Below are 55,867 nucleotides of genomic sequence, written 5' to 3' on the forward strand. Positions count from 1 at the left end.
AATCGCCGACTTCCTGATCCTGACGTACGTCCTGACCCTGCTGCCCGGCGTCGAGCCGAGGCGCCGCGACCTGGTCGTCGCGGCGCTGATCGGCTCGGTCGGCTTCGAGCTTCTGAAGCTGCTGCTCGGCGGCTATATGAAGGGCGTCGCGGCGAAGTCCATGTACGGGGCCTTCGGCGTGCCCGTCGCCCTGCTGCTGTGGATCAACTTCATGGCGAAACTGCTGCTGTTCTGCGCCGCCTGGACGGCGACCGGGGGCGACGGGGCGGAGCGGCCCGCCGTCAGGGATTCACGTCCTCGTCGGCCGGAGGAGCCGTCCGGGAGGACCGAGACGACCGAGCGGACCGGGAAGGCCGGGAAGAGCGGGAAGAGCGGGAACCGGCCGGGGGACCTGCCGGGGAAGCGGCCCGGGAACGCCGGGCCCCACTCGCCGCCGGCCACCGCCGGTTGACCAGGAACGCGCCGCCCGCGATCAGTACGAGCGCACCGCCCACCACGCCCAGCGCGATGCCGGCACCCCCGTCCGAGTCCTCGGCGGCGGCCGCGGCCGCCGCGGCCGCCTGCTGCGCCGCCGTGCCGCCCGTCCCGTTCGTGGACGCTCCCGTGCCCGTGCCCTCCTTCACCACGGCCGACGCCGGCGGCACCAGCTCGCCGACCGGCTTCACCTTCCCGTAGGCCGCGAAGCCCCAGTCGAGCAGCCGCGCGGCCTCCTTGTAGACGGCGTGGCTCTCCTTCGACGACGGGTTCATGACGGTGACGAGCAGCTTCCGCCCGTCGCGCTCCGCGACCCCGGTGAAGGTCGCCCCCGCGTGCGTGGTGTTGCCGTTCTTCACCCCCGCGATGCCCGGGTAGGGCGCCACGTCGAGGTCACCGGTCAGCAGCCGGTTGGTGTTCTGGATCTCGAAGGTCGCGCGCTTCTTCTCGCCCTTCTTCTGCTCGCCCGGGAACTGTGTGCGGGCGGTGGCGGCGTACTTGCGGAAGTCGGGCTTCTGCATGCCGCTGCGGGCGATGAGAGTCAGGTCGTACGCGGAGGACAGCTGGCCGCTCTGGTCGTAGCCGTCCGGCGACTTGACCGTGGTGTCCAGCGCCTGGAGTTCGATGGCGTGTGCCTGCATCTGGTCGACGGTCTGGTCCACCCCGCCGTTCATGGCGGACAGCACGTGCACGGCGTCGTTCCCGGAGCGCAGGAAGACCCCCAGCCACAGGTCCTGGACGCTGTAGGTCTGGTTCTCCTTGATGCCGACCAGGCTGGAGCCTTCGCCCACGCCGGCCAGGTCGGCCGGTGTGACGGTGTGGTTCTCCGTCGGGGCGAACTTCGGCAGCAGCGTGTCCGCGAACAGCATCTTCAGGGTCGACGCGGGGGCCAGCCGCCAGTGCGCGTTGTTGGCGGCGAGCACCTGACCGCTCTCGGCGTCCGCCACGATCCACGACCGCCCGCTCACGTCCTTGGGCAGCACCGGCGCGCCCGGCAGCAACTGCACCTGGGCGCCGGGGCGGGACAGCACCTCGCCGCCCACCTTCGACATCATCGCGGGTGGCTTCGGCTGCTCCGGTCCCTTGTCCTTGCCGTCCGCGTGCGCGGGGGCGACGGCGAGGAAGGGGAGGAGGGAAACGGCGACACCGACCGTCAATGCGACCTTCGCGGTCATCTTCGATACCAGCACGATCGAGAACGTACATCCCCGAAACCCGGATCCGGACCACGCGGCCCGGTTCGTCCAGGCTCGTCCACTCGTATTCCTGGAGGCTGATGTCGCGCGCATCCCGATTCCTGCCGTCGTCGGTGAAGAAGGCGGCAGACCGGGGCGGCCGTCCGCACATACAAGGACGACAATCAGCCCGCCCGGGATCCGGGCCGGGCGCGGTGAACGGGTGAATTCGGCCGGGTGTCACGGGGCGGTGGCGCGGGCCGGTGGTACGGACCCGTGTCCCGGCCCGGCGGTACGGCCCGGCGCCACGGGCCGGTGTCACGGGCCGGTGTCAGGGGCCCGGCGTCGCGGGCGTCACTTCCAGGCGGACCCTGCCGCAAGATCGCCCCGGCCCCGTTCGATACTGGCAGGGCACGGCCACCCCACTCCGAAGGGCACCCCATGAAGCTCAGCCGCCGCGTCTCCTGGTTCCTGCTCGCGTTCGGCGTCTGGTCCTGGGTGATCTGGGTGACCTTCGCCAAGAACTTGTGGAAGGACGGGAGCGGCCTCGCCTTCGACGACGCGGGCGACCCGACCGCGTACTTCTGGGTCCACCTGCTGCTCGCGATCACCTCCTTCATCCTCGGAACGGCCATCGGTGTCATCGGCCTCCGGGGCGTCCGGGCGAGCAGGAAGTAGAGTCCCCGCCCATGTGCCACAGGACAAAGGGACCCGGTACAACCTGAACTCCCCAGTGCAGGGCCGTACCGGGTCGGACCGGCCCGGTGGAGACCATCACGAAGCCACCGGACCGGGGCTTTGGCGCCCCGCCCACTCCCCGGCTCGGACAAAGCGAGGAATGGGCGGGGCGGGGCCGACTCGACAGGAGAGCCCCACCTCTCGCCGAGCCGGAGTCCGTCAGGTGTCGAGCCGGCGTACGACCGCCACGTCCGTCCACTCGCGGGCGAAGGTGGTGTGCGTGGCGTTCAGGCCCGTGTGGGTCATGATCGCGTCGCTGGCGGCGTCGAAGTCGGGGGAGGGTGCCAACGTCCATCCGCAGCCGGGCGTCAGGCAGTGGGCCGCCATGGCCGCTTCGCTCTCCGGAGCCGCCGCGATCTTGTGCGCGGCGAACTGGAACACCGTCGTCATGTTCCCTCAGATAGCCGAGGGAAGCCGCTGACCGTGCGCGTTCAGCATGTGGCGCCGGTAGAGGGCTCGGGCGTCGACCTCCGCCGAGAAGTCCCCTCTCTTCCTGGCCTGATCCTGCCGCTTGCACAGCGTCTCGCAGATGGCGCACAAGATCGGCCGTGCGTCGTCGATATCGGCATCAGGTGTGAGGCTCATTCCGGGCCCTCCTCGGTGCGTCGTCCAACTGGCACTTAGTCAACGCGAGCCGATCAAGATCAGTTAACACAAAAGTGCCACATGGCCCTTGCCTTTCAAGGGAGTTGGGGTGGCGGCACGTAGAGCGGCGTGGAGAATTGGCCACATGAGCGATTCAGCGCCCACCGCCGGACAGAACATCCAGGTACTGCGGAAAACCCTCGGATGGGGGCAGGAACACCTAGCGCGGCGAATGGGCATCTCGGCGTCGCTCCTCCGCAAGATCGAAGACGGCACGCGCACGGCCACCCCCCCGACCGTGGCCCAGGCGGCAAAAGCCATGGGTGTCTCGACCGCCCGCATCTACGGAACGCCCTTCAGCGACCCGGGGGAAGCGCAGGGGCTACTCGACGCGCTGCGGCTGACCGTACGTCGCCATACCCTCCCCAGGGAGGACGTGCCCGCACTCGACAAGCTGGCCGCCGGCTTGGCTGAGGCGGCACAACTTCGTGCTGATACACGGTACTTGGAGCTACTGCGTAAGCTGCCGAAGCTCCTGGAACAGGCGTCCGCCGTCGCGCTCCAGGCGGGTGGCGACGCGACGGCTTGGGGGCAGCTCGCGGACCTGTACGGGTGCGCGTACGCGGTGACTCACCGGCTTGGACAAGCCGACCTGTCCGACATGATCGTGAGCCGTCAGCAGTGGGCCGCACAGCGCACGTGGAACCCCGAGGCGGAAGCGGGGGCCGCGTGGAACGAGGCGGGCACGTATCAGTCAGCGGGCGAGTACAGCGACGGACTGGCGATCGTGGACCGGGCGATTGTTCGCTATGAACAAGGCGGCCGGACGGACACTCCAGAGGCGGCCGTAGCCCTCGGCTCGCTGCACCTTCGGGGAGTGGTGCTCGCCAGTCGCGCGAAAGACCACAACGCCTGGGCGGCTCACCACGAGCACGCGAAGGCGTTTGCCGAACGTTTCCCCGGCGGCGACGTGTTGCGCCACAACCTGACCTTCGGTCCCGGGAACACGGCGCTCTACGAGCTGGCCGCACACGTTGAGCTTGGCCGCCCCGACAGGGCATCGGAAATGGCAGAGCCCTTGATGCGAACCCCACCGGCGGGGCTGGGCGCAAGCCGCATCGGCCGACTGTGCATCGACACGGCCCGCGCCCGGCTCGACCTCAACGACATCCGGGGCGCGGAGGCAGCGCTGAAACGCGCCCACGAGGTGGCGCCGCAGATGGCGGAGGTTCACCCGATGGCGCGCGAAGTGCTGCGAGTGCTGTTCATCCTTCATCAGCGATCCCGGCCGGACTTGATCAACCTCGCCAAGCGTTCCGGGCTCATGCCAGAGCTATAGAGGTAGAAGCCGTATGAGCCGAGAACACACGGAAGCCCCGTAGACGACCCGGGATAATGCTCAGGAGCCTACGGGGCTTCTGTGGAGAGGCCGTGCATGGCGAACCTGAACAGCGGGGCGCCGCTCGCACTCCGTGTTCGCAGCATCGGCGATGCGTCGCCGGCCGTGCCCCCTCGATGTCGTCGGCCTGGCGCTCGTCTTCGTTCGCGCCCGCCCCCGGACTCGAACCGGGGAACTCTGCCGATTGGGTACGGCGCACCTCTGCCGTTGGGCCAGCGGGCTTGGACTGTGTCATCGGGTCTTCACTCAAGGTCTCGGCCGAGCGCTACAGTTCGCGCCGTGGACATACCCGACTGGTTCGTCTGGATCGCATTCGGTCTGACTCTCCTTCAGGCATTCGCTCTCGTCCCCCTTGCCCGCCGACTGCGCGGCCCAGACTCCGCACGACGCTCCAAAGCGCGCTTTGACCTCTTGGAGGCCATCGGTGGCCTGTTGATCGTCGGCAGCTTGCCACTTGCGTCGGTGCTAGCTGGCCCGTGGGGCTGGCTTGCCGTCGTTGGCTTTGCGCTCATGGCCACCGTTTACGCCATGAAGGGCATCCGCCTGCTTCGCGCTCGCCGACGCCCGATGACCTGATCCCGAAGACAGACGTCCTCGCCGGCTCGGAGCCGGTCCGGGCAAGGACTGCACGGCCGGGGAGTCCTTCGGGGTGCCCCGGACGTTCCCTGCCAGTATCGGACCGCCCCGCCGGAGCCGGGCGGCGGGGTCTCGCCCCCCGCCGCCCGGCGCTGCCACGGCAGGGGCCGGCCATGGTGTCGTCGACGGAAGAACGCAGAGGGGTGGGCGGAACGTGATCGTGATGTTCCTGCTGGTACTGGTCGTGGTGCTGGGACTGCTGGGGGCGGTCCACTGGTACGTGTGGCGGCGCCTGGTGCGCGATCTGACGCGGCCCCGCACCGCCGCCCGCCGGGCGGGCACCGCCGTGCTGATCGCGCTGCCCCTGACCTCCCTCGGCGCCCTGCTCTCCGGGCGCGGCGGCGCGCCGTTCGTCGTGGAGCAGATCTTCGCCTGGCCCGGGTTCCTGTGGCTCGCGCTGCTGCTGTACGTGACGCTCGCGCTGGCGGTCACCGAACCGCTGCGGCCCCTGCTGCGCCGCGCCCTCGACCGCAAGGCCGCCGGGGGAGCCGGAGCCACCGGGGAAGCCGGGCCCGCCGGGGAGGCGGAAGCGGTGACCCCGGCCCTCGTCCCGGCAGCGGCCCCCGCCTCGCAGGGCTCTTCGGCTCCGGCCGGGGCCGAGGCCACCGGCACGACCGCCCGGACGGCCGCCGGCCCGGCCACGGCACCGGCCCCCGAGCCGCCGGCCACCGCGGAACCGGCCCCCGACAGCCCCGACAGCCCCGACACCCCCGCCCTCTCCCGCCGCCTCTTCGTCAACCGGCTCGTCACCACCTCCGCCGTCGCCGTCGCCGCCGGGACCGTCGGCTACGGGACGTACGGTGTGCTGCGCGGCCCGCGCGTGAAGCGGGTGACGGTGCCGCTGGCGAAGCTGCCGCGCGCCGCGCACGGCTACCGGATCGCCGTCGTCTCGGACATCCACCTCGGCCCGATCCTGGGCCGGGCCCACACCCAGCGGATCGTCGACACGATCAACGCCACCCAGCCCGACCTCGTCGCCGTCGTCGGCGACCTGGTCGACGGCTCCGTGGCCGACCTCGGCCCCGCCGCCGAGCCGCTCGCCCGGCTGACCGCCCGCGACGGCACGTACTTCGTGACCGGCAACCACGAGTACTTCTCGGGCGCCGACGCCTGGGTCGACCACGTCCGCGAACTGGGTCTGCGTCCGCTGCGCAACGCGCGCGTGGAGATCGGCGCCGGATTCGACCTCGCCGGCGTGGACGACGTCGCGGGCAAGAGCCAGGGCCAGGGGCCCGACTTCGACAAGGCGCTCGGCGACCGCGACCCGGCCCGTACGGCCGTCCTCCTCGCGCACCAGCCGATCGTCATCGACGACGCCGTCCGCCACGGCGTCGACCTCCAGCTCTCCGGCCACACCCACGGCGGCCAGCTGTGGCCCGGCAACCTGATCGCCGAACTCGCCAACCCGACCGTCGCCGGGCTCGAACGCTACGGCGACACTCAGCTGTACGTGTCGCGCGGCGCGGGGGCCTGGGGCCCGCCCGTGCGGGTCGGCGCGCCGTCGGACATCACGGTCGTCGAGCTGGCTTCCCGGCAGGCGTGAGGAAACCCCCGCAACGGGGGCGTCGTACCGCGAGACCCCCGTACGGGGTGGTCCCAAATGGGCCGCCCCGTACGGCTGAAGACGGAATATTCCCGCCGGATACGTGCCGCTCAGTCCGCTGAAATCCCCTATCCCTGGACATATGCGCGCCCAAAGAGAACTGACTCTTCCACTTGTGAAAACCGTGTGATGAGATGACGCCACCGCGGCAGGGCAAGGCAGGGGCAGGGAGCCGTCGCGGCAGCGGGGTGGGTACGACAAAAGGAAACACGTCTCATGCGGTCGACGGTCCGTCTGCGCGTCTTGATCACTTGTGGAGTCCTGGTGGCCGCCGGGGTCGGCGGCTGGCAGCTGCTGCCCTCCGACGAGGTACGGGCCGACCCGATCGCCATCGGTACGACGGACGAGGTCACCGCGCTCGACCCGGCCGGCGCCTACGACGTCGGCTCCTGGGCCATGTACAGCAACATCTACCAGTCGCTGCTGACCTTCAAGCCGGGCATCCCGACCCCGGTGCCGGACGCCGCCGAGTCCTGCCGGTTCAGTGGCACGGGGCTCACCACGTACGAGTGCACGCTCCGCGACGACCTCACCTTCTCCAACGGCCGGAAGGTCACCGGCGAGGACGTCCGCTTCTCCTTCGAGCGGATCCTCGCCATCAAGTCGGACGTCGGTCCCTCGTCGCTCTTCCCGACGCTGAAGAGCGTCGTCTCCGAGGGGCGGAAGGTCACGTTCCACCTCCGGGGCCGGGACGCCACCTTCCCGCTGAAGCTCGCCACCGGCGCCGGCTCGATCGTCGACCACAGCACCTACCCGGCCAAGTCGCTGCGCACGGGCGGGACGGTGGACGGCTCCGGGCCGTACCTCCTGAAGGAGTACCACCCCGGCCGGACGGCCACGCTCGAACCGAACCCCCACTACCGGGGCGCCGTCACCCGCGCCGGCCACCCGGTCGAGGTGAAGTACTTCAAGGAGTCCACCGAACTCGCCGCCGCCTGGAAGGACGGCCAAGTCGACGTGACGCACCGGCAGATGCCGCCGGACTTCCTCAACAAGCTGGGCGACGAGACGCAGTCGGGCACCCGCGTCACCGAGGCGGCCAGCGCCGAGACGCGCAATCTCTACTTCAACGTGCGCTCCGGCTCGGTCATGACGGAGAAGGCCGTCCGGCAGGCCATCGCCGCGCTCGTCGACCGCCCGGCCATCGCGACCGGCCCGTACAAGGGGACCGTCGAGCCGCTGTACTCGATCATCCCGCAGGGCTTCAACGGTCACAGCACCGCGTTCTACGACACCGACCCCGAGCCCGACGTCGCCAAGGCGACCCGGCTGCTGCGCGAGGCCGGCATCACCACGCCCGTGCGTTTCACCCTCGGCCACCGCAAGGACGTCACCTACGCCGCCGAGGCCGCCGAGCTGAAGAAGCAGCTGGAGGCGAGCGGGCTGTTCGAGGTCGAGGTGAAGCCGGTGGTGTGGACGGAGTTCCAGAAGGAGTACGCGAAGGGGGCGTTCGACGCGTACACGGTCGGCTGGCTCCCCGACTTCCCCGACTCCGACAACTTCGCGGGCCCGCTCGTCGGCACCGACAACAGCATGCACAACGGGTACTCCAGCGCGACGATCGACTCGCTCGTCGCCGAGACCCAGCGGTACAGCGACCGCCAGGAGGCCACCGCCCACTTCAAGGACTTCCAGACCGAGGTCGCCAAGGACGTACCGCTGGTGCCGCTGTGGCAGAAGAAGGACTTCGTGCTGTCCACGGAGGCCGTCGCGGGCTCGCAGTACCTGACCGACGGCACGGGCATCTGGCGCCTGTGGGAACTCGGCTGGATCTGACCCGACCCGGACAGCCCCTGGGCCCGGACTGTCACTCGGCCCCGGTGTCTCCGCTCGGCGCCGGGCGCCTTCGCCCCGTACGGCCCGCCTTCCCCGGCGGCCGTGCGGGGCGTTTTCCGTTGCTCTTCCCCTGCTCGGCGGCTACTTGTCCACGGTGCTGCGGACCTTCGGAATGACGAACTCCTCCATCAGCGACACGGCGTCCCGGACCAGGGGGCGGACCACCTTGAACCGGGACAGGCGCACGACGCGGGCGACCATGGGCGTGCACTTGTGGATGAAGGCGCGGGTGCGCTCGGTGTCCTCGGAGCGGTCGAACACCCAGTACAGGACGACGCCCATGAGGAAGAGCCACAAGAGGTCCGGCAGGAGCTCGGCCAGCTCCGCGTCCAGCTTCCGGCCCACGTCCGAGCCCTTGAGCACGTCGCGGTAGATCTGGACCGCTTCGGCGCGGGCCGGGTGGGACTCGTCCGAGAACGGGTTCAGCGGGCTTTCCGGGTCCGCCGCCGTACTGAAGAACTGGCCCGCGAACTGGTGGTACGGCCGCGCGCAGTCCACCCAGGCCGCGGTGGCGATCTCCAGGCGCTCCCCGAAGTCCTTGACCCCGCGCAGGCGTTCGCTCGTCACCTGCGCGTGTACGTGACTCATGCCGTCGTAGAAGCCGGTGATCAGGGACGCCTTCGAGTCGAAGTAGTAGTAGGCGTTCCCTACCGAGACCCCGGCCTCTTTCGCGATGGCCCGCATGGTCGTCTTCTCGTAGCCGCGCTCCTGGAAGAGCCGCATGGCGGTCTCCAGGATGAGCGCCCGGGTCTGCTCGCTCTTCGGCGCCTTGGCGGCGGGCTTGGCGTCCGGCGCGGCCTCCTGCCCGGTTGCCGGTTCGGCGCCCGGCGCCGTGCCGTGCCGGTCGTCCTTCTTAGCCCTCGCGTCGTTCACGGGATGGAGCCTAGTCGGCCCGCGAGCGGCGCCCCGCACCGTCCTCCGGTCAGAGGAGCCGACGGCGAGGCCGCGTCGCTGGGCCGGATCGCGGGGCCTCAGGCCTGGGCCGTCGGCGGCGTGAACGGGTGCGCACGGCCCGGTCCGCCGGCGGCCGGCGGCAGGAGCGGGTTCGGCGTCCCGGGGAGACCTCCGGGCAGCGGGACCTGGCCGTGCGGCGTCGCGCCCCGGCGGCGCATCTTGTTGAGCGCGAAGAAGTTGCCGAGGTGCATCACGCCGAGGACGAGCAGGACGACACCGAGCTTGACCGACAGCGCCTCCAGGATCCCCCGGACGTCGAAGACGCTGTGGTCCTCGCTCAGGTAGAGGGCGACGAAGCCGAGGTTGACGAGGTAGAAGCCGACGACGAGCAGATGGTTCACCGCGTCGGCGAGCTTCTCGTTCCCGCTCAGGACGTCGGAGAGGAAGACCCGGCCGTTGCGGCTGAGGGTGCGGGCGACCCAGATGGTGAGCCCGACGCTGACGAGCAGGTAGGCGATGTAGGTGACGACGGTGAGGTCCATGCCCTCACGCTCCTTTGAACGTGTTCAAAGCTGACGAGGATGACTGTAGACCTCTGATTGAACGCGTTCAAGTCGGAGTGGTGGACCATCAGGAAACCGCTGGGCAGTGGAGTTTCGGAGCCATAAGGTCAGGCGCATGACACTTGCTTACGACGTGGCCGGCGACGGCCCCTCCACCGTCCTGCTGATCCACTCCGGCGTCTGCGACCGGCGCATGTGGGACGGACAGTTCCACGCCCTCGCCGAGGCCGGACACCGGGTGGTGCGATGCGACCTGCGGGGGTTCGGCCAGACGCCGATCGACGCGTCCCACGTCCACGCCGACGACCTGCGCGATCTGCTCGACCACCTCGGCATCGAGCGCGCCGCCCTCGTCGGCTCCTCCTTCGGCGGCGCGGTGGCCGTGGAGTTCGCCGTCCGTCATCCCGGCCGCGTCACCGCCCTCGCGCTGCTCTGCGCCGCCGCCCACGAGCACGAACCCAGCGCGGAGCTGCGGGAGTTCAACGCGCGCGAGCGGGCACTGCTCATCGCCGGCGACATCGCCGCCGCCACCGAACTCAACGTCGACCTCTGGCTCGGCCCGGACGCCGATACCGCCGCGCGCGACCTGGTCCGGCGGATGCAGACCCGCGTCTTCGAGCTCATGCTGCCCGCGCCCGACGAGTTCGACTCCGTCGACGTCGAGGTCACCGAGAAGGACCTCGCCGCGCTCGACATCCCCGTCCTCGTCGCCACCGGCGACAAGGACGTGCCCGACTTCACCGCGATCGGCGACCGTTACGCGGACCTCATTCCCGCCGCCCGCCGCGTCACCCTCGACTGGGCCGGCCACCTGCCCGCGCTGGAGCGGCCGGAGGAGACGGCCCGCCTGCTCCGCGACTTCCTCGCCGCCTGACCCTCGCCGCCTGACCCTCGCCGCCTGGCCTCGTACCGGCCCTGGCGGCCTCGCCCGCTCCACCCGTTCGGCCCTTCGAGAGCGGGCGGGCCGGCCGGGCCACCCGGTTCGGTCCCTGGCTCGGTCCCCGGTCCGGCCCCCGGCCCGGTCACCCGGCCGCGTTGCCGAAACCCGCCGCAGACGTGACGATCGGCCCATGGCACCGATCGGGGAACCGGCCGGGACACCGCGCGAGGACGGACCGGACTGGACCGACGGTCACGTCGCCCGCTGGCAGGCCGTACTGCCCGAGCTCGACCCGGTCGTCGAGGGCGCGGTCACCCGGATGAAGAAGCTGTCCGTCCATCTCCGCCGGGTGCGCGAGCAGTCCCTGCTCGACTTCGGGCTGGAACGCCACGAGTTCGACACCCTTCACAGGCTCGCCGGGCGCGGCGGCACCGCCGCCCCCTCCGACCTCGCCCAGGACCTCGATCTCGCCCCCGCCTCGGTCGCCGGCCGCCTCGACGCCCTGGAGAAACGCGGCTTCGTCCGCCGTATCCCGTCCGCCGCCGACCGCCATCGTGTGGTCGTCGAACTCACCCGGGCCGGCCGCGCGACCTGGCTCGGCGCGCGGGACGTCCTCGGCCACGAGGAGTACCGCCTGCTGGGCGTCCTCAGCCCCGAGGAACGCGCCACCCTCAACGATCTGCTCCGTCGCGTCATGGTCGCCGCCGAGAGCGACACCGGCACTCTCGACCCCTGGCACGGCTGACGGCGCCCCTGGGCCCCCAGCCCCGCCACCGTCCCCGCCCCGGCCCCCGGACACGCGGAAGGCCCCGCTTCCCTCCCGGGAAACGGGGCCTTCCGACAGCCGAACAGCCGAACAGCCGAACAGCCAAAAAAGCCGAACAGCGAGGAAGATCAGAAGCGACGCGTGATCAGCGCGCGCTTGACTTCCTGGATCGCCTTCGTGACCTCGATGCCACGCGGGCAGGCGTCCGTGCAGTTGAACGTCGTGCGGCAGCGCCACACGCCGTCCTTGTCGTTCAGGATCTCCAGGCGCTGCTCGCCCGCCTCGTCACGCGAGTCGAAGATGAAGCGGTGCGCGTTGACGATCGCGGCCGGACCGAAGTACTGGCCGTCGTTCCAGAAGACCGGGCAGGACGACGTGCACGCGGCGCACAGGATGCACTTGGTGGTGTCGTCGAAGCGCTCGCGGTCCTCGGCGGACTGCAGACGCTCGCGCGTCGGCTCGTTGCCCTTGGTGATGAGGAACGGCATGACGTCGCGGTACGCCTGGAAGAAGGGCTCCATGTCGACCACGAGGTCCTTGAGCACCGTGAGGCCCTTGATGGGCTCGACGGTGATCGGCTTCTCGGGGTTGATGTCCTTGATCAGCGTCTTGCAGGCGAGCCTGTTCTTGCCGTTGATCCGCATCGCGTCCGAGCCGCAGATGCCGTGGGCGCAGGAGCGCCGGAAGGTGAGCGTGCCGTCCAGGTCCCACTTGATCTTGTGGAGACCGTCGAGCACACGCTCCTTCGGGTCCAGGTCGATCTGGAAGTCCTCCCAGACCGCCGCGTCCGACACCTCGGGGTTGAAGCGGCGGATGCGGAAGGTGACCGTGATGTAGGGGGACGCGGCGGCGTCCTTCTCCACCTTGTCCAGTACGGGAGTAGCCATCAGTACTTACGCTCCATCGGCTGGTAGCGGGTCTGGACGACCGGCTTGTAGTCGAGACGGACGGTCTCGGAGCCGTCGTCGCCGACCTCGCGGTACGCCATGGTGTGGCGCATGAAGTTGACGTCGTCGCGGTTCGGGTAGTCCTCGCGGTAGTGACCGCCGCGGGACTCCTTGCGCGCCAGGGCCGAGACGGCCATGACCTCGGCCAGTTCGAGCAGGTTGCCCAGCTCGATGGCCTCCAGGAGGTCGGTGTTGAAGCGCTTGCCCTTGTCCTGGATGGACACGTTCTTGTAGCGCTCGCGCAGCTCCGCGACCTTGTCGACGGCGGCCTTGATGGTCTGCTCGGTACGGAACACCATCACGTTGGCGTCCATCGTCTCCTGCAGCTCGCGGCGCAGCTCGGCGACCCGCTCGGTGCCGGTGGAGTTGCGCAGGTTCTCGATCTGCGCGACGACCATGGACTCCGGGTTCTCCGGCAGCTCGACGAAGTCGGCCTTGTGGGAGTACTCGGCGGCGGCGATGCCCGCGCGACGGCCGAAGACGTTGATGTCGAGCAGCGAGTTGGTGCCGAGGCGGTTGGCGCCGTGCACCGACACGCAGGCGACCTCGCCGGCCGCGTACAGACCCGGGACGACGGTGGTGTTGTCCGCCAGGACCTCACCCTCGACGTTGGTCGGGATGCCGCCCATGGCGTAGTGCGCGGTGGGCTGGATCGGGATCGGGTCCGTGTACGGCTCGATGCCGAGGTACGTACGGGCGAACTCGGTGATGTCCGGGAGCTTGGCGTCGAGCTGCTCCGGCGGGAGGTGCGTCAGGTCCAGGTAGACGTGGTCGCCCTCGGGACCGCAGCCGCGGCCTTCGCGGATCTCCGTGTAGATGGAGCGGGAGACGACGTCACGGGACGCGAGGTCCTTCATGACCGGCGCGTACTTCTCCATGAAGCGCTCGCCGTCCTTGTTGCGCAGGATGCCGCCCTCACCGCGGGCGCCCTCCGTGAGCAGGATGCCCATGCGCCAGATGCCCGTCGGGTGGAACTGGAAGAACTCCATGTCCTCCAGCGGCAGACCACGGCGGTAGCAGGCGGCCTGGCCGTCACCGGTCAGGGTGTGCGCGTTGGACGTCACCTTGAAGAACTTGCCGGTGCCGCCGGACGCGTAGACCACGGACTTCGCCTGGAAGACGTGGATCTCGCCGGTGGCCAGCTCGTAGGCGACGACACCGGCCGACGTACGGACGCCGTCGACCTCGGTGATCAGCTGGTCCAGGACGTAGAACTCGTTGAAGAACTCCACGCCCTCCTTGACGCAGTTCTGGTACAGCGTCTGGAGGATCATGTGACCGGTGCGGTCGGCGGCGTAGCACGCACGGCGGACCGGGGCCTCGCCGTGGTTGCGGGAGTGACCGCCGAAGCGGCGCTGGTCGATCTCGCCCGCGGGGGTCCGGTTGAACGGCAGACCCATCTTCTCGAGGTCGAGAACGGCGTCGATGGCCTCCTTCGCGAGGATCTCGGCGGCGTCCTGGTCGACCAGGTAGTCACCACCCTTGATCGTGTCGAAGGTGTGCCACTCCCAGTTGTCCTCCTCCACGTTCGCCAGCGCGGCGGCCATGCCGCCCTGCGCGGCGCCCGTGTGGGAGCGGGTGGGGTAGAGCTTCGTCAGCACGGCGGTGCGGCTGCGCTTCGTCGCCTCGATGGCGGCGCGCATGCCGGCGCCGCCGGCGCCGACGATGACGGTGTCGTACTTGTGGAACTTCATGACGTGGATTACCTCAGCCCCGTGCCTAGCGGATGTTCGGGTCGAAGGTGAAGATCACCAGCGTGCCCAGAAGGATGGTGAACACCGTGGCGGTGTACAGCAGGCCCTTGAGCCACAGACGCGTGTTGGCACGCTCCGCGTAGTCGTTGACGACGGTACGGAGGCCATTTGCGCCGTGCAGCATCGCCAGCCACAGCATCAGCAGGTCCCAGACCTGCCAGAACGGGGACGCCCAGCGGCCGGCCACGAAGGCGAAGCCGATCTTGGAGACGCCGCCGTCCAGGAAGAGCTGGATCAGCAGGTGGCCGAGGACGAGGACGACGAGGACCACGCCGGAGAGGCGCATGAAGAGCCACGCGGCCATCTCGAAGTTGCCGCGGGTGGCACGCGGGGTCTTGCCCGTGCGCTTGCGGGGGGCCTCGATGAACGGCGCCGGGTTGTCGACGTCGTAACGCGCGCCGCCCTCGACGGGGCCGATCGCGGTGGAGGTCTCAGTGGACATGTCTGGCGTCAGCTCCCGAACAGTTCACGTGCGGCGTGGCCGAGGACGGGGTACAGCGAGCCCGCCATCAGCACGACCCAGATGCCCACGACGGTCCAGAGCATCTGCTTCTGGTAGCGCGGGCCCTTGGACCAGAAGTCCACGGCGATGACGCGAAGGCCGTTGAGCGCGTGGAAAAGGATGGCGGCGACCAGGCCGTACTCGAGGAGTGCGACGATCGGCGTCTTGTAGGTCGCCACGACGTTGTCGTAGGCCTCGGGAGAGACGCGGACGAGAGCGGTGTCCAGCACGTGGACGAACAGGAAGAAGAAGATGAGGACGCCGGTGACTCGATGAGCCACCCAGGACCACATTCCTTCCCGGCCGCGGTACAGCGTTCCAGCCGGCACGGAAAAACCCTCCGGGAGCGGGGATCGGGGCCGGCCGGCTTTCTGTCGGTCTGGCCCGGCCGGGTACGGTCCACCGGCCCCGGTCATCGTAGCGACGACTTGTCGGTTCGCTCGCGCGGGGTCCATAGGTGTGATCAAACAGGCACGTTCGGCCTATCGTCACACCCCTATTCGCCGCATTCCGGGCGAACAGGGCCCGCATAAATCGAACACTTGATCCGAGTGCGGGCGAGTCGCCGCAGTTCATCGGCGGCGACGACCCGTTCCTCCTCCTTTTCGTTGCCGAGACGTGACCGGATGGCCGCGAGAATCCGGTCCAGCCGTTCGGCCGGGGCCACTGTGTCCAGGCTGATCACGAAGGCGTGACCGAACCGGCCCTGGTACGCGGCGAGGCCGGCGTCCAGCGCGGTACGGGCCGCGGGCGGCGCGTCCGGGGGCGCCGGGGCGGCGGTCTCGCGGGCGAGGGCCGCGTCCAGCTCGGGGCCCGACAGGTCGTATCCGGCCTCGTCGGCGGCGGCGAGGAGGGAGTCGACGGTCGGGTACGGGCGGTGCGCGCTCACTCGTTCGGCCCAGCGATGGCTGCCGCAGCAACCGAGCAGCAGGGTCGTGACGGCGGCGGGCGGGGCCGCGTTGAAGCGGGCGAGGCCGTGCGGGTGCCGTCCGGCGCCGGGCTCGGCGGACACGGCGGCGGGCGCCAGGATCCGGCAGGGGGCGGTGCGGGTGGCGGAGCCGGAGGATCCGGCGGTGCGGGCGGTGCGGGCGGGGATGTGGCTGGTCAGGGGGACTCCGGGAGCGAAGGCGGCTGGGACGTGACACCCGGGTGGGTGCGGGCACGTCCCTCACGGTCCCACCCGTACGGTGGACCCGCGGTCCTGCCTTTTCGTGGGCGCGGCCCCGTGGGCGCGTCCCCGCGCGCGTGGCGGCGGGAAGAGGGCGGGGCGGGCGCGGGTTCACGGGTACGCGCGCGTGGCGCGGGTACGAGTGCGGGCGACGAGGTGGGCCGGTGACGCGTGGACGAGGTGCGGGCCCGTACGCGCGGGAGCGCGAGAGGGGCGTGCGAGGTGCGGGACATGCGAGAAGCGTGAGAAGGGGGGATGGTGCGAAGGAAGTGAAAAGGGTGGTGGCCGAGGTGTGGGTGTGACGTCACGCTATCGGCGGGACGGGGGAGGCGTCCGACGGATGCGCGAATTTCATCAAGACGAGTGGGTTTCGCCGCCTCGGTAGACCGAAAGGCCGAGAAGATGCGGTTTCGCGCTGTGAGGGAGGATTCCGGGTGATGCGGTACTCCATACGAGAGCCCCGTCGGGGCCCCGTACTGATGGCGGCGGCGGTGGCACTGGCCACCCTGACCGCCTGTTCCAGCGGTTCCTCCTCCGGGCAGCCGCCCACCGGCACCGGCCCGGCCCCCGCGACCGGGGCGCCCACCGCGACGGCCCCGGCGAGCCCGAGCCCGACCCCCACGCCGACCCCGACCCGGACGTATCCGCTGTCCACGGCGCCCCGGGTCATCCCCGCCGTCGGCCGCCACGAGGCCGCCCGGGGCCCCGGCTGGAAACCCGGCCCCGGCACCGGCGTGGTCGTCGCCGCCAAGGACGAGGCGGCCCTGGCCGACGAGGCCCGGCTGATAGCGGGCGAACTGGCCATTCCGTACCGGGGCGCCGCCGCCGCCCGCCCCGGTGACGTCAGCCTCGCGCTCGGCGGCTCCGGCGGCGCCGAGTCGTACACCCTCGCCGTCCAGGATGGCGGCGTCCGGATCACCGGCCCCGGCGAGGCGGGCGTCTTCTACGGCACCCGAACTCTCAAGCAGTCCGTCAGGTCCACCGGCGCGATACCCGAGGGCACGGTCACCGACGCGCCCGCCAAGCCCCAGCGCGGCCTGATGGTCGACATCGCCCGCAAGTACTTCAGCGCCGGCTGGATCGAGGCCCGGCTGCGCGAGATGGCCGACCTCAAGCTCAACCAGCTGGGTCTGCACTTCTCCGACGACCAGGGCTTCCGGATCGCCTCGGACAGCCACCCCGAGATCGTCTCCGCCCAGCACCTGAGCAAGGCGGAGGTGCGGCGGATCGTCGCCCTTGCGAACAGCCTGCACATCCAGGTCGTCCCCGAGATCGACTCGCCCGGACACCTCGGCGCGGTCATCGCGGCCCACCCGGACCTCCAGCTGGTCAGCGCGGGCGGCAAGGCGCCGCGCGGGGCCGTGGACATCTCCAAGCCCGCCTCGGCGAAGATCGTGGACGAGCTGCTGCGCGAGTACATGGGGCTGTTCCCCGGCTCGTACTGGCATCTGGGCGGCGACGAGTACGTGGCCCTGATGGTGAGCAACCCGGAGGCCACCTATCCGCAGCTGGCCCGCGCCGCGGTCGCCCGCTTCGGCGCCGGGGCCCGGGTCAAGGACCTCACCACCGGCTGGCTCAACGACCGCGCGGCCACCGTCCGCCCGTCCGGCCGCACCCTGCGCGCCTGGAACGACGGCTTCTTCACCGGAGGTGTCGTCGTGGCGGACAAGGACCTCCAGGTCGCGTACTGGACCGGCAAGGAGATCGGCGCCCGGACCCCGACGTCGTATCTGAGCGAGGGCCGGACGATGCTCAATTACAACGACGAGTACCTCTATTACGTACTCGGCCAGCCGAACACCTTTGTCTATCCCACCGGCCGCCGGATCTACGAGGAGTGGACCCCGCTCGTCCTGCGCGGCACCACCCCCGTCCCGGCCCGCTACGACCCGCGGATCCTCGGCGGCAGCTTCGCCGTCTGGTGCGACCTGGCCGGTTCGCAGACCGAGGCCCAGGTGGCGGACGGGATCCGGATGCCGGTGACGGCGACGGCGCAGAAGCTGTGGGACGCGCGGAAGCCGACGGCGAGCTGGCAGGAGTTCAGGGGGCTGGCGGTGCGGGTGCGGTAGCCCCGGGGGTGCGGGCGCGGGCGGCGTGGCCGGCGGGGCGGGCAGTCGGGGCGGCCGAGGTGGTCGGGGCGGGCGGCCGCCCGGCGGATTTCCGTGGACGGGAATGGTCCGTTTGACGTACGGTCCGTCAACCGCGGCGGCCGGACGGCCGCGCCGGCGCTTCTGGGGAGGGGCGCCGTGAATCCCTGGGGGGATCCGTTTCCATGCTCATGCTTCGCGATCCGAACGGGCTTGCCCGTGCGCTCGTCTTCCTGCTCGCGGCGAACATCGCCGTGGACCTACCGCTCGCCGCGGTCGACCTCTACACCCTGAGCCTCGACTACACGGCGGCCGGGGCCCCCGACGATCCGTTCGAGGCGGCCGCCGAGATCGGCCTGATGCTTCCAGTCTACGGTCTGGCCATCCTGCTGTTCCTGGCGACCATCGTCGTCTTCATCGTCTGGTTCCACCGGACGCGGCTGAACGCCGGGGTGTGGGCCCCGGATCTGCAGAGCCGGGGCGCCGGCTGGGCGATCGGCGGCTGGTTCGTGCCGTTGGTCTGGTTCTGGATCCCGCGCGGGATCGCCGCCGACATCTGGCGGTCCAGCCGTCCGGAGCCGTATGCGGCCGACCGCTCCGGTGAGCTGACGGTCGTCAACGTCTGGTGGGCGCTGTGGGTCGCGAGCAACCTCGCGGCCCGGCTCTCCGGCCGACTGGAGGAGTGGGCGGAGACGGTCGACGAAGCGCTGACGGCGACGTGGTGGTCCCTCGCGGGCACCGGACTCGACATCGCCGCCGCTGTTTTCGCGATTCTCTTCGTGCGCCGGGTGACCTCTATGCAGAACGCGAAGGCCAATGGCATGATTCCGGCCGCGTAGCGACGAAAACACGCCACCAGGCGTCGTGGGGAACGCTGCGTCCGCATCGGTGGCGAGGAGGCGTCCATGACGTCCGCGACGAGCACGGTCACGAGCACTGCCGGGGGCATGTCCCCTGTGGGCACGCCTTTGGGCGCGCCCATCGGTACGGGTCTGGCGGAACTGATCGGCCGGGCCGACGCGCGCGGGCTCGCCGCCGCCGGGCTCGCCTGTCTGGACCGGTGTCTGCCGCTGCTCGCGCCCGCCGAACGGGCCACCGAGGTGCTGCGACCGGTGTGGGCCGCCGTCGCGCGCGGGGACGGCGCGGCCTGGGGGACGGCCCTCGCCAAGGTGCGGGCCGAACTGGGCGACGGCGGCGCGGGCGGGACAGCCGAGGCGCTGGTGCGCGGGATGCTGGCCGGGGCGCCCGCCGACTGGGCCGAGGGCCCGCTGCGGACGTGGGCCGGGGAGTGCTCGGACGCCGCGCTCGCCGTACACGAGCACTACGACGCGAAGCCGGGCATCGGCCTGCTCCGCGCGGGCGAACTCCGGCGCCAGCAGGCCGTCCTGGAGTCGACGGCGCACGGGCCGACCGGTCTGCGCCGGGCGCGCGAGCTGTCCGCCGAGGGCGGCCGGGTGCTGCGCGCGGTCGTCGCGCGCCGGGCGCGCACGGCGTGAACCACGGGGCGTGAGCGGTACGGGTGCGAGGCGCGCCCCCGTACCCGTACCGCCCCCATCCCTACCCCCGTACCCGTACCGCTCCCGCCCCCGCACACGTACCCGTACCGACTCCCGTACCCGGCCCGCCGGGCCAGGCGGTCAGGACTCCGCCGGCGGTTCCTCGATGTGCAGCGCGGCGACGGCCTCGGCGATCTGCTGCTCGGCCCGCGCCTTGTCGAGGCCGAGGTCCGCGAGCGGACCCTTGCCGTCCTCGAACTCCATCAGCGCGAGCAGGATGTGCTCGGTGCCGACGTAGTTGTGGCCGAGGCGCAGGGCCTCGCGGAAGGTGAGTTCCAGGACCTTCTTGGCGTCCGCGTCGTAGGGGATGAGCGCGGGCACCTCCTCGGCGGCGGCCGGGAGGTGCGGGGTGACCGCCTCGCGGATCCGTTCCGGGGTGACGCCCTGGGTGCCGGCCCAGTGGAGCGCGAGCCCCTGCGGCTCGGCGAGCAGGCCGAGCGCGAGGTGGGCGGGGGTCATCTTGTCGTTGCGGGCGGCGGTGGCCTCGTTCTGCGCGGCCATCACGACGTTGCGGGCGCGGGGTGTGAAGCGGCTGAACCCGGCGTTCGGGTCCATCTTCGCCGCGTCGCCGGCCGTGTCGTCCTTGGGGACGAACCGCTTCTGGACGGCCTGCCGGGTGACGCCCATGCTCTTGCCGATGTCGCTCCAGGAGGCCCCGGCGCGGCGGGCCTGGTCGACGAAGTGCCCGATGAGGTGGTCGGCGATCTCGCCGAGGTGATCGGCCGCGATGACAGCGTCGGACAGTTGGTCCAGAGCGTCGCCCGGGTGCGTCTTCTTGATCGCGTCGATCAGGTCGTCCAGTCGCACGGGGTTGGTCATGCCGAGTGGATTCGTCATGAGGGCAACCCTAGGTTGACAGGCGAGGGGTGTCAACCGTTGGTTGACGCTGCCGCGGGGACGGCTTGAGGCCCCGGGGGGAGGAGACCTCAAGCCGTCGGCGGGTGCCGGCCGGGCGGTGGGGGTGGCGGCCCGGCGGCACGGGTCAGGCGGTGGCGGTCACCGCCGGCTGGGGGTGGCGGGCGAGTTCCGCGGCTGTCGCGCGGTCGAAGCCGCGGTGGTCGTAGAGCCGGGCGACCACAAGACCGACGAGGAACGCCACGATCGCGTAGGCGCCCATGACCAGCCACGCCCGCGAGAGGTTCGGGCCGAGTCCGTCGAAGAAGAGCAGGGAGCGGACGCCCTCCGCGACATGCCGGGCCGGGAGGAAGTCGCCCACCGCCGCCGCGAAGCCCGGCTGGGCCTGTACGGGGATCGTTCCGCCGGAGAGCGGGATGCCGACCAGGGTCACCATCAGCAGGGCGACGATCTGGCCCGCCATGCCGAAGACCGCGAACAGCGCCAGCGTCAGCAGGGTGACCGCCGTGCAGCTCAGACCGGCGAACAGCCACAGCTGCGCGGGCCGGTCGGGCTCGACGTCCAGGCCCCACAGGGCGACGGCGATCACCGCGCTGCCGGCCGCGAAGCCGGTCACCGCGCCGATGCCCGCCTTCGCCACGAACGTCGACGTACGGGCGATCCGGACGACGGGCCGCACGCTGCGGCGCGGGCCCATCTCCAGCGGGGAGTATCCGAGGGAGGCGTCGACCGTCATGGTGAGGAGGACCGCGGGCAGCAGTCCGGCCAGCAGCAGGGCGATCGTCAGATACAGGGTCATGGCCCCGCCGGCCGTGGCGCCGGAAGTCGGCAGTCCGGGCTTGGTCGCCGTACGGACCGGGTCCTGGAGCAGGAGGAGACGGTCGGCGCCGAGACGGGTGGCGCCGGCGCGGGCGATGAGCTGCGCGCCCAGCGCCTCGGACGCCTGGCCGGCGGTCTGGCGGGCGGCTTTCTCCGCCATCGAGGAGGCCACGCTTCCGGCGCCCTCGTTGGTGAGGACCGTCATCGTGGGCCGTTCGGGGCGGGCGCCGGGGGTCGCGAGCGACAGGGACTTCCGGGTGAAGTCCGGCGGGATGACGAGTGCGCCGGACGCCTCGCCGCGTTCGAGCAGTCCGCGGGCGGCGGGCAGCGAGTCGACGAGCGTCCAGGCGATCCGGCCGTCCTCCCGCGCGGCCGCTTGGACGCGGGTGCCGAGGTCGGTGCCGAGCCGGACGGTGGAGCCGCCCGCGCCGGCGCCCTCGTCCGCGTTGACGAGGACGAGGGGGAGGTCGCGCAGGTGCGCCTGCGGATCGGCCGCCGGGCCGATGTAGGCCAGGGTGATCAGCGACGCCAGCAGGCCGCCGACGATCACCGCCATCCAGGCGCGAGGTTGTCTCCACAGGGTCGTTGCCCGCACGGGGGCCGCCTTTCGGTGTTCGGGAGGGTAGGGGGGCGGGGTGGGCCGGTTCAGGCCGCGACGGTCAGCCGTTCGCGCAGCCCGAGGGGGCTGAGTCGCGCGGCGGGCAGCAGGCCGCGTTCCCGCAGGAGGGGAAGGCTCTCCACGGAGAAGCGGAGGAGTGCCTCGGGCCCGTCGGGGAAGCGGAGGAACAGTCCGTCGGTACGGGTACGGGCGAGCGCGGTCGCGACCTGGTCGGTGACCGTTTCGCCGGGGACCGGGGTGAGGACGTCGAGCGACAGCCCGGGGCCGGTGACGGTGTGGCCGGCGGCCGAGGACGTCAGGACGACCGGGCGCGGTCCGCGCCAGGACGGGCCGTGCCAGGACGGGCCGGCGGCGCCTTCCGGCAGGAGGCAGCCCGCCCGGCCCTCGCTCATGGCGTCGAGGGACGCCAGTTCCCGGGCGGTCCCCTCCGGCAGGGGCCGGGTGGCGGGAAGCTCCGCGACGAGGCCGATGCGGTAGGTGCGCGGGGCGAGGCTCGCGAGCACGACGACGGGTTCGAGGGCCGGCTCGGAGAGCGCGGCGCAGGACTCGACGACGAGCGCGTCGATTCCCGCCCGCTCCGCGGTGCGGGCCGCTTGCACGAGGAGACGCGGCCACGGCACGGCGTCGCGGCGGGGGCGTACGGCGGGCAGAGCGGCGAAGAGCAGGGGGCCGCGGGGCGTCCTCGGCTCAGGCATGGATGGCTCCCGTGGGGATGGCGTGGTGACGCAGGCCGAGGTTCTCGCGCAGCGTCGGGTGCTCGTAGTCGTTGGGGAACAGGCCGCGCCGCCACAGCTCGGGGATCACGTGGTCGACGAAGTCGACCAGCGGGCCCGGGAGGGAGGGGAAGGAGAGGGTGAACCCGTCGCAGGCCCGCTGTTCGAACCGTTCCTCGATGTGGTCGGCGATCTGCCCGGGGGTGCCGGCGAGGACGTCGTCGGTGCGCGGCGCGTGGGCCTGGTGGGCGTCGCTCACCACGAGGGGGGTGAGTTCCGTCCAGATCAGCAGGTCCTCGGGGGGCCGGCCGTGGGTCGCGGCCCGCGTCTTGGTCTCCGCGTACCAGGACCGGGCCTGCTCCAGGGGGCGCCGGGCGGCCAGGACCACGTCGGCGTGGCGGGCGGCCAGGGCGCGTTCGGCGGGGGTGTCGGCGGTGAGGAAGAGGACGGGGCGGCCCTGCGGGAGCGGCGGTGGCGCGTCGGGCGCGCCCTGGTTCCCGGCGCTCCAGAGGCGCTCGATCTCGGCGAGGAGTTCGGCCGCGTGGGCGCGGCGCGGTTCGTCGTCACCGTTGCCGGCCTCGTCGTCACCGTTCCCGGCCAGGTCCCCGTTCTCGGACAGCTCCGGCTGCCAGCCGCTCCGGCCCGAGGACAGCACGTCGAGGGAGGCGAGCCGGTGGGCGATCGCTCCGGCGTGGCCGCCGAGCGCGGGGGCCGTCGCGACGACGCCGATCCCGTCGGCGGCGCCGGCGAAGCCCGCGAGCAGCGTGGCGGCCTCGAACACGGGTCCGGGTGCGACGTTCCCCGCGCCGGGCGGCGCGGTGAGCAGTCGCGGGACGAGCAGGGCGTCCAGCCGGCCCCGTTCCAGCTCCATCACCAGGAACTCGTGGAACGGATAGTCGTGCGGGTCGGGTGGCGCGGGCAGCAGCGGCAGCCCCGAGACCCGTTCCTCTGCTCCGTGCAGCCGTACTCCGAGTGACAGCCGCCTGGTGGCTCTGTTGGACATGCTTCTCTCTTCTGCCTGGCTGGTTCTGTGGTCTGGCCTGTGGGTCAGCGCGATCCGAGGAACCGGACCACGCGTTCCAGGCGGGCGATGTCCTTGGCGCCCCGGGCGTACGTCGAGACGGCGAGCGGCGCGGCGAACCGGCGGCGGGTCACGGCGTGCGCCACGGCGAACTCCTTGAGTCCGTCGGCTCCGTGGATGCGGCCGTGGCCCGAGGCGCCGACTCCGCCGAACGGCAGCGACGGCACTCCGGGGAAGGCCATCACATCGTTGACGCTGACCATCCCCGAGCGCAGGGAGCGGGCCAGGGCGGTGGCGCCGCGGCGGGCGAAGAGGGACGCGCCGAGCCCGAACTCCGAGGCGTTGGCGCGGCGTACGCCTTCCTGGGCGTCGCGGACCCGGTTGACGATCAGGACGGGGCCGAAGGTCTCCTCGCGCAGGGCGGCGGAGTCCTCCGGGACGTCGGCGAGGACGATGGGGCCGAGCACGTACGGCGGGCTGATGGACTCGGGGCCGCCGACGAGGGCGCGGCCGCCGCGGGCGAGGGCGTCGTCCACGTGCCGGCGGATGATGTCGAGCTGCCCCGGCATGGTGATGGGGCCGAAGTCCTCGCGGGCGCGGATCTGCCGGGCCCGTTCGGTCAGCCGGGTCTCGAAGCGTTCGTGGACGGCGTCGGCGACGTAGACGCGTTCGATGCCGGTGCAGGACTGGCCGGCGTTGGCGCAGCCGCCCCACAGGGCGGCCTCGACGGCGGCGTCGACATCGGCGTCCTCGGCGACGACGAGGGCGTCCTTCCCGCCGAGTTCGAGGAGTACCGGGGTGAGCCTCGGGGCGCAGGCGGCGAGGATGCGGGACCCGGTGGCCCGGGATCCGGTGAAGGCGATCTTGTCCACCCCGGAGTCGCACAGCGCGGCGCCGGTGGGGCCGGCCCCGGTGACGAGCTGGAGGACCGGGTGTTCGGGGACCGCCTCGGCGAAGGTGTCGACGAGCCACTTCCCGCAGGCCGGGGTGTACTCGCTGGGCTTGAAGACGACGGCGTTGCCGGCGGCCAGGGCGTAGGCGACGGAACCCATGGGGGTGAACACCGGGTAGTTCCAGGGCCCGATGACGCCGATCACCCCGTACGGCTTGTACTCCAGGGTGCTGGCCTGGTTGAACATGAGCGGCCCGGAGGGCATCGACCTGCGGCGCAGCACCCGGTGGGCGTGCCGGGCCGCCCAGTCGAGGTGGGTGAGGGTGACGGAGAGCTCGATGACGGCGTCGGCCCGTACTTTGCCGTTCTCCCTGCGGAGCAGGTCGATGATCTCCGCCCGGCGGCGGGTCATGATCCGCTTCCAGGCCAGCAGCCGGGTGCGGCGGCCGTCGTGGCCGAGCCCGTCCCACCAGGCGGCGGCCTCGCGGGCGCGGGCGACCTTGGCCCGTACGGCTGCCTCGTCCTCGGCGGGGAAGGTCGCGACAGGCTCCGCGTTCACCGGGTCGAGGGAGGTGAACTGTGCCTGCGCCCGGTCAGCGCGAGCGGTGGTCATGGGGGTTCTCCTTCACGGCGGGGCGCGACGCGGCCACGGTGGGGCGTGACGCGGGCCGGGCCGTGGACGCGATGGTGTGTGCGAGGGAGGCGAGGAGGCGGGGGACGGTGTCGTCCTGCCAGGGGAAGAAGTGACCGCCGGGCAGGATGTGCGTCCCTTCCCAGCGTTCGGCGAACGCCGCCCAGGCGGCGACGGTGTGCGGGGGATAGCGCCCGTCGTCCTGCCCGCTCAGCGCGGTGACGGGAACGCCGGCCGGAAGGGGATCGGCGGGGGAGGCATCCGGGAAGGACGCGAGGAGACGGAGGTCGGCGCGCATGGTGCGCAGGACGAGTTCCCGCAGCGCGGGCGTGTCCAGGACCTCCGGCGGGGTCGCGCCCAGTTCCCGTACGTGGTGCAGCAGGGCGTCCGGGTCCTCGGCGAGGGCCCGCTGGGCGGAGCGGTCGACGAGGTGCGCGGGGGACATGCCGCTGAGCACGAGCGCCGCGGGAGTGACGTCGTACGCGAGCAGGGCGCGGCACAGTTCGTGGGCGAGCAGGGCGCCCATGCTGTGTCCGAACAGGACGAGCGGGGGGCCGGGTCGGGCCGCGAGCGGGGTCAGGGCCTCGATGATCCCGGTGAGGCCGGCGGCGGGGGATTCGGGCAACCGGCGTCCGTGGCCGGGGAGTTCCACCGCGTGGAGTTCGGCCCCGGGCGGCATCGCGGCGGCCCAGGCCCGGTAGCGGATGGCGCCCCCGCCGGCGTAGGGCAGACACAGCACGCGGACGGTGGCCGTGCCCTCGGGGCGGGGTGGGGTCCATTCCTGGATCCAGGCGGTCACGGCGTCTCCCGTGGTGGGCAGAAGACGTCGGGCCGGGCGTCCGACAGGAGCGCGTAGCCGCGTTCCACGACGCGGGTGAACGCGGTCGGGTCGCTGATCGACATGTCGTGCGAGCCGGGGACGTGGAACAGCCTCGCGTATCCGCCGGTGGAGCGGACGGCGTCGACGAACCTCATCTCCTGGGAGCGAAAGAGCCGGTCGCTCCGGCCGTTGACGAACAGGACGGGCAGCCGGGTGCGGGCCGCCACGTCGAGGAAGTCGTGTCGCGTGAGGTCTTCGACGGCCTCGGCGAAGGCGTGCATCGAAAGGCCGCCGGCCATGATGGCCTCGTAACTCTCGGCGGGCAGAGCCTTCTTGAGCGCCCGTTCGTTGAGGCGGGCGGCGCGAGCCGGGCCGAGTGCCCGGATCGCCCGTGCGGCGGTGCGGTAGATCCGGCCGACGAAGCGGTCGGGCCGGGCGGTCGACCCCTGCACCAGGAGCGCGGCGGCGCGGCCGGAGTGGGCGGCGCCGTAGGCGAGGGCGACGTATCCGCCGAGGGAGGCGCCCACGACCAGGGGCGGACGGCCGGTGGCCAGCATCGCCTCCTCGACGGCGAGGTCGACTCCGGCGACCGCCTCCGCCAAGGAGAAGGGCTGGTCGTGCCGGCTGCCGTGGCCCGGGAGGTCGGGGGCCGTGACCCGGAAGCGCGGGGTCAGCCGGCGGGCGTGCGGGTCCCACATACGGGCGGAGACCCGGATGCCGTGCACGAGGACCAGGGGGATGCCCGTGTCCGGTCCGGCCGTCCAGATGCCCGGTCGGCCGGCGGCGGGCGCCAGCCCCGGCCGCCGGGCGCCACGTCGCTCAGCATGCATGTACATCCCCCTGGTTGGTGCGATGGCGGCGCCACGGAGAGGTTCCGACGGCACCGAAGGCGCGGAAGATTCCGGAGGCACGGGAAGACGCCGAAGGTGCCGAAGGTGCCGAAGTAAACGCAACGTTGCGTTGCAAATCTAGGAGATTCGGCGCGCAAACGCAACGCTACGTTGCGTTGGACTAGGCTGAATCTCCCATGAACGAAGGTGGTATCCCGTGACACGGAAGCAAGAAGGCGGCAGCGGCGGCCCGCGGCGCAAGGCCGAGATCTTCGAGGCCACGCTGGACATGCTGGGCAGTCTGGGCTACGACTCCCTCACCATCGAGGGGGTGGCCCAGCGCTCCGGGGTGAACAAGACGACCATCTACCGGTGGTGGGCGTCGAAGTCGGAGCTGCTGCGCGATGCCCTGCTGCATTCCCCCGTGCTGCGGTTCGAGATCGCCGACACCGGCAGTCTCCGAGGCGATCTGACCGACCTGGCCGAGCGGTTGCAGGATCTGCTGGACGACGAGCCCCGGCGGACCGTGGTGGAGGCGGCACTGGTCGGCGCGGTACGCCATCAGGCGATGCGCGAGCTGGTGATCTCGTTCCTCGACGACCGCTTCGGGCGGCACCAGCCGGCCTTCGAACGCGCGGTGGCGCGCGGCGATCTGCCGCCCGACGCCGATCCGGCGCCGATCGTGGACGCCATGGCCGGCGCCCTGTGGATGCGTGTCCTCGTCCGCCGGGGCGACGTGGCCGACACCTACACCCGTGACCTCGTCGACATGCTGATGGACGGGGTCACGCGGGCCGCGAAGCGTTCTGCCGCACCTGCTCGGTGACCCCGCGCAGGTGCGCCAGGACCTCGATGTACGAGCGGGTCGCCGAGACCTCGTAGTACGGCAGCCCCTGCTGAGCGCAGTGCGCCATGGTCAACGGCCGGCACTTGCGCAGGTTCGCGCGCGGCATCGTCGGGAAGACGTGGTGCTCGATCTGGTAGTTGAGCCCGCCGTAGAAGAAGTCGTGGAGCAGTGAGCCGCGGATGTTGCGCGAGGTGAGGACCTGACGGCTCAGCCAGTCGGGTTCCGCCTCGCCGTCCCGTACCGGCATCCCCTTGTGGTTGGGGGCGAAGACGCAGCCGAGGTACACCCCGAACAGGCCCTGGTGCACGGCGATGAACGCCACCGCGAGAAGCGGGTCGAGCAGGGAGAAGACCACCACCGCGTAGACGACGGCGTGCAGCGCGAGCAGGAACGTCTCGGTGCGCGGGTTGCGGACGACGCCGCGCCGGATGGCGATCACCGATCCGACGCGCAGGCCGATGCCCTCCAGGTTCAGCAGCGGGAAGAAGAGCGGCGCCTGGTGGCGGATCACGAAGGCGCGCAGCGCGGAGACGCCCTCGGCCTGCCGGGGTGCGAAGGCCACGAGACGGCGCAGGATGTCCGGGTCGTGGTCCAGGTGGTTGGGGTGGTTGTGGTGGCGGGTGTGGTGGTTCATCCACCAGCCGTAGCTGAAGCCCAGCAGGAGGTTGCCGTGGGTGAGTCCGAGCACGGTCATCGCCCGCCGGTTGCGGGTGACCTGGCCGTGGCCCACGTCGTGCCCCAGGTAGGCGGTCTGTCCGTACGCGAAGGCGAGCAGAACCGCGGTGGCCAGCTGCCACCAGGAGTCGCCGAGCCGCCAGAAGAGGGCCCAAGCCCCCACCACGAGCGCGGTGTTGGTCAGGAACTTCACGGTGTAGTAGCCGGTGCGGGGTTTGAGCAGACCCGCCTCGCGCACCGCCGCTTGGAGGGGGGCGAAGGAGACCGGGGCCGGGGCCTGGGCCGTCGTCATGGCTGTCGCCTTTCTGGGAGGTCATCGCTCCACGGCGCGCTTGAGCCGTAGGAGGGTGGTGCGCATGCCGGCGCGGTTGAGGGCGGCGCGGCGCCGCGCGGGCGTTCCGGTGAAGAGGAGGCCGAGCAGCTCGGTGACACGGGCGCCGCGGCCCGTGCGGAGGTCCGTCCAGGACTCCGTGACCCGGACCCCGCCGTCCTCGGGCGTGAACCGGTAGCTCCAGCGGGCCACCGGGAGGCCGAAAGTGCTCACATCGAACGTGAATCGTTCGGGAGCCTCGGCGCATGTGACGCGGCACCAAGTGAACCAGATGAACGGCCCCTTGCGGTTGATTCCGACGAAATTCCGGCCGGTCTCGGCGCGTCCGCGCGGGCCGAGAACCAGCCTGCACTCGGGGCTGTACTTCCCCATGGAACGCACGTCGGCCACGGCCTCGTACGCCTCCGTGCGTGAGGAATTCACGAAGATGTCCACTTCGGTACTCATCTGGCGTCGCATCGTTCTCCTCGGGCGTAAGGGCGCGGAACACCCAGGAGTATGAGACCCGGAGGGGAGGTGGTGACAAGGGGTCGCCGGAGCGAAAAGTCTCGGCCAGTGGCAAGACGCTCGGCGCCCTCGGACAGAAGCAAGCCCGCCTGCTGGGTTTCCCTTGACGATCACGAGCGGCGGGCCTACCTTAGAACGAGTCGAGCCGTTCTGGGCGAGGGGGGGAACCCTTGCGAGCTGCTGCTTGACACCGCAGCGCACACCTACGCCCGCCTCCCGGCCGCCCGTGCACACGCACCGGCGAACGGCGGCGTGCGCGAGCATTCCAGGGGGGAAGCATGACCAAGACCGCATCCGCGATGGCCGGTGCAATCTGCGACATCGCGTCTACTCTTCAGCTCGTCCGGTATTCCCGGGGACGCTGATGACCCTGCTCCGCGATACATTCACGGAGCCGCAACACCCGAACACCGCCACCTCCCACGACACCTCTCACGTGTCGGATGAATGGGAGCTGACAACCATGTCCGGGCTCCTCGGCATGGTCATTCGGGAAGTTGAACTCCGCATTCCACGTGCAAGCACCTTCATTTCCTTTTCCCATCCATCAGAGGGGTGAATGGTGGGCGCCTTCGATCCGTGCCTCTCCCATTCAGGAGTGCGTAAGGAAAAGGCCGCCGACCTTTCCCCTTAGTTTTCTCGACGCCGCGGGAGCCGGCTCCGCCCGGCCGAATCCCACGTACCCCGCCGGCAAGGCCCGGATCGGGCGTACGGATGACGGCCCTCCCGCCCGTCCGTCCGTACCAGGACCGAGTTCCACTCGCGGGCCGGCACCCCTTCCGCCGTTCCCGCTGCCCCGACCGTGACGCCACGCCGACGACGTCGTCCGCTCGGCCCCTCGCCACCTGCCCGGACCACTGTCCGCGGCGGTCCGCGTGGCGCGTCGGCACGCCCGACCACTGAGCGCAAGCAGCACGTACTCCCGCACGCAGCACGTACTCCGCACGCAGCAAGTACCCCAGGGGGAACCCACCATGACGGGACCGGCGATATCACCGGCCACGACAGCCCAGCTCAAGCTCCACACCCACCAGCAGCTCTTTCCTGACGACGCCTCCTTCAACCTCAGCCGGCTGTACCGCATCACCGGCGACGTCGACCTGGAGCGGCTGCGCGCGGCGCTGGGCCGCCTCGCCCGCGGCATCCACGCCCTCAACGTGACCTTCGAGTCCACCGGCGACACCGTGCACGCCGTGCCCCGCGCCCCGGAGGCGGACCTCGACGTCCTGGTGCCGCTGACCGTGCTGCCCGGCAACGCCGAGCGGACGATCGCCGGGCTGATCGCGGAGCAGAGCGACACCCCGATCCCGCCCGGCGAGCGCCAGTACGCCTTCCACCTGTACCGGGACGACGAGGCCGCCTACGCCACGGTCCTGTTCTCCCACCTGGTCAACGACGGCTACAGCTACTTCAACTTCCTCGCGGAGCTGGAGCGTCTCTACGCCGACCCCGAGGCCGACCTCCCGGCGTCCGTCGAAGACAGCCCGGCCTCCTTCGGCGCCGCAGCGCCGCCGAGCGCGGACGCCCTCGAGTTCTTCCGCAGCCGCCTCGGCCACCTCACCACCCTGGGCGACGACCGCCTCCAGGGCCGCCGCACCGCCTCCGGCGCCCGGCTCGGCGAGGAGCGCAGCCTCGAACTCGACGCGGAACTGGGCGAGTCGATCCGCAGGCGGACGAAGGAGCTCGGCTGCACGCCGTTCGCGTTCTTCCTCGCCGCCTACCTCGTCACGTACGCACGGGTCACCGGCGGCCGCGAGCTGGTCACCGGCATCCCGCTGGCCAACCGCCGCGGACTGCGCCAGCGGCAGGCGTACGGCTACTTCGTCAACACGCTCCCGCTCGCGGTGGACCTCACGGAGCACGGCTCCTTCGAGGATCTGTGCCGGGCCGTGCAGTCGACGACCGTCGGCATGCTGCGCCACCAGGGCTTCGACCTGGGCGCGCACGCCCGTGAGGTGAGCGCCGGGCTCGCGGGGGGCCTGCTCTCCACCGACAACACCTTCACCTATTACAAGGAGCCGCTGTTCTTCCGGCTGGACGGCGCCACCGTCGAGTCCCTTCCGCTCCCGCGCCGCCAGGTGAAGTACCCGCTCTCGATGAACGTCGAGGACTTCGGGACCGCCTTCGTCATCAACGCCGAGTGCAGCGACGAGCAGTGGCTCACCGATCCACTGGGGGTGATGCGGCACGTCCTGACCGTGGTGGCCGAGGACCCCAAGCGGCGGATCGAGGAGATCCCCGCCCTGTCCGCCGAGGCCGAGCGCGAGCTGTTCGCCCTGGTCAACCCGGACGCCGGCGGCGAGCCCTTCGAGGTGCCGCCGTCCCTGGCCGCCTGGTTCGAGCGGACCGCGCGGGAGCATCCGGAGCGGGTCGCCGTCCGTGACCGCGACGAGCAGCTGACGTACGCCGAACTGGGCGAGCGGGCGGCCCGGATCGCCGCACGGCTCTCGGTCGCCACCGACAGCACCCATGTCGGCATCGCCATGCGGCGCGGGACCGACCTGATCGCCGTCATCCTCGGCACGCTCATGGCGCGCAAGGTCTACGTCCCGCTCGACCCCAACTCCCCGGCGTCGCGCATCGATTCGATCCTGCAGAGCTTCCCGGGCGGACTGCCGATCGTGGTGGACGCGGAGTACTGGCCGTCGTCCGACACGCGCTTCCTGCCGGCGAAGTCGCTGCTCGCGCCGGCCCGGCCCGACGAGAGTGGCGCCGGACCGGTGCCGCAGGACGACCCGGACGCCTGCGCGTACGTCATCTTCACCTCCGGTTCCACCGGCCGCCCCAAGGGCGTCCAGGTCACCCACCGCAATGTGATGCGGCTGATGCGCTCCAGCGAGGGCCACTTCGGATTCGGCCCCGAGGACACCTGGAGCCTGTTCCACTCGTACGCCTTCGACTTCTCCGTCTGGGAGATCTTCGGCGCGCTGCTGTACGGCGGCCGGCTGGCGATCGTCCCGGAGGACTGCGCCAAGTCCCCCGACCAGTTCCGGGAGTTCCTGGTCCGCGAGCAGGTCACCGTGCTCAACCAGACGCCCTCCGCGTTCGGCCAGCTGACGAAGGTGCTCGAACCGGGCGACGACGAGCGCCTCGCCGTCCGCTATGTGGTCTTCGGCGGTGAGGCCCTGCGGTTCGCCTCGCTGAACGCCTGGTACGAAGTGATGGGCGAGCGGGCCCAGTTGGTGAACATGTACGGCATCACCGAGACGACCGTCCACGTCACCCACCACGCGATCACTCCCGAAAGCGCCCGTACGGAGACCCTCTCGGCGATCGGCCGCCCGCTGCCGGACCTCACGGTCACGGTCGTCGACACCGACGGCCTCGTCTGCCCGCCGGGCGTCCCCGGGGAACTGATCGTCGGCGGCGCCGGCGTCTCGCTCGGCTACCTCGGTCAGCCGGAGCTGACGGCGGAGCGCTTCCCCGTCCTCGGCGGCAAGACGCTCTACCGCAGCGGCGACCTCGGCGTGGTGCGGCCCGACGGCACGCTCGTGCACCTCGGCCGGATCGACAAGCAGGTCCAACTGCGCGGCTTCCGCATCGAGATCGGTGAGATCGAGACGGCGCTGCTCACGGTCCCCGGCGTCCGCGAGTGCACCGTCCGGCTCGACGAGCGCGACCCGGAACACCCCCGCTTGGTCGCCTTCGCGGCCGGCGCGGACCTGCCGGAGCCCGGCGAGATCCGGCGGGCCCTGCGGGACCGGCTGCCCTCGTACATGGTGCCTGCCCAGTTCGTCCGCTCCGCGGCCCTCCCGCTGACCCTCAACGGAAAGATCGACGACGCGGCGCTGCCCTGGCCGGCGGTGGCCGGGGCCGCCCCGGAGCAGGGCGCGACCGGTGCGCCCGCCGAGGCCGGCGACGGCACCGAGGCGGCCGTCCGCGCCGTGTGGGGCCAGGTGCTCCCCGGGATCGAGATCGGCCCCGACGACAACTTCTTCGACATCGGCGGCTCGTCCATGCACGTGGTCCAAGTCCACCGACTGCTTCAGGAACACCTGGCCGTGCCCGACCTGGAAATGATCGAGCTCTACACCCACACCACGGTGCGCCGGCTCGCGGCGCACGTCGACGCCGTACGAGGAGACAGCCGATGACCCCGACCACCACGCCCGAAGCGATGGGCGCAGCCGTGGCCATCGTCGGGATGGCGGGACGCTTCCCCGGCGCGGCGACGACGGACGAGCTCTGGCAGGGCCTGCTCGACGGCGTCGAGTCCGTCCGCCGGTTCTCCGACGAGGAGATGGCCGAGGCGGGTGTCTCCCCGGAGCGGATCGCCTCTCCCGGCCGGGTCCCGAGGGGTGCGGACCTCGCGGACGCGGATCTCTTCGACGCCGGCTTCTTCGGCGTCACCCAGCGCGACGCCCGGCTGATGGACCCCCAGCAGCGGGTCTTCCTGACCTGCGCCTGGCAGGCCCTGGAGGACGCGGGCCTGGCCGCAAACGCCCCGGGCGGCCCGGTGGGCGTCTTCGCCAGCACCAGCATGAGCACCTACCTGCTGGCCAATGTGCTGCGCTCGGCCGAATACGCGGACGCCGCCCTGACGTACCCGGTGCTCCTTGGCAACGACAAGGACTTCCTGGCCACCCGCGTCTCGTACAAGCTCGACCTGCGCGGACCCAGCATGACCGTGCAGAGCGCCTGCTCCAGCTCGCTGACCGCCGTCCACCTGGCCTGCCAGGCACTGGCGCGCGGCGAGGTACGGGCCGCGCTCGCCGGCGGCGTCAGCATCACCTTCCCGCAGACCTCGGGGTACGAGTACCAGGAGGGCGGGATCCTCTCCCGCGACGGCCACTGCCGGGTCTTCGACGCCGCCTCCGCCGGCACGATCAAGGGCAACGGCTGCGGTGTCGTCGTCCTCAAGCGGCTCGCCGACGCGCTGGAGGACGGGGACCGCGTCTACGCGGTCATCCGGGGCACGGCCGTCAACAACGACGGCTCGGACAAGATCGGCTTCACCGCGCCCGGCCCGCAGGGCCAGCGCGCGGTCATCAAGGCGGCCGTCGAGGCCTCGGGCGTCCCCGCCGCGCACGTCGGGTACGTCGAGACCCACGGCACCGGGACCGTCGTCGGGGACCCGCTGGAGCTTCAGGCGCTCAGCGCCGCCTATGAGGAGGCCGGCGGCCCGGCCCCCGACTGCGCGATCGGCAGCCTCAAGGCCAATGTGGGGCACCTCGACGCGGCGGCCGGCGTGACCGGCCTGATCAAGGCGGCCCTCGCGCTCTACCACCAGAAGGTGCCGCGGCAGATCAACTACGACACCCCCAACCCGCACCTGCGGCTCGACGACCGGCCCTACACGGTGCCCACCGAGACCGTGGAGCACTCGCCGGCCGCTCCGCTGCGGGCGGCGGCGGTCAGCTCCTTCGGCCTCGGCGGCACGAACGCGCACGCCGTGCTCGCGGCCCCGCCCGTACGCCAGGAGCCGCCCGCCGGGCAGCCCGGGATCCCCTACCCGGTCGTGCTGTCCGCGCGGGACGCCGAGGCACTGGCCGACCAGGCCCGCGCGCTGCGCGCCCTGCTGGACACGCCCGAGCCGCCGGCCGTCCGGGACATCGCGTACACGCTGTTCACCGGCCGGCCCCTGCTGCCCGTACGGCACGTGTTCACCGCGGCCACCCACGACGAGCTGCGCGCGGGACTCGACGCGCTGCTCGCCGGGGCGCCGGCGAACTCCGCGCTGCCCGACACCGGCTGGGTCCACGGCCCGGCCCTCAAGACCTCCTTGCCGGGTTACCCCTTCCGGCAGGAGCGCCACTGGATCGAGCCCACCCCCAGGGCCGACGCGGTGGCCGCGGCCCCTGCCGACACCCCCGCGGCGGGGGCCGCGCAGACCCTCACCACTGCCGCCGGTGCCGCCGTCGCGCCCGACATGGCCGACGACGACGTCCTGGAGCGCGTGATCGAGCTGCTCGAACAGGGCCTGGGCATGGACCAGATCGCCCCGGACGACGACTTCTACGAGCTCGGCGGGGACTCCCTGCTCGCCGTGGAGATGGTCACCGCCCTGCGGAGCATTTTCGACATCGCGCTGGACGTCGACGAGTTCGCCCGGCTGCGCACCCCGGACGAGATGGCCGCCCAGATCCGCGCGGCACGCTCCGGCACCGCGGCCGAGCGCAGCGGGATCACGCCGGTCCGCGACGGCGAGGGCACGCCGGTGTACCTGGTCCCGCCGGCGGGCGGCACCAACTTCCTGTACTTCCGGCTGGCCGACCAGATGGCGCCGGGCGCACCGCTGCGCGCGCTGTCCTTCCCCTCGGACCCGGCCCTGCGGCCCGGCACGCTGCGCGAACTGGCGGCGCTCTACGTCGAGTGGATCCGCCGCGAGCAGCCGCAGGGACCGTACCGCCTGGGCGGCTACTCGTTCGGCGGAAACGTGGTCTTCGAGATGGCGCTCCAGCTCCAGCGGAGCGGCGAGACGGTCGAGCGGCTGGTCATGCTCGACGCCCATGTGCCCGAGACCTACGTGGCCGGGCACCTGGACGAGGAGGAGTTCCAAGCGGTCTTCCCCGTCTTGTTCGAGGCGGCGGCGGTGCGCGGCGTGGACCCGGAGATGCTGCGGGAACAGGGCTTCCTCGACGTATGGCAGCACAACCACGACCTGCTCAAGGGCTACTACCCGGACCGCCGGTTCGAGGGAGACCTCGTCCTGCTCCAGGCGGAGGAGCCGGAGGGGGACGCGCTGCTCGACGCCCTGCGCATGAACCCGCGCGACAAGTCCGTGTGGGGCGCCCACATCACCGGCCACCTGCTGGTGGACAAGGTTCCCGGCGACCACTTCTCGATGTTCGACGAGGGCGACCGGATCGCCCGTCTCGGGGCCGCCCTCGGCGCGGCCCTCGCCCAAAGCGACCAGGAAGGCTGACCGCGATGCTGAGTTACGGCTCTTACGTGGACGGACAGGACCGGCCGGGCACCCAGTGGGTGTACACCGTGCGCGCCTCCGCCATGCTGCGTGACTTCTTCGGTTCCGTGCGGACCAAACGCGCTCTGGAGAGCGGGCAGCTCGCTCCCGAGGACGCGCCCGACTACGTGATCGGACGCTCGGCCGTCGCCGATCCGCACGAGGTGGAGGCGGCGCTGCAGTCGGCCTCGCGGGCCGCCGAAGAGTGGTCGGCCGCCCCGCTCGCCACCCGGATGCGGCTGGTCGAGGTCTTCCACGAGCTGGTGCGCGAGAAGCACGACGAGATCGTCGACCTGATGATCGCGGAGGGGCACCCCTCGGCCCTCGCCCGCTGGGAGGCCTCCGGCATCCTCGCCAACACCGCACCGCAGACCCGCGAGTTCCTCGCGAGCCAGATGGAGCACCGGGTCGACACGGCGCAGCGGGAGCTGACGGTACGCCGGGTCGCCGACGGAGTGGTCTGCCTGAACCCGCCGCAGAACGCGACGATCGCCAACGTCCTGCTGGGCATCTGGGCGCTCGCGGCCGGCAACGCGCTGGTGGTCCGCGCCCCGAAGAGTGCGCCGCTCGGCGTGATGCACATCCTGCGCGAGCTGATCGCCCCGGCCCTGGAGGCCGTCGGCGCGCCCGCCGCGGCGCTCTCGGTGCTCTGCTCGGACGCGCCCGGCACCATGCGGGCCTGGCTGGAGAGCCCGCTCGTCGACGACGTCATGTACTTCGGCGGCAGCCGGCAGGGCATCGAGTTCGGCGCCCAGTGCGTGGCCGCCGGCAAGAAGCCCGTCCTCGAACTCGCGGGCAACGACATCTGCGTGGTCTGGCACGACGCGGACCTCGACCTGGCCGCCGAGGCGCTCACCGAGGCGTTCTACGGCTCCGGGCAGATCTGCATGGTGCCCAACGTCGCGGTGGTCCACCCGGCCGTCGCGGACGAGCTGCTGGCGAAGGTGACCGCGCGGGCCGCGGCGATCCGGCCGGGCTACCCCGAGGAGCCGGGGACGCTGCTCTCGCCCGTACTGCGCACCGACCTGTTCAAGGCCGTGCTGGACCAGGCGCTCGAAGGCGGCGCCGAACTGGTCTGCGGCGGACGGCGGCTGGCCGTGTCGGGCGAGGTGGACGAGGTCGGCGGGCTGTTCCTGGAGCCCACCGTCGTCCGCGTCGACGGGCTCAAGCAGGCCCGGGACCTGGACGCCGTACGCCACGAGACGTTCTTCCCGCTGCTGCCGGTCGTCGTCCCCGCGCCGGAGGAGACCGAAGGACTCCTTGAGACAGTGATCGACTTCGTCAACACCAACGAGTACGGGCTGCGCAACTCGCTGTGGACCGGCGACCGGGCGGTCGCCGACCGCTACGTGGCCCGGGTGCGCGGCGGCGGACTGCTCAAGGTGAACGACTCGCACATCGGCTTCCTCCCGGTCCTGCCCACCCACGGCGGCACCGGCCTGACCGGCGGCCCCGGCGGCGAGGGCAACTACCCCGTCCTGCGCACCTCCCACCTCCAGGGCGTCAGCGTGGCGCACGGCGTGCGCCCCACCGAGGCCGTGTTCGCGGACCTGAAGAAGAAGGAGGCATCGGTCTGATGCGCGCCATGAACGACGCCCGCGAGGCGTGCGAGAAGTACCTGCCGGGGCTGGCCGAGGAGCTTGGGAACGTCCCCCTGGCGACCCTTGAGGCGCCGGGCGGGCCGGGGCTCACCGCCTTCCGCAAGTGCGGCGGGCCGGGGCTGCTCATTCCGCAGGCGTACGGGGGCGGGGGCGCGAGCGCCCTGGACGCCGTACGGGTCGGGCGGGCGCTGGGGGCGATCTCCCCCTCGCTCGGAGTCGCGGCCGCGATGCACAACTTCTCGGTGGCCAGCCTGGTCGCCCTGGTCGCCTCGGAGGACGCGAGCGGCCTGGAGTGGATGCTGATCGAGGCCATCGCCCGGGACCGGCTGCTGGTCGCGTCCGGGTTCGCCGAGGGCCGTACCGGCGCCGGCATCCTGGACTCGTCGGTCACGGCCGTGCCCGCCGAGGGCGGTGGCTTCCTGGTCAACGGCGTCAAGAAGCCGTGCAGCCTGACCCACTCGATGGACCTGCTGACCGCCGGAGTGGCGCTGCCCGCCGCCGACGGGCAGGGCGGCAGCGAACTGGGCGTGGCGCTGGTGCCGGCCCAGTCCCCGGGCATCACCCGCAAGCCGTTCTGGAGCGCCCCCTTCCTCGCCGGCGCGGAGAGCGACGAGGTCCGGCTGGAGGACGTGCACGTCCCGGACGAGCTGATGCTGCGGACGCAGACCGAGCTGGGTTCGGGCCTGGACACGCTCCAGACGGTCGGCTTCGTCTGGTTCGAGCTGCTGGTCACCGCGGCGTACACCGGCGCGGTGGGCCGGCTCGCCGAGGCGGCGGTGGCCGGCGGGCGCGGCAGCGCCACCGACCGGGCCGCCCTTGTCACCGGCATGGAGGCGGCCTCGGGGCTGGCCGAGAACGTCGCCCGGCAGGTCGACACGGGCCCGGTGGGCAACGACGAGCTGGCCGCGTCCCTCAACGCGCGCTTCGCCGTGCAGGACCTGCTGGTGAACGTCGCGGACCGGGCGGCGGAGACCCTCGGCGGGCTGGCGTTCGCCACCTCGCCCGACATCGGCGGCCTGCTGGCCGTCAGCCGGGCGCTGGCCTTCCACCCGCCGTCGCGTACGGCCTCCGCGCAGGCGCTGCTCGACCACTGCGCCGGCGAGCCCCTGCGGGTCCGGTGAGCGGCGTGAGCGCGGCCCCCGGCCCCCTGGGGCAGAGCGCGGCCCCGCCCGCCCACCTCACGGGGCAGAGCGTGGCCGCCGGGTACAAGGCGCACCTGAGCCGGGGGCGCGGCAAGCTCGGCGAGATGTTCGGCGGCCACGTCGAGGTCTCCTCGGCCGGCTGCCGGATCCGTACGGCCGACGGAGAGGACTTCCTCAACGCCGGCGGGTACGGGGTCTTCCTCACCGGCGCCTGCCACCCCCGGGTGGTCGCCGCGGTCGAGCGGCAGATCCGTACGCTGCCGCTGGCCACCCGGCTGCTGCTGGAGCCGTCGGCCGCGCGGGCCGCGGCGGCGCTCACCGGGGTCTGCCCGGACGGCCTGGAGCGGGTGCACTTCTCCGGCTCGGGCGCGGAGGCGGTGGAAGCGGCGCTGAAGATGGCCCGCAGCCTCGGCCACCGCCGGGTGATCGCGACCCGCGGCGGCTATCACGGCAAGACGCTCGGCGCGCTGTCGGTGACCGGGAAGCCGCTGTACCAGGACCCGTTCCGGCCGCTGCTGCCGCTGGTCTCCCACGTGCCGTTCGGCGACGTGGCCGCGCTGGCGGCGGAACTCGGATCCGACGGCTCGGACGCCGCGGTCATCCTGGAACCGGTGCAGGGCGAGGCGGGCGTCATCATCCCGCCGGACGGCTACCTCAAGGAGGTGGCGGACCTGTGCCGGGCGACCGGGGCCCTGTTCATTCTCGACGAGATCCAGACCGGGATGGGCCGGCTCGGCGCCTGGTGGGGCGCGGACCGCGAGGCGATCTCGCCCGACATCCTGCTGGCCGGCAAGTCGCTCAGCGGCGGGGTGATCCCGGTGGCGGCGACGATCGCCACGGAGAAGGCCTTCGCGGTCTTCGACCGTGACCCGTTCATCCACACCTCGACGTTCTCCGCGGCCCCGGTCGCCATGGCCGCCGCCGAGGCGGCGATCGACGTGATCCGGGACGAGGGCCTGACCGACCGGGCCGCCCGGCTGGGCGAGGAACTCCTCGCCCGGCTGCGCGCCTTTGTGACCGAGCACTGCGGGCACCTGGTCCGCGAGGTCCGGGGTGTGGGGCTGCTCATCGGCGTGGAGTTCCACGACGCCGGTGCCGCCGGGGAGTTCCTGCTGGAACTGCTGGACCGCCACATCATCGTGAACCACTCGCTCAACGCGCACACGGTCGTCCGGTTCACCCCGCCGGCGGTGCTCGGCGACGGGGAGCTGGACGAGCTGTCCGAGGCGGTCCACGCGGCCGCGCAGGCGCTCGGCGCGCGCTTCCCGCAGAACGGCGACACGAACAAGGAGCAGCTGACATGAGAGCGGTAGAGCTGGAACACCGCAGCGCGGGTGTCGACGCGCGGACGGCGTACGGGCTGGTGCGCGACTTCGGGCGCTACCCCGAGCTTGTCGACATCGTTCGCAAGGTGGAGGTGCACCCGGCGGACGCCGACGGGGCGGTCGTCAGCGACTGGGAGGTGGACTTCCGCAACGGAGTCCTGTCCTGGTCCGAGGAGGACGTCTTCGACGACGCGGAGATGCTGATCTCCTTCCGCCAGACCGCGGGCGACTTCGAGGTGTTCGACGGCCAGTGGCAGGTGACGCCCGCGGGGCCGGACGGCGCCGGGTGCGTCGTGCGCTTCGAGGCCAAGTTCGACTTCGGCCTGCCGAGCCTCGCCGGGATCATCGACCCGGTGGCCGAGCGGGTGCTGCGCGAGACCATCGCGACCATCCTGAAGGCCCTGCTGGGCGGGGAGGCCGCGTAGTGGACGCCGCGAACCGCTTCGAGTCCCGTACCACCTACGGGCTGTTGCGTGCCGAGTACATGGTCGGCCTGGTCATCAGCGCCTGGCTGCTGATCGCGCACTGGGACGAGGTGCGCTGGCCGGTGGCCGTGGGCCTGTTCCTGTACATCGACCTCATCGGCTACATCCCGGGGGCGATAGCCCACCACCGGGCCCGGGACGGGCGCGTGTCGCGCGTCTACTACGTCCTGTACAACACGATGCACAGCTGGCTGACCGCGGGCGCGGTCGTGGGCCTGTGGGCATGGGTGTTCGGCTGGGAGTGGGCCCTGCTCGCCGTTCCGATCCACCTGTGCGGGGACCGGGGCCTGCTGGGCAACTTCCTCAAGCCGTTCTCCGTGGAGTTCGAGCCGAAGCCGCACCCGGCGTTCACGAAGTTCGAGTCGGCGGTGGAGTCGGGGGTGGGGCCGGCGGTGGAGCCGGGCGGCCAGGACTCCCCGGCCCCGGTCGGGGCGCGCGGATGACCGCGGGTCCCGCCGCGGTCACGGACCGGGAGGTGGCGCGGGCCGTGGAGCTGCTGCGCGCCCACGCCGACCACCCGAGCGCGGCACTGGCCCTCAACGGGGCCACCCACCGCTACCAGGGCCGCGACGCGGACGGACTCGTCGCCTACACGCGGCGCGGGCGCCGCGACGTGGTGCAGTTCGCGGCCCCCTTCGCCGCACCGGCCGAGCGGGGAAGGTTGCTCGACGAGTTCCTCGGCCGGCTGGCCTCCGGTCCGGGAGCGCCGCCCCGGCTGACGGCCGCGCAGGTCGGGCGGGCCGACGTGGGGCTGTACGCGGAGCGCGGGTTCACCGTGAACCAGGTCGGCAGCACGTACGGTATCGACCTGGCCCGCTTCACCTCGCGCGGCAAAGCCCTGGCCAAGGTCCGGCAGAACGTCAACCGGGCCCGGCGGGACGGCGTGACCGTCGTGGAGACGGACCCGGGCGATCCGGGAGACCGGCGCGAGCTCGACGCCATCGATGCCGAATGGCTCGCGGCGAAGGGCCGCCATGTGAAGGAGTTGTCCTTCCTGATCGGCGAACGGGGCGGTCCGGCGGCGCCGTTGCGTCGTACCTTCCTCGCCCGGCACGACGGCCGCACGGTCGGCTACATCACCTACTCCCCGGTGTGGGGCAGCCGGCCGGGCTGGCTGTACGACCTGACGCGCAGGTCGCCCCGGGCTCCGGTCGGGACCGTGGAGCTGGTCAACCTGACCGCCCTCGGCCGCTTCCAGGAGGAGGGCGCGCCCTGGCTGCACCTCGGGCTGACCCCGTTCGCCGGTCTCGACGACCGGCACGAGCCCGAGGGCGCGAGCCGGGGGATGACCAAGGCGCTGCGGCTCGTCGCCGAGCACGGGCGGCTGGTCTATCCCGCGCGGTCGCAGGAGGCGTTCAAGCTCAAGTGGGCGCCGCACGCGATCGAGCCGGAGTACGTCGCGTTCCAGGGCGGGGTGCGTCCGGTTCCGCTCTGGCACCTGCTGCGGACCACGGGCTCCATCTGAGCCTCCGGCGCGCGGCGGCCTGCGGATACGGCCGGCGGGCGCGGCTGGCGGCCATGTCCGGCACGACTTCCCGTACGACTCCCCGCGCAAGCTTCCCCCGGCACACCCCACATCGCCGGCACCCCCCCCACATCGCCGGCCCCCCCCACGTCCCCGGCACCACCCCCACATCCCCGGCACCACCCCCTGCTCCGGCGGGACATCCGAGAAGAGAAAGAGGAATCCCCATGACCACCACCCCCGTCGAGGCCGACTGGGACCGTGCCCCGAGCGTGCTCGAAGGCGCCCGGACGCTCGAACTGACCACGGCGGACTGCAACTTGCCGTACTGGCTGCGCCACGTCGCGGGCACGATGCTGCGGCGGCTCTCCGACGGTTCGGTGCCCGACGCGGGACCGACCGCGGCGGTGTGCGAGCCGGGCCCGTTGCGCGACGCCCTCGTCGACGAGTTCACCTTCCGTCACCTGGCGGAGGAGAAGGCGACCCGCGCGCTGTCCTTCCTGGTCTTCCACGCCCCGAGCACCGACGACCTCGAATTCTTCTCGACGCAGCTGATCGACGAGGCCCGCCACGCCCGTATCTTCCGGGAGCACCTGCTGCGCGTGGGCCTGTCCGAGGGGCAGATCGCGGACGAGGTCGCCCGTACCGCCGCGACGACCGCGGCCTCGGTGCTGGACCCGCTGGAGAAGTTCGGCCTCGAAGTCCTGCGCGACCAGGGCGACTTCCACGGCGGCGTGCTGGTGCTGACCGTCCTCGTGGAGGGCATCCTGGCGCCGGCCGCCGAGCTCAGCGAGCGCAAGTGGCGTCCGCTGGACCCGGGCGCGGCCCTGGTGGAGCGCGGCGCCAACATGGACGAGATCCGGCACCTCGCGGTCGGCAGCTCGGTCGTGCGCGACTATCTGACGAAGCACCCGGAGCAGCGCCCGCGGCTGCTCGACATCATCACGGAAGGCCGCCGCCTGTGGGAGAAGCTCCCCATGGAGGAGGTGCTGTTCCGCCGCGAGTCGCTCTTCCAGGAGGGCCTCGCCCAGCACGCGGAATTCATCGGCGACTACGAGATCTGGCCCGGCCGCCGGTTGGTCGACACCGGTATCGAGGAGCGCATGGAGGCGGCCGGCCGCTGGTCGGCCGAGACCCAGGACGCCCGCCTGGACTACATGCTCCTTTCGGACTCCGCCCGATGAGCGCGACCCGCTGGGAGGTGCCGCTGCCGGCGGAGCGCGGTGACGGCCCCCAGCGGATCGTCGCCCAGGTCGCCGAGCCGGCGCGGGCGCCGCGCGCGGTGGTGCTGATCTGGCCCGCCATGGCGGTCAAGGCCTCGTACTACGCCCCGTTCTGCGACGAGTTGGCGGCCTTGGACATCGCGTCCGTCGCCGCCGACCTGCGCGGGCAGGGCGAGAGCGGGCCGAGGCCGGGCCGGGGCTCCCGCCACGGCTACGACGAGCTGGCCTCGCGGGACTGGCCTCGGATGGTGGCGGCGGTGCGGGAACGCTTCGGCGAGGGCGTCCCCTTGTACCTGCTCGGGCACAGCATCGGCGGCCAGGTCTCCGTGCTGTACGCGGCCCGGGAGCCGAAGGGCGTCGACGGCCTGATCTTCGTGGCCGCCGGGTCGGTGGACTTCCGCGGATTCCCGGGCCTGAGCGGGCTGCGGGTGCTGCTGAGCACGCAACTGGCCGCCGTGATCGCCCGGTTGTGGGGCTACTTCCCAGGGCACCGGCTCGGATTCGCGGGGCGGCAGCCGGCCCGGCTGATCCGGGACTGGGCCAAGATCGCCCGTACCGGCCGGTTCGAGCCCTCGGGCGCCGACGTCGACTACGCCGAGCGGCTGGGGGACGTACGCCTTCCGGTGCTCGCCGTCTCGGTGGCCGGGGACTCCCTCGCTCCCGCGACGGCGGTGGAGCGGCTGTGCGCCACGCTGCCGTCGGCCACCGTGGAGCGATGGCGGTACGAACCCGCCGAGGGGGTCCGGGTCGACCATGTGCGCTGGGTCCGCAAGGGCGCCCCGGTGGCACAGCGGATCCGCGCGTGGGCCGACGGCCTCTGACCGCGTCGGCTCGTACGGGAGCGTGCGGCGCGCCGGAGTGGCATGGCGGAGTGGCATGGCGGAGTGGCACGGCGGAGGGGTGTGGCGGGATGGCGTGCCGGGATGGCGTGCCGGGGTGGGGCCTGACGCCGTGCCGGCTCGTCCGGGGTGCGCGCCTTCGGCACACGGCCGCTCGTACTTAACAGAGTTGCCAGAGTGAGCGGCGAGTCTCGGCCACACCCGCGAAGATGTCGCCGCGGTGGCCGGGGCGGGGTCGATCCGGAGAACCGCCGGTGCGTCGTTCCGCCGTCGGCTGCCCGCCGTGAGGTGCCGGCGGACGCCGGGCGGTCGGCCGTCGCCGCGGATCCCGGTCCCGACTTGGTCTTCTGCCTGCGGTGGACGTAGAAAGAACGTTTGGTAATGCGCACTGCCGCCCCTTGGGGGCAGTTGCGGAGGGATCGGGCTGCCGTGGGGCCCGCGCCGCGGGGGTGCCGGTGCGGGTGACCACACGGTGTGCCGATCCGTGTGGGGACGGCCACGGAACCGACTTCGGGACGGTATTGACTTCGGCCAATCCTGTGCTTCTCGAAGGAGGGCGATCGGATACCATCCAGCTGCATGGAACGAGTCGTCTCGTTCCAATAGCTCCAGTGGCATCCGCGCTCCGCGCCCAAAAGACGAGAGATCCATGGGACAAAACAGGAATCTGAAACAAGTATCGGACCACTCCGGCACCCACATGCGGGACTTGGACGCGCGCAACCGGATCCTCGGTGCGACGCTGCGGATCCTGGCTCAAAACGGCTACTCCAAGCTCACCATCGGCGGAGTCGCCGCGGAGGCCCGCGTCGGCAAGGCGACGATCTACCGCTCCTGGCCCAACAAGCCGGCCCTGGTGCTCGACGCCGTACGCGAGGAACTGCCCCCGATCCCGAACGAGGATACGGGCGACAGCGGGGCCGAACTGATCGCGGTGGCCTGCTCCCTGGCCGACCTGTACTGCTCGCAGAAGATCCGGGCGGCGCTGCCGGCCCTGGTGGCGGACGTCGCGGACGACTCGGGGCTGCGCAGCTTCCTCACCGAGCGCCTGATCGACGGCCGCAAGGCCTCTTCGCGTGTCGTCCTGGAGCGCGCCGTCGAACGCGGCGTCCTGCCGCCGGACACCGACATCTCCCTGGTCCTCGACTCGTGGGCGGGGGCCATCCTCTTCCGCAGCCTCTTCTTCGAGGAGAACTTCGACGAACAGACCGTCCGGCGGATGGTCGCCAGCACGGTGGCGTCCCCTCCACGGCTTCCCCAGGACTGAGCCCGCCTTCCTCCGCCCTCCCGGCACGACCGCGCGGACGTTCGTCGTCTTCGCGGGCCCCTCCCCGGGTCGAGGAGGGTGAGCGGTCGGTTTCGGCGCCGGTGCCACGAGTTGCGCGCCGGCGGGCCCGGTGGCCGGAGTCCGTGCACGGCGCGCCCGGAGGTCAGGGCCGGGACGCGTCCGGCGGCCGTCGCGTCCTCGTCGGGTATCTCTCCCCGGATGCCCGCGGTGGCGCGGCGGTGAGGTGGCGCGGCGGTGAGGTGGCGGTCTCCGCGCCGGCGGCGGCGATCGGCTCGCGGTGTCCTCGGGGGCGTACCCGAGGAGCGTGTTCCGGCCGGCGCTCTTCGGCACCGGCTCGCGGCGCCTGATTCGCCCCCCACGGGCCCTGTGACCCCCTCGACACCCATACCGACCCTTTGGTGACAAAGTGTCGGAATCCGAGCACCCTCCACGCGCGTACGATGAAGGCCCAATAGGCCATCTCTGTCGAGGAGTTGATCCGAATGGGTGACGTGGTACGGATCGGATCGAGGGCCAGCAAGCTGGCGCGCGCCCAGGTCGCGGAGTGGCTCGCGCCGATCGCCGAGCGGTTCCCCGGGGTCACGTTCAAGCGCCAGGTCATCCTCGAAGGCGGGGACAGGGACCGCGTGACCCCGACCCTGGCCGAGGTGGCGAAGACGTCCGGCGGGTCGGCCTTCTCCACCAACCAGGAGGCGGCCCTGGTCGCGGGCGAGGTCGACGTGATCGTGCACTCGCTCAAGGACCTCCCCACCGCCGTGAGCGAGGGCACGCTCCTGCTGACCACCCCCGGCCCGCGCGAGGACGTCCGGGACGTGCTGTGCGGCGCGACGCTCGCCGGCCTTCCGCGCGGAGCGAGCGTCGGTACGGGCGCCCCGCGCCGCGTGGCCCAGCTCCTCGCCCTGCGCCCCGACCTGCGGGTGGTGCCGATCCGCGGCAACGTCCCCGGGCGGCTGGCCCGGACCACCAAGGGCGAACTGGACGCCGTCCTGCTCGCGGCGGCCGGCCTGAACCGGCTCGGTCTGCTGCCCGAGGCGCACGAGGTGCTCGACCCCGCCGTCTTCCTGCCGTCCCCCGGCCAGGGCGCGCTCGGCATCCAGGTCCGTGCCGGCTCCCTGGCCGCCGAGCTTCTGGCCGCCACCGGGGACCCGGGGGTCGACGCCTGCGTCCGCGCCGAACGCGCCCTGCTCGCCGAACTCCACGGCGGCTGCTCGGTCCCGGTCGGCGCCTGGGGCCGGATCGGCCCGGACGGAATGCTCCACCTGTCCGCCACGGTGACCTCCCTCGACGGCGCCCAGCAGGTCACGGCGGCGGGCGAGGGCCCGGTCGAGGACCCGGAGAAGGTGGGCGCGGTGGTCGCGGGCGAACTCCTCGCCCATGGGGCGTCCGGCATCCTGCGGTCGATCCGCACGGCCTGACGCCGACTGTCGGCCGCCGGCCGCCGGGCGGCGTCTGGGGCGGGCCGACGGCAAGCACACCCGACGCAGAGAGGCAGTCCGTGACGGAGAAGCAGTCCGTGCCTATCACCGCGAGCGAAGCCCGTAAGGCCCTCTTCCCGCTGACCAAGAGGGCCGACGACGACCACGAAGCCGTCGAGATCGTCTCCAGGCATGGGAATGCCGTGCTCGTCTCAACCGAGGACTACGCCGCGCTGCGCGAAGGCTCGTACCTGCTCCGCTCGCCCGCGAACGCGCGGCGGCTGCTCAGGGCGTACGAGAACGCCCTGAGCACCGTCGGCGTGTCGGAGCGTGCGCTGATCGATCCGGACGCGGTCGACCCTGCCGTGGATGCCGGGTGAGGATCCTCTTCGAGGATCGGGGCTGGGAGGACTACGTGTCCTGGCTCAAGAACGCCCGGCGGACGCCCGGCGCGCGACGCACTCCCGCTGAGCAGGAGCCTGCCGGAGTGACCCGGAAATGGAAGACGACCGAGGCCGCCACCCCCCACAGGAGAGGCCCCGGTCGTCAACCGTGGAGTCGCCGAGGCGGCTCCGTATTCCTTACAGCGCCGTCGCCCCGATTTCTGTCACACCCCACCCCGACCCGGGCATCCGACCGGGAAGTTGCGCGTTGTACAAAGTTCCGGACCGCGTGGACGCGGTGCCCGGAGACGACGTAGCGTTCTGCTGCGCCGGGGGGCGGCGTGGCGGTGACCACCGGCCACGATGAGCGCGACGACGGACAGGTGTGGGGAGTGCTGGGGGACGAGGCGGAGCTGACGGCCGCAGTGCTCGCCGCGCGGAACGGCGACGAGCGGGCATTCCGCGCCGTGTACCACGCGGTGCATCCACGGCTCCTCGGCTACGTGCGCACCCTCGTCGGCGAAGCCGACGCCGAGGACGTCACCTCCGAGAGCTGGCTCCAGATCGCCCGCGACCTCGACCGTTTCACCGGCGACGCCGACCGCTTCCGCGGCTGGGCCGCCCGGATCGCCCGCAACCGCGCCCTCGACCACATCCGGATGCGCGGCCGCCGTCCCGCCGTCGGCGGCGACGAGACCGAACTCACCGACACACCCGCCGAGTCCGACACCGCGGACGAGGCGCTGGAGGCCCTGGCCACCGGCCACACCATGCATCTCATCGCCCAACTGCCCCAGGATCAGGCCGAGGCCGTGGTGCTGCGCGTCGTCGTCGGTCTGGACGCCAAGAGCGCCGCCGACACCCTCGGCAAGCGCCCCGGCGCCGTACGCACCGCCGCCCACCGCGGACTGAGGAAACTCGCCGAACTCCTCGGCGCTTCCGGCCCGGACGGCGGCGCCGACGACACCGGACCGTTCGGCGCCGTGCCCGCCCAGCGCGCCGTACGGGCCGGAGCCCCGCCCCCCGGACGTGTGACGCAAACACGCGCGCGGACGCAGAAGGACATGTGATGGCCGACGAGCGGTATGCATGGCTCGACCAGGAGACCTCGGAGCGGCTGCTGCGCGGTGAGCCCGTCGACCCCCCGAGCGACGAGGCCCGCGACCAGGCCCGGCTCCTCGCGAGCGCCCTCGAATCGGCCCGTACGCCACCACCCCTGACCCCCGTCGGTCCCGACGGCGAACTCCCCGGCGAGGCAGCCGCCTTGGCCGCCTTCCGGGCATCCGCCGCGGGGCGGGGGACCGGTGCCAAACCTCTGTCGGCCGGGGCAATTGGGCCGGGCCGGGCGACCGACCTCGGCGCCGTCCGGCTCGGGCCCGCCGCCGGGTCCCGCCGCTGGGGACGTTCGCTGCGGTACGGGCTGGCCGCCGCGTTCGCCGCCGTCACGGTCGGCGGGGTCGCCGTCGCCGCGGGTACGGGTGTCCTGCCGCTGACCTCCCACCCGGCGGGCGACTCGGTCAGTGCCGCCCAGACCGCCGGCCCGAACGCCTCCGGCACGGCCGGCGGCGTCGGCACCGAACTGCCCGCGACGTCCTCCGGGGGTTCCGGCGGGTCGTCCGCCACGCCCGGTACGACCTCCGGCCCGGGCACCGGCCCGGCCCGGCCCGGCGGCACCGCCGACGAGCCCGGCACGGGCACCGGGACCGACCCGGAAGAGGACGGGGACGGGGACGAGGACGAGGACGGGAGTGGCACCGCCGAACGCGCCCGGGTGCTCCAGGCCTGCCGCGACTACCGCGCGGGCACGCTCGCGGCGAACGGGCGGCAGCGGCTTGGCACCCTGCTCCGCAACGGTGAGACCGTCAAGCGCTACTGCGACCGGCTGCTGTCCGGGGCTTCCGGCCCGTCGGCGACACCCCCGGCCGGACGTACGCCGACCAGCGGGCGTACGCACTCCGGGAACGGCGGCGGCTCGGGCAACGGCAACAACTCCGGGAACGGCAGCGGGAACGGGAACGGATCAGGCTCCAACTCCGGCTCCGGCTCCGGCAGCAACTCCGGGAACGGCGGCGGCTCCGGTTCCGACGGAGGCGATTCCGATGGCGACGGCAACGGCGGCAACGGGCACGGGAACAGCAACGGGAACGGGAACGGGCACGGCAGCGGGAGCGGCAAGAACAACAGCAACAGCAACAACAGCAACAGCAACAACAGCAGCAACGGCGGGAACCACGGGCAGTCCGCCGGAAACAGCCAGGCCGGCCACAACAACAGTGGCAACAAGAGCAACGGCAACAGCCAGGGCAACAAGAACAGCCCGAACGACCGCCAGAACGACCAAGTCAAACAGCGCGAACCCACCCTCGCCCTCGCCTGACGTGCCCGCTCCCGGCGTCTCCACCGGAAGGCATATGCCGGAGGGTGTGACACTTTCCGGCCCCGAGACGCAGTAGAGAGTGAGCCGACTGGTCATCGGCGAGCGCACAGAGCCGGGGTTCCCCCCGTACCTCCGGCTCGGCGCACCTGGCGCGGGCGGGTCACGTTCCCCCGGACCCGCCCGCGCCCCTTCCTCTCCCGCTGCCGTTCCTCCACTTCACGGCACGTCACCAGTGGACGACGACCTTGTCGCCGACCTTCACCTGGTCGAAGACGCGCGCGAGCTTCGCCCTGTCCCGGACGTTGACGCAGCCGTGCGACGCGCCGGCGTAGCCGCGGGCCGCGAAGTCGGGCGAGTAGTGCACGGCCTGGCCCCGGCTGAAGAACATCGAGTACGGCATCGGCGTGTGGTAGATCGTCGACGTCCAGTCCCGGGCCTTCCACTCCACCCGGAAGGTGCCCTCGCGGGTCGGGGTGTTCTCCGAGCCGAAGCGCACGTCCATCGCCGAGACGACCTTGCCGTCGATCATCCAGGCGAGCGTCCGGCTCTCCTTGCTGACGCACAGCACCCGCCCGGTCAGACAGCGCGGATCGGGCTTGTCGAGGGTGTTGGTGGTCGGCGGGGTCAGCTCGGCGGTGGTCGGCCGGTGCGTCCCCGCGACCAGCCGGTCCCAGGTGGTCTGGTCGACCGAGCCGGTCGCCGGCAGCCCGTGCTTCTTCTGGAAGGCGCGCACCGCGGCCGTGGTGATCGAGCCGTAGAAGCCGGTGGGCGCCCGGCCGAAGACGCCGGCCTGCCGCAGCCGCGCCTGGAGTTCACGGACCCGCGCGCTCTCGGCACCCTCGGCCATCAGGACCTTCGCGGAAGGCGACGGAGAAGGCGTGGCCGTGGCCGTGGGCTTGGCGGAGGAGGCGGAGGGAGCGGGAGCGGGGGAGGAGGGCTTGGCGTCGTCCGTCGGCGTTCCGGCCGGCTTCCCGGACGGCACCGCCGCCGGCGCGGAAGCGGACGCCGACGCGGAGGACGCGCCCCCGCCCGCCCCCGCGGTGGCCCCCTGCCCCGGATCGCAGCCCGCCGCCAGGGCGACGGCCGCGGCGGCCAGGACCGCCGCACGTATGACGGACGACGAACGTTTCATCGGTGTCCCCCCGGATAGCCGCGCAAACCGTGTGTGCCACGTCGTGTGCACCAAGTCGTGTGTACCCAAGGGATGCTTCCCCGCCGCGCGCGGTTGCGCACGTGACCGAACCGAGACGGGCATGCTGTGAGGAAGGTCCCAGCGGGCTGCTCTCCTCCGGCCGGTACGCCCGGCACTACAGTCCGTCGCGAGGGGTCGGTACCCACGAGTAGCGGTTGAGTTTGCCGCTGAGCAGCAGCGGTTGATCGGGAGGCACAGCACATGGCGCGCGAGTCGGAGTCCGGACTGCCCATCGAACCGGTGTACGGGCCGGACGCCCTGGAGGGCTGGGATCCGGCCGAGAAGCTGGGCGAGCCGGGCGCGTACCCCTTCACCCGGGGTGTGTACCCGTCGATGTACACCGGTCGGCCGTGGACCATGCGCCAGTACGCGGGCTTCGGCACCGCCGTGGAGTCCAACGCCCGTTACAAGCAGCTCATCGACAACGGCACCATGGGTCTGTCGGTCGCCTTCGACCTGCCGACCCAGATGGGCCACGACTCCGACGCGCCGCTGTCGCACGGCGAGGTCGGCAAGGTCGGAGTGGCGATCGACTCGGTCGACGACATGCGGGTGCTGTTCGACGGCATCCCGCTGGACAAGGTCTCCACGTCGATGACCATCAACGCCCCCGCGTCGCTGCTGCTCCTGATGTACCAGCTGGTCGCCGAGGAGCAGGGCGTCCCGGCGGAGAAGCTGACCGGCACGATCCAGAACGACGTGCTGAAGGAGTACATCGCCCGCGGCACGTACATCTTCCCGCCCAAGCCGTCGCTGCGGCTGATCGCGGACATCTTCAAGTACTGCAAGGCCGAGATCCCGAAGTGGAACACCATCTCGATCTCCGGCTACCACATGGCCGAGGCCGGCGCCTCGCCCGCGCAGGAGATCGCGTTCACGCTCGCGGACGGCATCGAGTACGTCCGGACGGCCGTCGCCGCCGGCATGGACGTGGACGACTTCGCGCCGCGTCTGTCGTTCTTCTTCGTGGCGCGGACGACGATCCTGGAGGAGGTCGCGAAGTTCCGCGCGGCCCGCCGGATCTGGGCGCGGGTGATGAAGGAGGAGTTCGGGGCGAAGAACCCGAAGTCGCTGATGCTGCGCTTCCACACGCAGACCGCCGGCGTGCAGCTCACCGCCCAGCAGCCCGAGGTCAACCTGGTGCGGGTCGCGGTGCAGGGGCTCGCGGCCGTCCTCGGCGGCACGCAGTCGCTGCACACCAACTCCTTCGACGAGGCCATCGCGCTGCCGACGGACAAGTCGGCCCGGCTCGCGCTGCGCACCCAGCAGGTCCTCGCGTATGAGACCGACGTCACCGCCACCGTCGACCCGTTCGCGGGCAGCTACGTGGTCGAGCGGATGACCGACGAGGTCGAGGCCGCGGCGGTCGAGCTGATGACGAAGGTCGAGGAGCTGGGCGGCGCGGTCGACGCGATCGAGCGCGGTTTCCAGAAGAGCGAGATCGAGCGCTCGGCGTACCGCGTCGCGCAGGAGACGGACTCCGGCGAGCGGGTCGTCGTGGGCGTCAACCGCTACACGATCGACGTCGAGGAGCCGTACGAGCCGCTGCGCGTCGACCCGGCGATCGAGGCGCAGCAGGCCGAGCGGCTCGCCGTGCTGCGCGCCGGGCGCGACCAGGCGGCCGTCGACGCGGCGCTGGCGGAGCTGAAGAAGGCGGCGGAGGGGACGGACAACGTCCTGTACCCGATGAAGAAGGCGCTGAAGGCGCGGGCCACGGTCGGCGAGGTGTGCGACGCGCTGCGCGAGGTGTGGGGCACGTACGTGCCGACGGACGCCTTCTGACCGACGTTTTCCCATGCCTTCCGAAAGGCCGCCGACTGCGCGCCGGCGGCCTTTCGGTCCGTGCTCCCGGCCGCCTCTTCCGGCCGCCTCTTCCGGCGGCCTCCCCGGGCCGTATTCCGGGCGCCGTACGGGCGTTCTCCGGGCGCCCTCCGGCAGTCGGTTCCGCCTGCTGAAACCCGAAAGCGGAACCTCGTACTGGTGTGCGACACTCCGCATCATGCTGGGTGTCACCGATCTGCCGACCTATCTCGCCGGCCTCGCCGTCATCATCCTCCTGCCGGGGCCGAACTCCCTCTACGTGCTGTCCGTCGCCGCCCGCAAGGGCACCCGGACCGGCTACAAGGCCGCCGCCGGCGTCTTCACCGGCGACACGGTCCTGATGACCCTCGCCGCCCTCGGCGCGGCCTCGCTCCTCCAGACCACGCCCGTGCTCTTCCTCGTCGTGAAGTACGCGGGCGCGGCCTATCTGACCTGGATGGCGTACGGGATGATGCGCTCGGCGATCTCCATGTGGCGCGCGCACCACCAGGAGCGGGAACCGGCCGAGTCCGTCGCGGCGGAGATCGCCCAGGCGTCAAAGGCGGCCGAGGCGGCGGAGCACCCGTACCGCAGGGCCCTGGTCATCAGCCTGTTCAACCCGAAGGCGATCCTCTTCCTGATCTCCTTCTTCGTGCAGTTCGTCGACCCGTCCTACGCCTACCCGGCGCTGTCCTTCCTGGTCCTGGGCACGCTGCTGCAGATCGGCAGCTTCCTCTACCTCACCACCCTGATCTTCAGCGGTACGCGGCTCGCCGCCGCCTTCCGCCGCCGCAAGCGGCTGTCCGCCGGGGCGACCTCGGCAGCCGGGGCGCTCTTCCTCGGCTTCGCCGTGAAGCTCTCGCTGAGCAGCGCGGCCTGACCCGGACACGTCCCCCTCGTTCCCTCGCCTCCCTCGTTCCCTCGCCTCCCTCGTCACACGTTCTCCCGACCCCTCGTAGCGAGCCCACCGGTTGACCCTGACACCGTGTGAGGCGCTCCCGTAGGAGTCGTCATGTTCACCATCGGAGACTTCGCCCGGTACGGGCGGGTGTCGGTCCGCATGCTGCGCCACTACGACGCCATCGGACTGCTGCGCCCGGCCCGTGTCGACCCGCACAGCGGCTACCGCCACTACACGGCGGACCAGCTCGCCCGGCTCAACCGCGTCATCGCGCTCAAGGAACTCGGCTTCACCCTGGAACAGGTGGGGGCCATCCTCGACGACGAGATCGGCGCGGACGAGCTGCGCGGGATGCTGCGGCTGCGCCAGGCCGAACTGGAATCGGCCCTGGACGAGGCGCGGGCCCGGCTCGCCCAGGTCGGCGCGCGGCTCCGAGCCATCGAGAGCGAGGGACACATGTCCACGCAGGACGTCGTCGTCAAGAAGATCCCGGCGGTCCGGATCGCGGAGCTGAGCGCCGCCGCGGCCGGCTTCGGCCCGAAGGACATCACGCCGGTCATCGGCCCGCTGTACGAGGAGCTGTGCGCCCGCCTGGAGGCGGCGGGCGTCACCGGGTTCGGCCCGGGCATCGCGTACTACGAGGACGCGGGCCGGGGCGACGGCTCGGTCGTCGTGCACGCCGGGATGACCGTCCCGGAGGGGACGGTCGCGGAGGGCGTGCTGGTGCACGTCCTGCCGGGTGTCGAGCAGGCCGCCACCATCGTCCACCGGGGCTCCATGGACGGCATCCTGCCGACCGAGCAGACCCTGGCCGCCTGGATCGGCGCCAACGGCTACCGGTCGGCCGGATACGCCCGCGAGCTCTACCTGGAGTGCCCCGAGGACCCGGCCGGCTGGGTCACCGAGATCCAGGAGCCGGTCAGCCGGGTCTGACCCGGCCGTACCCGACGCGGGTGTCGGTCCGGCGCGGTGGTCGACCTCCTCGGCCGGCCGCCTCGGTCAGCCGCGCCGGACCGAGGCCGCCGCCCGCAGGGCCCGCCGCCGCAGCTTCAGGGCGCGGCGGGCCAGCCGGCGCAGACCCGGGTGGCGGGGGACCGGCAGTCCGCCAGGCAGCCCGAGCGAGGTCAGCCGGCGCAGGGTGACGTGCTCCCGGGTGACGGCCGCGTGCGGGCCGGCCAGATGACGTACGGCCGCGTCCCGCAGGTCCGGCCGCAGCTTCGACTGCATCACGAACCCGACTGCCGCCACCAGGTCCGCGAGCGCGGTCCTGGTCAGGGGCGAAGGCCCGGCGCCCGCCGGATCCTCCTCCAGATCCGGTACGAGCGCGTCCGCGAGGACGAGGGGGATCCGGTTGCTGTTGGCGTACGGCGTGAGCCGGGCGAGCAGCGGCCGGGTGCCGACCTTCGCCGTCGGGATCCCGTAGAAGGCGCTCGCCGTGAACAGCGCCGTCGAGAAGCAGCCCACCACGAGCGCGGGCCGCAGCTCCCCGTACAGCACCTCGGCGAGCACCGGACGGTCCAGGACGGTCAGTTCGGCGCCGAGCGCCGCCGCCTCCCGGACCAGCGCCGCGGACCAGGCGTCGGGGGCGCTCGGGTGCGGCTTGAAGACCAGTCGGCGGTGGCCTCGGGCGATCGCGCCGCGCACCATCCGCAGATGCAGGTCGCCCTCCTCCTCGGGGGTGAGGAGGGAGAGGGCCGCCAGGTACTGGCCGAGCAGCAGCGCCGGTCCGGGCTCCGCTTCCGCGCCCTTCTTCTCCTCCTCGCCCGCCTCCGGCCCTGGCCCCGCCAGCTCCTCGACGACCTTGGTGAACGCCTTCGCCGGTACGGCCTCGGCGACCGCCCCGAACTCCGCGAGCAGCAGCGGCTTCAGGCCCGGCACCAGATCCAGGTGCAGCAGCCGCCGGACCCGCTCGCCGACCAGCGGATCGATCTTGTTACGGGTGGGGCCGTAGCTCATCAGCCCGTCCGCGTACACATGGATCGCCGCCTCCGGCAGCAGCCGGGCGATCGTCAGGGCGGGCGCCACCTGGAGGGATTCCACGACGAGTTCGACCCGGTGACCGGGGCCCTCGCCGAGTCCCCACAGCCGACGCACATACCGCTGGAGCAGGGGCAGATCGTCCGCGCGGGGGGTCCAGCCGCCCGGGTGCAGCGGCTCGATCGTCGCGTTCCAGTCGAGGATCTCGTCGAAGCGGCCGCGCAGCCGCTCGAAGCCGGGCATCCGGTGGACGGGGGTGGTGGTCTCCGGCACGGACGCGTTGGTGGAGACGAGCAGCAGCCGCCGTCCGGCCGGCGCGAAGCAGCCGCTGTCGAGGGCGGCGGCCAGCGTCGCGGCGCCGTACAGGGTGGAGACGTAGAAGATCTGCGTGGTGCCGGTGCCGGTGCCGGTGCCGGTGCTGGTGCTG

50 protein-coding genes, 1 tRNA gene and 1 pseudogene (2 of these 52 running past the window's edge) are annotated in these 55,867 nt (G+C 72.0%); 30 read left to right on the top strand and 22 right to left on the bottom strand.

Annotated features, from left to right (window positions below; translation table 11 throughout):
• Nucleotides 1-451: the final stretch of a YhjD/YihY/BrkB family envelope integrity protein gene (locus tag ACGFRB_RS15465; RefSeq protein ID WP_393243319.1), read on the top strand. It extends 587 nt beyond the left edge of the window; only the last 451 of its 1,038 coding nucleotides appear in the window; its start codon lies beyond the left edge, outside the window; its stop codon occupies nt 449-451.
• A gap of 349 nt (nt 452-800) precedes the next feature.
• Here the strand turns inward: ACGFRB_RS15465 and ACGFRB_RS15470 are convergent.
• Nucleotides 801-1,763, bottom strand: a pseudogene (locus tag ACGFRB_RS15470) (D-alanyl-D-alanine carboxypeptidase family protein); the annotation flags it as partial.
• A gap of 327 nt (nt 1,764-2,090) precedes the next feature.
• Here ACGFRB_RS15470 and ACGFRB_RS15475 point away from each other — a divergent pair.
• Nucleotides 2,091-2,327, top strand: coding sequence for an SCO4848 family membrane protein (locus ACGFRB_RS15475; RefSeq protein ID WP_363006757.1), 237 nt, complete (start codon nt 2,091-2,093; stop codon nt 2,325-2,327).
• A 219-nt stretch (nt 2,328-2,546) separates the two neighbouring features.
• Here ACGFRB_RS15475 and ACGFRB_RS15480 read toward each other — a convergent pair whose 3' ends face one another.
• Both ACGFRB_RS15480 and ACGFRB_RS15485 read right to left on the bottom strand, forming a co-directional pair.
• Nucleotides 2,547-2,777 (bottom strand): hypothetical protein, encoded by a 231-nt coding sequence (locus ACGFRB_RS15480; protein ID WP_393243321.1) that lies wholly within the window; start codon nt 2,775-2,777, stop codon nt 2,547-2,549.
• Between the two features lie 6 nt (nt 2,778-2,783).
• Nucleotides 2,784-2,972: a hypothetical protein gene (locus tag ACGFRB_RS15485; RefSeq protein ID WP_393243323.1), complete on the bottom strand. Its 189-nt coding sequence runs from the start codon at nt 2,970-2,972 to the stop codon at nt 2,784-2,786.
• A 145-nt stretch (nt 2,973-3,117) separates the two neighbouring features.
• Between ACGFRB_RS15485 and ACGFRB_RS15490 the strand changes: the two genes are divergently transcribed.
• Nucleotides 3,118-4,311, top strand: a complete 1,194-nt coding sequence (locus ACGFRB_RS15490; protein WP_393243325.1) for a helix-turn-helix domain-containing protein — start codon at nt 3,118-3,120, stop codon at nt 4,309-4,311.
• A gap of 207 nt (nt 4,312-4,518) precedes the next feature.
• On the opposite strand, the gene ACGFRB_RS15495 is transcribed toward ACGFRB_RS15490, so the two are convergent.
• Nucleotides 4,519-4,592: transfer RNA gene (locus tag ACGFRB_RS15495), tRNA-OTHER, on the bottom strand.
• 58 nt (nt 4,593-4,650) lie between these two features.
• Between ACGFRB_RS15495 and ACGFRB_RS15500 the strand changes: the two genes are divergently transcribed.
• From ACGFRB_RS15500 to ACGFRB_RS15510, 3 genes are all read left to right on the top strand, one after another.
• The gene (locus tag ACGFRB_RS15500; RefSeq protein ID WP_363006765.1) at nt 4,651-4,947 is read left to right on the top strand and encodes a hypothetical protein; all 297 of its coding nucleotides are present in this window, start codon (nt 4,651-4,653) and stop codon (nt 4,945-4,947) included.
• A 223-nt stretch (nt 4,948-5,170) separates the two neighbouring features.
• Nucleotides 5,171-6,550: a metallophosphoesterase gene (locus ACGFRB_RS15505; RefSeq protein ID WP_393243656.1), complete on the top strand. Its 1,380-nt coding sequence runs from the start codon at nt 5,171-5,173 to the stop codon at nt 6,548-6,550.
• A gap of 276 nt (nt 6,551-6,826) precedes the next feature.
• Nucleotides 6,827-8,386, top strand: a complete 1,560-nt coding sequence (locus ACGFRB_RS15510) for an ABC transporter substrate-binding protein (RefSeq protein ID WP_393243327.1) — start codon at nt 6,827-6,829, stop codon at nt 8,384-8,386.
• A 141-nt stretch (nt 8,387-8,527) separates the two neighbouring features.
• Here ACGFRB_RS15510 and ACGFRB_RS15515 read toward each other — a convergent pair whose 3' ends face one another.
• Both ACGFRB_RS15515 and ACGFRB_RS15520 read right to left on the bottom strand, forming a co-directional pair.
• Nucleotides 8,528-9,319 (bottom strand): TetR family transcriptional regulator, encoded by a 792-nt coding sequence (locus ACGFRB_RS15515; protein ID WP_393243329.1) that lies wholly within the window; start codon nt 9,317-9,319, stop codon nt 8,528-8,530.
• 98 nt (nt 9,320-9,417) lie between these two features.
• Nucleotides 9,418-9,882 (bottom strand): hypothetical protein, encoded by a 465-nt coding sequence (locus ACGFRB_RS15520; protein ID WP_393243331.1) that lies wholly within the window; start codon nt 9,880-9,882, stop codon nt 9,418-9,420.
• A 136-nt stretch (nt 9,883-10,018) separates the two neighbouring features.
• On the opposite strand from ACGFRB_RS15520, the gene ACGFRB_RS15525 reads away from it, so the two are divergent.
• Nucleotides 10,019-10,777: an alpha/beta fold hydrolase gene (locus tag ACGFRB_RS15525; protein WP_393243333.1), complete on the top strand. Its 759-nt coding sequence runs from the start codon at nt 10,019-10,021 to the stop codon at nt 10,775-10,777.
• A 196-nt stretch (nt 10,778-10,973) separates the two neighbouring features.
• Nucleotides 10,974-11,528, top strand: a complete 555-nt coding sequence (locus tag ACGFRB_RS15530; RefSeq protein WP_363006775.1) for a MarR family transcriptional regulator — start codon at nt 10,974-10,976, stop codon at nt 11,526-11,528.
• A gap of 149 nt (nt 11,529-11,677) precedes the next feature.
• On the opposite strand, the gene ACGFRB_RS15535 is transcribed toward ACGFRB_RS15530, so the two are convergent.
• The 5 genes from ACGFRB_RS15535 to ACGFRB_RS15555 form a co-directional block, all read right to left on the bottom strand.
• Nucleotides 11,678-12,436, bottom strand: a complete 759-nt coding sequence (locus ACGFRB_RS15535; protein ID WP_363006777.1) for a succinate dehydrogenase iron-sulfur subunit — start codon at nt 12,434-12,436, stop codon at nt 11,678-11,680.
• The gene (sdhA, locus tag ACGFRB_RS15540) at nt 12,436-14,190 is read right to left on the bottom strand and encodes a succinate dehydrogenase flavoprotein subunit (protein WP_363006779.1); all 1,755 of its coding nucleotides are present in this window, start codon (nt 14,188-14,190) and stop codon (nt 12,436-12,438) included. Before sdhA ends, ACGFRB_RS15535 begins: the two co-directional genes overlap by 1 nt.
• A 25-nt stretch (nt 14,191-14,215) precedes the next feature.
• Nucleotides 14,216-14,692 (bottom strand): succinate dehydrogenase hydrophobic membrane anchor subunit, encoded by a 477-nt coding sequence (locus ACGFRB_RS15545; protein ID WP_363006781.1) that lies wholly within the window; start codon nt 14,690-14,692, stop codon nt 14,216-14,218.
• Between the two features lie 8 nt (nt 14,693-14,700).
• Nucleotides 14,701-15,081 (bottom strand): succinate dehydrogenase, cytochrome b556 subunit, encoded by a 381-nt coding sequence (gene sdhC / locus ACGFRB_RS15550; RefSeq protein ID WP_361225886.1) that lies wholly within the window; start codon nt 15,079-15,081, stop codon nt 14,701-14,703.
• A 167-nt stretch (nt 15,082-15,248) separates the two neighbouring features.
• On the bottom strand, nt 15,249-15,764 hold the full coding sequence (locus ACGFRB_RS15555; RefSeq protein WP_393243336.1) for a 2-oxo-4-hydroxy-4-carboxy-5-ureidoimidazoline decarboxylase: 516 nt from the start codon (nt 15,762-15,764) through the stop codon (nt 15,249-15,251).
• A gap of 593 nt (nt 15,765-16,357) precedes the next feature.
• On the opposite strand from ACGFRB_RS15555, the gene ACGFRB_RS15560 reads away from it, so the two are divergent.
• The 3 genes from ACGFRB_RS15560 to ACGFRB_RS15570 all read left to right on the top strand — a co-directional run bounded on the left by ACGFRB_RS15560 (nt 16,358) and on the right by ACGFRB_RS15570 (nt 19,503).
• Complete coding sequence (locus ACGFRB_RS15560) at nt 16,358-17,989, top strand: glycoside hydrolase family 20 protein (protein WP_393243338.1); 1,632 nt, start codon at nt 16,358-16,360, stop codon at nt 17,987-17,989.
• A gap of 203 nt (nt 17,990-18,192) precedes the next feature.
• Nucleotides 18,193-18,846 carry a DUF4328 domain-containing protein gene (locus tag ACGFRB_RS15565; protein WP_393243340.1) on the top strand — a complete coding sequence of 218 codons (654 nt, stop codon included), beginning with the start codon at nt 18,193-18,195 and terminating at the stop codon, nt 18,844-18,846.
• A gap of 66 nt (nt 18,847-18,912) precedes the next feature.
• Nucleotides 18,913-19,503, top strand: a complete 591-nt coding sequence (locus ACGFRB_RS15570) for a hypothetical protein (RefSeq protein ID WP_393243342.1) — start codon at nt 18,913-18,915, stop codon at nt 19,501-19,503.
• A 141-nt stretch (nt 19,504-19,644) separates the two neighbouring features.
• Here the strand turns inward: ACGFRB_RS15570 and ACGFRB_RS15575 are convergent, their stop codons facing one another.
• The 7 genes from ACGFRB_RS15575 to ACGFRB_RS15605 all read right to left on the bottom strand — a co-directional run bounded on the left by ACGFRB_RS15575 (nt 19,645) and on the right by ACGFRB_RS15605 (nt 26,763).
• Nucleotides 19,645-20,400 (bottom strand): Clp protease N-terminal domain-containing protein, encoded by a 756-nt coding sequence (locus ACGFRB_RS15575; protein WP_393243344.1) that lies wholly within the window; start codon nt 20,398-20,400, stop codon nt 19,645-19,647.
• Between the two features lie 145 nt (nt 20,401-20,545).
• Entirely contained in the window at nt 20,546-21,832 is a 1,287-nt protein-coding gene (locus ACGFRB_RS15580) for a YhgE/Pip domain-containing protein (RefSeq protein WP_393243346.1), read from the bottom strand.
• Between the two features lie 50 nt (nt 21,833-21,882).
• Nucleotides 21,883-22,551 carry an LLM class flavin-dependent oxidoreductase gene (locus tag ACGFRB_RS15585; protein WP_393243348.1) on the bottom strand — a complete coding sequence of 223 codons (669 nt, stop codon included), beginning with the start codon at nt 22,549-22,551 and terminating at the stop codon, nt 21,883-21,885.
• Complete coding sequence (locus tag ACGFRB_RS15590; protein ID WP_393243350.1) at nt 22,544-23,572, bottom strand: LLM class flavin-dependent oxidoreductase; 1,029 nt, start codon at nt 23,570-23,572, stop codon at nt 22,544-22,546. Before ACGFRB_RS15590 ends, ACGFRB_RS15585 begins: the two co-directional genes overlap by 8 nt.
• A gap of 44 nt (nt 23,573-23,616) precedes the next feature.
• Nucleotides 23,617-25,095, bottom strand: coding sequence for an aldehyde dehydrogenase family protein (locus ACGFRB_RS15595; protein WP_393243352.1), 1,479 nt, complete (start codon nt 25,093-25,095; stop codon nt 23,617-23,619).
• Complete coding sequence (locus ACGFRB_RS15600; RefSeq protein WP_393243354.1) at nt 25,076-25,912, bottom strand: thioesterase II family protein; 837 nt, start codon at nt 25,910-25,912, stop codon at nt 25,076-25,078. Before ACGFRB_RS15600 ends, ACGFRB_RS15595 begins: the two co-directional genes overlap by 20 nt.
• On the bottom strand, nt 25,909-26,763 hold the full coding sequence (locus ACGFRB_RS15605; protein ID WP_393243356.1) for an alpha/beta fold hydrolase: 855 nt from the start codon (nt 26,761-26,763) through the stop codon (nt 25,909-25,911). Before ACGFRB_RS15605 ends, ACGFRB_RS15600 begins: the two co-directional genes overlap by 4 nt.
• A 217-nt stretch (nt 26,764-26,980) precedes the next feature.
• Here ACGFRB_RS15605 and ACGFRB_RS15610 point away from each other — a divergent pair, with 217 nt between their 5' ends.
• Nucleotides 26,981-27,589: a TetR/AcrR family transcriptional regulator gene (locus ACGFRB_RS15610; protein ID WP_361225916.1), complete on the top strand. Its 609-nt coding sequence runs from the start codon at nt 26,981-26,983 to the stop codon at nt 27,587-27,589.
• Here the strand turns inward: ACGFRB_RS15610 and ACGFRB_RS15615 are convergent.
• Complete coding sequence (locus ACGFRB_RS15615) at nt 27,549-28,577, bottom strand: fatty acid desaturase family protein (protein ID WP_393243358.1); 1,029 nt, start codon at nt 28,575-28,577, stop codon at nt 27,549-27,551. The two genes, ACGFRB_RS15610 and ACGFRB_RS15615, sit on opposite strands and share 41 nt — an antisense overlap.
• A 21-nt stretch (nt 28,578-28,598) precedes the next feature.
• The gene (locus ACGFRB_RS15620) at nt 28,599-29,063 is read right to left on the bottom strand and encodes an SRPBCC family protein (protein ID WP_393243360.1); all 465 of its coding nucleotides are present in this window, start codon (nt 29,061-29,063) and stop codon (nt 28,599-28,601) included.
• A gap of 1,034 nt (nt 29,064-30,097) precedes the next feature.
• Here ACGFRB_RS15620 and ACGFRB_RS15625 point away from each other — a divergent pair.
• The 15 genes from ACGFRB_RS15625 to ACGFRB_RS15695 all read left to right on the top strand — a co-directional run bounded on the left by ACGFRB_RS15625 (nt 30,098) and on the right by ACGFRB_RS15695 (nt 49,570).
• Nucleotides 30,098-33,217, top strand: coding sequence for an amino acid adenylation domain-containing protein (locus ACGFRB_RS15625; RefSeq protein ID WP_393243362.1), 3,120 nt, complete (start codon nt 30,098-30,100; stop codon nt 33,215-33,217).
• Nucleotides 33,214-35,988, top strand: coding sequence for a beta-ketoacyl synthase N-terminal-like domain-containing protein (locus ACGFRB_RS15630; RefSeq protein WP_393243364.1), 2,775 nt, complete (start codon nt 33,214-33,216; stop codon nt 35,986-35,988). Before ACGFRB_RS15625 ends, ACGFRB_RS15630 begins: the two co-directional genes overlap by 4 nt.
• 5 nt (nt 35,989-35,993) lie before the next feature.
• Complete coding sequence (locus ACGFRB_RS15635) at nt 35,994-37,604, top strand: aldehyde dehydrogenase family protein (RefSeq protein WP_393243366.1); 1,611 nt, start codon at nt 35,994-35,996, stop codon at nt 37,602-37,604.
• Complete coding sequence (locus tag ACGFRB_RS15640) at nt 37,604-38,749, top strand: acyl-CoA dehydrogenase family protein (RefSeq protein ID WP_363006815.1); 1,146 nt, start codon at nt 37,604-37,606, stop codon at nt 38,747-38,749. Before ACGFRB_RS15635 ends, ACGFRB_RS15640 begins: the two co-directional genes overlap by 1 nt.
• 5 nt (nt 38,750-38,754) lie before the next feature.
• The gene (locus tag ACGFRB_RS15645; RefSeq protein ID WP_393243368.1) at nt 38,755-40,074 is read left to right on the top strand and encodes an aspartate aminotransferase family protein; all 1,320 of its coding nucleotides are present in this window, start codon (nt 38,755-38,757) and stop codon (nt 40,072-40,074) included.
• On the top strand, nt 40,071-40,520 hold the full coding sequence (locus ACGFRB_RS15650; RefSeq protein ID WP_393243370.1) for a type II toxin-antitoxin system RatA family toxin: 450 nt from the start codon (nt 40,071-40,073) through the stop codon (nt 40,518-40,520). Before ACGFRB_RS15645 ends, ACGFRB_RS15650 begins: the two co-directional genes overlap by 4 nt.
• Nucleotides 40,520-41,023, top strand: coding sequence for a hypothetical protein (locus ACGFRB_RS15655; protein WP_393243372.1), 504 nt, complete (start codon nt 40,520-40,522; stop codon nt 41,021-41,023). Before ACGFRB_RS15650 ends, ACGFRB_RS15655 begins: the two co-directional genes overlap by 1 nt.
• Nucleotides 41,020-42,045 carry a phosphatidylglycerol lysyltransferase domain-containing protein gene (locus tag ACGFRB_RS15660; protein WP_393243374.1) on the top strand — a complete coding sequence of 342 codons (1,026 nt, stop codon included), beginning with the start codon at nt 41,020-41,022 and terminating at the stop codon, nt 42,043-42,045. The genes ACGFRB_RS15655 and ACGFRB_RS15660 overlap by 4 nt, the downstream gene beginning before the upstream one ends.
• Nucleotides 42,046-42,272: 227 nt before the next feature.
• On the top strand, nt 42,273-43,229 hold the full coding sequence (locus ACGFRB_RS15665; protein ID WP_363006825.1) for a VlmB-like protein: 957 nt from the start codon (nt 42,273-42,275) through the stop codon (nt 43,227-43,229).
• Nucleotides 43,226-44,089, top strand: coding sequence for an alpha/beta fold hydrolase (locus ACGFRB_RS15670; RefSeq protein ID WP_393243376.1), 864 nt, complete (start codon nt 43,226-43,228; stop codon nt 44,087-44,089). The genes ACGFRB_RS15665 and ACGFRB_RS15670 overlap by 4 nt, the downstream gene beginning before the upstream one ends.
• A gap of 667 nt (nt 44,090-44,756) precedes the next feature.
• Nucleotides 44,757-45,374, top strand: coding sequence for a TetR/AcrR family transcriptional regulator (locus tag ACGFRB_RS15675; RefSeq protein ID WP_361225951.1), 618 nt, complete (start codon nt 44,757-44,759; stop codon nt 45,372-45,374).
• A 503-nt stretch (nt 45,375-45,877) separates the two neighbouring features.
• A complete protein-coding gene (hemC, locus tag ACGFRB_RS15680) occupies nt 45,878-46,810 on the top strand; it encodes a hydroxymethylbilane synthase (RefSeq protein WP_363006830.1) in 933 nt (310 codons plus the stop codon).
• A 98-nt stretch (nt 46,811-46,908) separates the two neighbouring features.
• Nucleotides 46,909-47,190: a type II toxin-antitoxin system Phd/YefM family antitoxin gene (locus ACGFRB_RS15685; protein ID WP_393243658.1), complete on the top strand. Its 282-nt coding sequence runs from the start codon at nt 46,909-46,911 to the stop codon at nt 47,188-47,190.
• Nucleotides 47,191-47,585: 395 nt separating this feature from the next.
• The gene (locus tag ACGFRB_RS15690) at nt 47,586-48,263 is read left to right on the top strand and encodes an RNA polymerase sigma factor (RefSeq protein WP_363007008.1); all 678 of its coding nucleotides are present in this window, start codon (nt 47,586-47,588) and stop codon (nt 48,261-48,263) included.
• A complete protein-coding gene (locus ACGFRB_RS15695) occupies nt 48,263-49,570 on the top strand; it encodes a hypothetical protein (protein WP_393243379.1) in 1,308 nt (435 codons plus the stop codon). Before ACGFRB_RS15690 ends, ACGFRB_RS15695 begins: the two co-directional genes overlap by 1 nt.
• A gap of 226 nt (nt 49,571-49,796) precedes the next feature.
• Here ACGFRB_RS15695 and ACGFRB_RS15700 read toward each other — a convergent pair whose 3' ends face one another.
• Nucleotides 49,797-50,702, bottom strand: a complete 906-nt coding sequence (locus ACGFRB_RS15700; RefSeq protein ID WP_393243381.1) for a peptidoglycan-binding protein — start codon at nt 50,700-50,702, stop codon at nt 49,797-49,799.
• Between the two features lie 261 nt (nt 50,703-50,963).
• Here ACGFRB_RS15700 and ACGFRB_RS15705 point away from each other — a divergent pair, with 261 nt between their 5' ends.
• The 3 genes from ACGFRB_RS15705 (at nt 50,964) to ACGFRB_RS15715 (ending at nt 54,396) form a co-directional block, all read left to right on the top strand.
• Nucleotides 50,964-52,544 (top strand): methylmalonyl-CoA mutase, encoded by a 1,581-nt coding sequence (locus ACGFRB_RS15705; protein ID WP_393243383.1) that lies wholly within the window; start codon nt 50,964-50,966, stop codon nt 52,542-52,544.
• Between the two features lie 217 nt (nt 52,545-52,761).
• Entirely contained in the window at nt 52,762-53,442 is a 681-nt protein-coding gene (gene leuE / locus ACGFRB_RS15710) for a leucine efflux protein LeuE (RefSeq protein WP_363006844.1), read from the top strand.
• Between the two features lie 132 nt (nt 53,443-53,574).
• Entirely contained in the window at nt 53,575-54,396 is an 822-nt protein-coding gene (locus ACGFRB_RS15715; RefSeq protein ID WP_393243385.1) for a MerR family transcriptional regulator, read from the top strand.
• Between the two features lie 66 nt (nt 54,397-54,462).
• On the opposite strand, the gene ACGFRB_RS15720 is transcribed toward ACGFRB_RS15715, so the two are convergent.
• Nucleotides 54,463-55,867 carry the 3' portion of an alpha-2,8-polysialyltransferase family protein gene (locus ACGFRB_RS15720; RefSeq protein ID WP_393243387.1) on the bottom strand. Its footprint extends 26 nt past the window's final position, so 1,405 of the gene's 1,431 nt are visible here — the last part of the coding sequence; its start codon lies beyond the right edge, outside the window — the gene reads right to left on this strand; it ends in the stop codon at nt 54,463-54,465.

This window comes from Streptomyces sp. NPDC048718 (assembly GCF_043198875.1).
GTDB lineage: Bacteria > Actinomycetota > Actinomycetes > Streptomycetales > Streptomycetaceae > Streptomyces.

Bases quoted from the DNA above. Each gene is read 5' to 3' on its own strand.
- ACGFRB_RS15475 (WP_363006757.1), top strand. From the start codon at position 2,091: ATGAAGCTCAGCCGCCGCGTCTCCTGGTTCCTGCTCGCGTTCGGCGTC.
- ACGFRB_RS15480 (WP_393243321.1), bottom strand. From the start codon at position 2,777: ATGACGACGGTGTTCCAGTTCGCCGCGCACAAGATCGCGGCGGCTCCG.
- ACGFRB_RS15485 (WP_393243323.1), bottom strand. From the start codon at position 2,972: ATGAGCCTCACACCTGATGCCGATATCGACGACGCACGGCCGATCTTG.
- ACGFRB_RS15490 (WP_393243325.1), top strand. From the start codon at position 3,118: ATGAGCGATTCAGCGCCCACCGCCGGACAGAACATCCAGGTACTGCGG.
- ACGFRB_RS15505 (WP_393243656.1), top strand. From the start codon at position 5,171: ATGTTCCTGCTGGTACTGGTCGTGGTGCTGGGACTGCTGGGGGCGGTC.
- ACGFRB_RS15510 (WP_393243327.1), top strand. From the start codon at position 6,827: ATGCGGTCGACGGTCCGTCTGCGCGTCTTGATCACTTGTGGAGTCCTG.
- ACGFRB_RS15520 (WP_393243331.1), bottom strand. From the start codon at position 9,882: ATGGACCTCACCGTCGTCACCTACATCGCCTACCTGCTCGTCAGCGTC.
- ACGFRB_RS15525 (WP_393243333.1), top strand. From the start codon at position 10,019: ATGACACTTGCTTACGACGTGGCCGGCGACGGCCCCTCCACCGTCCTG.
- ACGFRB_RS15530 (WP_363006775.1), top strand. From the start codon at position 10,974: ATGGCACCGATCGGGGAACCGGCCGGGACACCGCGCGAGGACGGACCG.
- ACGFRB_RS15535 (WP_363006777.1), bottom strand. From the start codon at position 12,436: ATGGCTACTCCCGTACTGGACAAGGTGGAGAAGGACGCCGCCGCGTCC.
- sdhA (WP_363006779.1), bottom strand. From the start codon at position 14,190: ATGAAGTTCCACAAGTACGACACCGTCATCGTCGGCGCCGGCGGCGCC.
- ACGFRB_RS15545 (WP_363006781.1), bottom strand. From the start codon at position 14,692: ATGTCCACTGAGACCTCCACCGCGATCGGCCCCGTCGAGGGCGGCGCG.
- ACGFRB_RS15560 (WP_393243338.1), top strand. From the start codon at position 16,358: ATGCGGTACTCCATACGAGAGCCCCGTCGGGGCCCCGTACTGATGGCG.
- ACGFRB_RS15565 (WP_393243340.1), top strand. From the start codon at position 18,193: ATGCTCATGCTTCGCGATCCGAACGGGCTTGCCCGTGCGCTCGTCTTC.
- ACGFRB_RS15570 (WP_393243342.1), top strand. From the start codon at position 18,913: ATGACGTCCGCGACGAGCACGGTCACGAGCACTGCCGGGGGCATGTCC.
- ACGFRB_RS15575 (WP_393243344.1), bottom strand. From the start codon at position 20,400: ATGACGAATCCACTCGGCATGACCAACCCCGTGCGACTGGACGACCTG.
- ACGFRB_RS15585 (WP_393243348.1), bottom strand. From the start codon at position 22,551: ATGCCTGAGCCGAGGACGCCCCGCGGCCCCCTGCTCTTCGCCGCTCTG.
- ACGFRB_RS15590 (WP_393243350.1), bottom strand. From the start codon at position 23,572: ATGTCCAACAGAGCCACCAGGCGGCTGTCACTCGGAGTACGGCTGCAC.
- ACGFRB_RS15595 (WP_393243352.1), bottom strand. From the start codon at position 25,095: ATGACCACCGCTCGCGCTGACCGGGCGCAGGCACAGTTCACCTCCCTC.
- ACGFRB_RS15605 (WP_393243356.1), bottom strand. From the start codon at position 26,763: ATGCATGCTGAGCGACGTGGCGCCCGGCGGCCGGGGCTGGCGCCCGCC.
- ACGFRB_RS15615 (WP_393243358.1), bottom strand. From the start codon at position 28,577: ATGACGACGGCCCAGGCCCCGGCCCCGGTCTCCTTCGCCCCCCTCCAA.
- ACGFRB_RS15620 (WP_393243360.1), bottom strand. From the start codon at position 29,063: ATGAGTACCGAAGTGGACATCTTCGTGAATTCCTCACGCACGGAGGCG.
- ACGFRB_RS15625 (WP_393243362.1), top strand. From the start codon at position 30,098: ATGACGGGACCGGCGATATCACCGGCCACGACAGCCCAGCTCAAGCTC.
- ACGFRB_RS15630 (WP_393243364.1), top strand. From the start codon at position 33,214: ATGACCCCGACCACCACGCCCGAAGCGATGGGCGCAGCCGTGGCCATC.
- ACGFRB_RS15635 (WP_393243366.1), top strand. From the start codon at position 35,994: ATGCTGAGTTACGGCTCTTACGTGGACGGACAGGACCGGCCGGGCACC.
- ACGFRB_RS15640 (WP_363006815.1), top strand. From the start codon at position 37,604: ATGCGCGCCATGAACGACGCCCGCGAGGCGTGCGAGAAGTACCTGCCG.
- ACGFRB_RS15650 (WP_393243370.1), top strand. From the start codon at position 40,071: ATGAGAGCGGTAGAGCTGGAACACCGCAGCGCGGGTGTCGACGCGCGG.
- ACGFRB_RS15660 (WP_393243374.1), top strand. From the start codon at position 41,020: ATGACCGCGGGTCCCGCCGCGGTCACGGACCGGGAGGTGGCGCGGGCC.
- ACGFRB_RS15665 (WP_363006825.1), top strand. From the start codon at position 42,273: ATGACCACCACCCCCGTCGAGGCCGACTGGGACCGTGCCCCGAGCGTG.
- ACGFRB_RS15670 (WP_393243376.1), top strand. From the start codon at position 43,226: ATGAGCGCGACCCGCTGGGAGGTGCCGCTGCCGGCGGAGCGCGGTGAC.
- ACGFRB_RS15675 (WP_361225951.1), top strand. From the start codon at position 44,757: ATGGGACAAAACAGGAATCTGAAACAAGTATCGGACCACTCCGGCACC.
- hemC (WP_363006830.1), top strand. From the start codon at position 45,878: ATGGGTGACGTGGTACGGATCGGATCGAGGGCCAGCAAGCTGGCGCGC.
- ACGFRB_RS15695 (WP_393243379.1), top strand. From the start codon at position 48,263: ATGGCCGACGAGCGGTATGCATGGCTCGACCAGGAGACCTCGGAGCGG.
- ACGFRB_RS15700 (WP_393243381.1), bottom strand. From the start codon at position 50,702: ATGAAACGTTCGTCGTCCGTCATACGTGCGGCGGTCCTGGCCGCCGCG.
- ACGFRB_RS15705 (WP_393243383.1), top strand. From the start codon at position 50,964: ATGGCGCGCGAGTCGGAGTCCGGACTGCCCATCGAACCGGTGTACGGG.
- leuE (WP_363006844.1), top strand. From the start codon at position 52,762: ATGCTGGGTGTCACCGATCTGCCGACCTATCTCGCCGGCCTCGCCGTC.
- ACGFRB_RS15715 (WP_393243385.1), top strand. From the start codon at position 53,575: ATGTTCACCATCGGAGACTTCGCCCGGTACGGGCGGGTGTCGGTCCGC.